The sequence below is a fragment of the Flavobacterium psychrophilum genome (assembly GCA_001708385.1).
Classification (GTDB): domain Bacteria; phylum Bacteroidota; class Bacteroidia; order Flavobacteriales; family Flavobacteriaceae; genus Flavobacterium; species Flavobacterium psychrophilum_A.
Window position 1 is genome coordinate 2191521 of sequence record CP012388.1, and the last position, 57671, is coordinate 2249191.

56 protein-coding genes and 3 pseudogenes (1 of these 59 only partly in view) are annotated in these 57671 nt (G+C 40.1%); 36 read left to right on the forward strand and 23 right to left on the reverse strand.

Annotation, left to right across the window (positions count from 1 at the left end; genetic code table 11):
- The first annotated feature begins 252 nt into the window (after positions 1-252).
- Positions 253-1602: an ammonia channel protein gene (locus ALW18_09465; protein ID AOE52717.1), complete on the forward strand. Its 1350-nt coding sequence runs from the start codon at positions 253-255 to the stop codon at positions 1600-1602.
- A 45-nt stretch (positions 1603-1647) separates the two neighbouring features.
- Complete coding sequence (locus tag ALW18_09470; protein ID AOE52718.1) at positions 1648-2172, forward strand: hypothetical protein; 525 nt, start codon at positions 1648-1650, stop codon at positions 2170-2172.
- A gap of 205 nt (positions 2173-2377) precedes the next feature.
- On the opposite strand, the gene ALW18_09475 is transcribed toward ALW18_09470, so the two are convergent.
- Complete coding sequence (locus tag ALW18_09475) at positions 2378-3325, reverse strand: NAD-dependent epimerase (protein AOE52719.1); 948 nt, start codon at positions 3323-3325, stop codon at positions 2378-2380.
- 279 nt (positions 3326-3604) lie between these two features.
- Between ALW18_09475 and ALW18_09480 the strand changes: the two are divergent.
- The 3 genes and pseudogenes from ALW18_09480 to ALW18_09490 all read left to right on the forward strand — a co-directional run bounded on the left by ALW18_09480 (position 3605) and on the right by ALW18_09490 (position 8136).
- Positions 3605-4171, forward strand: a pseudogene (locus ALW18_09480) (hypothetical protein).
- A gap of 86 nt (positions 4172-4257) precedes the next feature.
- Complete coding sequence (locus ALW18_09485) at positions 4258-7620, forward strand: transcription-repair coupling factor (GenBank protein ID AOE52720.1); 3363 nt, start codon at positions 4258-4260, stop codon at positions 7618-7620.
- Between the two features lie 132 nt (positions 7621-7752).
- On the forward strand, positions 7753-8136 hold the full coding sequence (locus tag ALW18_09490) for a hypothetical protein (GenBank protein AOE52721.1): 384 nt from the start codon (positions 7753-7755) through the stop codon (positions 8134-8136).
- Positions 8137-8186: 50 nt separating this feature from the next.
- On the opposite strand, the gene ALW18_09495 is transcribed toward ALW18_09490, so the two are convergent.
- The 6 genes from ALW18_09495 to ALW18_09520 all read right to left on the reverse strand — a co-directional run bounded on the left by ALW18_09495 (position 8187) and on the right by ALW18_09520 (position 12857).
- Positions 8187-9278 carry a beta-lactamase gene (locus ALW18_09495; GenBank protein ID AOE54369.1) on the reverse strand — a complete coding sequence of 364 codons (1092 nt, stop codon included), beginning with the start codon at positions 9276-9278 and terminating at the stop codon, positions 8187-8189.
- Positions 9279-9366: 88 nt separating this feature from the next.
- Positions 9367-9942, reverse strand: coding sequence for a TetR family transcriptional regulator (locus tag ALW18_09500; protein ID AOE52722.1), 576 nt, complete (start codon positions 9940-9942; stop codon positions 9367-9369).
- 118 nt (positions 9943-10060) lie between these two features.
- Positions 10061-10720: an aspartate kinase gene (locus ALW18_09505; GenBank protein AOE52723.1), complete on the reverse strand. Its 660-nt coding sequence runs from the start codon at positions 10718-10720 to the stop codon at positions 10061-10063.
- A 232-nt stretch (positions 10721-10952) separates the two neighbouring features.
- Entirely contained in the window at positions 10953-11312 is a 360-nt protein-coding gene (locus tag ALW18_09510; GenBank protein AOE52724.1) for a hypothetical protein, read from the reverse strand.
- A complete protein-coding gene (locus ALW18_09515; protein AOE52725.1) occupies positions 11312-12265 on the reverse strand; it encodes a peptidase S66 in 954 nt (317 codons plus the stop codon). The genes ALW18_09510 and ALW18_09515 overlap by 1 nt, the downstream gene beginning before the upstream one ends.
- Positions 12266-12275: 10 nt before the next feature.
- The gene (locus ALW18_09520) at positions 12276-12857 is read right to left on the reverse strand and encodes a hypothetical protein (GenBank protein AOE54370.1); all 582 of its coding nucleotides are present in this window, start codon (positions 12855-12857) and stop codon (positions 12276-12278) included.
- 232 nt (positions 12858-13089) lie between these two features.
- Between ALW18_09520 and ALW18_09525 the strand changes: the two genes are divergently transcribed.
- The gene (locus ALW18_09525; GenBank protein ID AOE52726.1) at positions 13090-15153 is read left to right on the forward strand and encodes a methionyl-tRNA synthetase; all 2064 of its coding nucleotides are present in this window, start codon (positions 13090-13092) and stop codon (positions 15151-15153) included.
- A gap of 59 nt (positions 15154-15212) precedes the next feature.
- Here the strand turns inward: ALW18_09525 and ALW18_09530 are convergent, their stop codons facing one another.
- Positions 15213-15998, reverse strand: coding sequence for a hypothetical protein (locus ALW18_09530; GenBank protein AOE52727.1), 786 nt, complete (start codon positions 15996-15998; stop codon positions 15213-15215).
- Positions 15999-16346: 348 nt separating this feature from the next.
- Between ALW18_09530 and ALW18_09535 the strand changes: the two are divergent.
- Positions 16347-16619 (forward strand): annotated as a pseudogene (locus ALW18_09535) (hypothetical protein).
- 27 nt (positions 16620-16646) lie between these two features.
- On the opposite strand, the gene ALW18_09540 reads toward ALW18_09535, so the two are convergent.
- Entirely contained in the window at positions 16647-17276 is a 630-nt protein-coding gene (locus tag ALW18_09540) for a nitroreductase (protein AOE52728.1), read from the reverse strand.
- Between the two features lie 157 nt (positions 17277-17433).
- Between ALW18_09540 and ALW18_09545 the strand changes: the two genes are divergently transcribed.
- Both ALW18_09545 and ALW18_09550 read left to right on the forward strand, forming a co-directional pair.
- A complete protein-coding gene (locus ALW18_09545; GenBank protein AOE52729.1) occupies positions 17434-17751 on the forward strand; it encodes a hypothetical protein in 318 nt (105 codons plus the stop codon).
- A gap of 71 nt (positions 17752-17822) precedes the next feature.
- Positions 17823-18722, forward strand: coding sequence for a deacetylase (locus ALW18_09550; protein ID AOE52730.1), 900 nt, complete (start codon positions 17823-17825; stop codon positions 18720-18722).
- Positions 18723-18847: 125 nt separating this feature from the next.
- On the opposite strand, the gene ALW18_09555 is transcribed toward ALW18_09550, so the two are convergent.
- Complete coding sequence (locus ALW18_09555; protein AOE52731.1) at positions 18848-19180, reverse strand: single-stranded DNA-binding protein; 333 nt, start codon at positions 19178-19180, stop codon at positions 18848-18850.
- A gap of 325 nt (positions 19181-19505) precedes the next feature.
- Between ALW18_09555 and ALW18_09560 the strand changes: the two are divergent.
- From ALW18_09560 to ALW18_09570, 3 genes and pseudogenes are all read left to right on the forward strand, one after another.
- A pseudogene (locus tag ALW18_09560) lies at positions 19506-21032 on the forward strand (carbon-nitrogen hydrolase).
- A gap of 189 nt (positions 21033-21221) precedes the next feature.
- The gene (locus ALW18_09565; protein AOE52732.1) at positions 21222-21575 is read left to right on the forward strand and encodes a hypothetical protein; all 354 of its coding nucleotides are present in this window, start codon (positions 21222-21224) and stop codon (positions 21573-21575) included.
- Positions 21575-22387 carry an epimerase gene (locus ALW18_09570; protein AOE52733.1) on the forward strand — a complete coding sequence of 271 codons (813 nt, stop codon included), beginning with the start codon at positions 21575-21577 and terminating at the stop codon, positions 22385-22387. The genes ALW18_09565 and ALW18_09570 overlap by 1 nt, the downstream gene beginning before the upstream one ends.
- Positions 22388-22879: 492 nt before the next feature.
- Here ALW18_09570 and ALW18_09575 read toward each other — a convergent pair whose 3' ends face one another.
- From ALW18_09575 to ALW18_09585, 3 genes are all read right to left on the reverse strand, one after another.
- The gene (locus tag ALW18_09575) at positions 22880-23482 is read right to left on the reverse strand and encodes a hypothetical protein (protein ID AOE52734.1); all 603 of its coding nucleotides are present in this window, start codon (positions 23480-23482) and stop codon (positions 22880-22882) included.
- A gap of 165 nt (positions 23483-23647) precedes the next feature.
- Positions 23648-24316 carry a hypothetical protein gene (locus ALW18_09580; protein AOE52735.1) on the reverse strand — a complete coding sequence of 223 codons (669 nt, stop codon included), beginning with the start codon at positions 24314-24316 and terminating at the stop codon, positions 23648-23650.
- A gap of 140 nt (positions 24317-24456) precedes the next feature.
- A complete protein-coding gene (locus tag ALW18_09585; protein AOE54371.1) occupies positions 24457-26481 on the reverse strand; it encodes an endothelin-converting protein in 2025 nt (674 codons plus the stop codon).
- A gap of 207 nt (positions 26482-26688) precedes the next feature.
- Between ALW18_09585 and ALW18_09590 the strand changes: the two genes are divergently transcribed.
- From ALW18_09590 to ALW18_09600, 3 genes are read left to right on the forward strand one after another with little or no spacing between them, the layout of a single operon-like run.
- On the forward strand, positions 26689-27381 hold the full coding sequence (locus ALW18_09590) for a cytochrome C oxidase assembly protein (GenBank protein AOE52736.1): 693 nt from the start codon (positions 26689-26691) through the stop codon (positions 27379-27381).
- A 54-nt stretch (positions 27382-27435) separates the two neighbouring features.
- The gene (locus tag ALW18_09595; protein ID AOE52737.1) at positions 27436-27666 is read left to right on the forward strand and encodes an iron transporter; all 231 of its coding nucleotides are present in this window, start codon (positions 27436-27438) and stop codon (positions 27664-27666) included.
- An 8-nt stretch (positions 27667-27674) separates the two neighbouring features.
- On the forward strand, positions 27675-29792 hold the full coding sequence (locus ALW18_09600) for an iron transporter FeoB (protein AOE52738.1): 2118 nt from the start codon (positions 27675-27677) through the stop codon (positions 29790-29792).
- Between the two features lie 152 nt (positions 29793-29944).
- On the opposite strand, the gene ALW18_09605 is transcribed toward ALW18_09600, so the two are convergent.
- Together ALW18_09605 and ALW18_09610 are read right to left on the reverse strand one after the other, a co-directional pair.
- Entirely contained in the window at positions 29945-31831 is a 1887-nt protein-coding gene (locus ALW18_09605; protein AOE52739.1) for an iron transporter, read from the reverse strand.
- A 2-nt stretch (positions 31832-31833) separates the two neighbouring features.
- Entirely contained in the window at positions 31834-32487 is a 654-nt protein-coding gene (locus ALW18_09610) for an iron-dependent repressor (GenBank protein AOE52740.1), read from the reverse strand.
- A 117-nt stretch (positions 32488-32604) separates the two neighbouring features.
- Here ALW18_09610 and ALW18_09615 point away from each other — a divergent pair, with 117 nt between their 5' ends.
- The 5 genes from ALW18_09615 to ALW18_09635 all read left to right on the forward strand — a co-directional run bounded on the left by ALW18_09615 (position 32605) and on the right by ALW18_09635 (position 36958).
- On the forward strand, positions 32605-33750 hold the full coding sequence (locus ALW18_09615; protein AOE52741.1) for a lycopene cyclase: 1146 nt from the start codon (positions 32605-32607) through the stop codon (positions 33748-33750).
- Between the two features lie 83 nt (positions 33751-33833).
- Positions 33834-34244, forward strand: a complete 411-nt coding sequence (locus ALW18_09620) for a hypothetical protein (protein AOE52742.1) — start codon at positions 33834-33836, stop codon at positions 34242-34244.
- Positions 34245-34377: 133 nt separating this feature from the next.
- On the forward strand, positions 34378-35112 hold the full coding sequence (locus ALW18_09625; GenBank protein ID AOE52743.1) for a glycerol acyltransferase: 735 nt from the start codon (positions 34378-34380) through the stop codon (positions 35110-35112).
- A 5-nt stretch (positions 35113-35117) separates the two neighbouring features.
- A complete protein-coding gene (locus ALW18_09630; GenBank protein AOE52744.1) occupies positions 35118-36113 on the forward strand; it encodes a fatty acid desaturase in 996 nt (331 codons plus the stop codon).
- A gap of 197 nt (positions 36114-36310) precedes the next feature.
- Positions 36311-36958, forward strand: coding sequence for a phosphohydrolase (locus ALW18_09635; GenBank protein AOE52745.1), 648 nt, complete (start codon positions 36311-36313; stop codon positions 36956-36958).
- Here ALW18_09635 and ALW18_09640 read toward each other — a convergent pair.
- Positions 36931-38451 (reverse strand): hypothetical protein, encoded by a 1521-nt coding sequence (locus ALW18_09640; protein AOE52746.1) that lies wholly within the window; start codon positions 38449-38451, stop codon positions 36931-36933. The genes ALW18_09635 and ALW18_09640 overlap by 28 nt on opposite strands.
- 126 nt (positions 38452-38577) lie before the next feature.
- Between ALW18_09640 and ALW18_09645 the strand changes: the two genes are divergently transcribed.
- The 5 genes from ALW18_09645 (at position 38578) to ALW18_09665 (ending at position 42047) form a co-directional block, all read left to right on the forward strand.
- On the forward strand, positions 38578-39048 hold the full coding sequence (locus ALW18_09645) for a hypothetical protein (protein ID AOE52747.1): 471 nt from the start codon (positions 38578-38580) through the stop codon (positions 39046-39048).
- An 80-nt stretch (positions 39049-39128) separates the two neighbouring features.
- Complete coding sequence (locus ALW18_09650; GenBank protein ID AOE52748.1) at positions 39129-39425, forward strand: hypothetical protein; 297 nt, start codon at positions 39129-39131, stop codon at positions 39423-39425.
- A gap of 20 nt (positions 39426-39445) precedes the next feature.
- Positions 39446-40165: a desaturase gene (locus ALW18_09655; GenBank protein AOE52749.1), complete on the forward strand. Its 720-nt coding sequence runs from the start codon at positions 39446-39448 to the stop codon at positions 40163-40165.
- A gap of 36 nt (positions 40166-40201) precedes the next feature.
- Entirely contained in the window at positions 40202-41476 is a 1275-nt protein-coding gene (locus ALW18_09660) for a hypothetical protein (protein ID AOE52750.1), read from the forward strand.
- Positions 41466-42047, forward strand: a complete 582-nt coding sequence (locus tag ALW18_09665; protein AOE52751.1) for a hypothetical protein — start codon at positions 41466-41468, stop codon at positions 42045-42047. Before ALW18_09660 ends, ALW18_09665 begins: the two co-directional genes overlap by 11 nt.
- 48 nt (positions 42048-42095) lie before the next feature.
- Here ALW18_09665 and ALW18_09670 read toward each other — a convergent pair whose 3' ends face one another.
- The 7 genes from ALW18_09670 to ALW18_09700 all read right to left on the reverse strand — a co-directional run bounded on the left by ALW18_09670 (position 42096) and on the right by ALW18_09700 (position 48709).
- Positions 42096-42878 carry an enoyl-CoA hydratase gene (locus tag ALW18_09670; GenBank protein ID AOE52752.1) on the reverse strand — a complete coding sequence of 261 codons (783 nt, stop codon included), beginning with the start codon at positions 42876-42878 and terminating at the stop codon, positions 42096-42098.
- A complete protein-coding gene (locus ALW18_09675) occupies positions 42875-44395 on the reverse strand; it encodes a histidine kinase (GenBank protein ID AOE52753.1) in 1521 nt (506 codons plus the stop codon). The genes ALW18_09670 and ALW18_09675 overlap by 4 nt, the downstream gene beginning before the upstream one ends.
- 1 nt (position 44396) lies before the next feature.
- A complete protein-coding gene (locus ALW18_09680) occupies positions 44397-44942 on the reverse strand; it encodes a protoporphyrinogen IX oxidase (GenBank protein AOE52754.1) in 546 nt (181 codons plus the stop codon).
- Positions 44942-46282: a multidrug transporter gene (locus ALW18_09685; GenBank protein AOE52755.1), complete on the reverse strand. Its 1341-nt coding sequence runs from the start codon at positions 46280-46282 to the stop codon at positions 44942-44944. The genes ALW18_09680 and ALW18_09685 overlap by 1 nt, the downstream gene beginning before the upstream one ends.
- Positions 46282-47313, reverse strand: a complete 1032-nt coding sequence (locus ALW18_09690; GenBank protein ID AOE52756.1) for a ferrochelatase — start codon at positions 47311-47313, stop codon at positions 46282-46284. Before ALW18_09690 ends, ALW18_09685 begins: the two co-directional genes overlap by 1 nt.
- 70 nt (positions 47314-47383) lie before the next feature.
- Entirely contained in the window at positions 47384-47695 is a 312-nt protein-coding gene (locus tag ALW18_09695) for a hypothetical protein (GenBank protein ID AOE52757.1), read from the reverse strand.
- Positions 47696-47836: 141 nt separating this feature from the next.
- The gene (locus ALW18_09700; GenBank protein AOE54372.1) at positions 47837-48709 is read right to left on the reverse strand and encodes an AraC family transcriptional regulator; all 873 of its coding nucleotides are present in this window, start codon (positions 48707-48709) and stop codon (positions 47837-47839) included.
- A 228-nt stretch (positions 48710-48937) separates the two neighbouring features.
- Here ALW18_09700 and ALW18_09705 point away from each other — a divergent pair, with 228 nt between their 5' ends.
- The 11 genes from ALW18_09705 to ALW18_09755 all read left to right on the forward strand — a co-directional run.
- Positions 48938-50194 (forward strand): glutamyl-tRNA reductase, encoded by a 1257-nt coding sequence (locus ALW18_09705; GenBank protein AOE52758.1) that lies wholly within the window; start codon positions 48938-48940, stop codon positions 50192-50194.
- The gene (locus ALW18_09710) at positions 50191-51111 is read left to right on the forward strand and encodes a porphobilinogen deaminase (protein AOE52759.1); all 921 of its coding nucleotides are present in this window, start codon (positions 50191-50193) and stop codon (positions 51109-51111) included. Before ALW18_09705 ends, ALW18_09710 begins: the two co-directional genes overlap by 4 nt.
- Complete coding sequence (locus ALW18_09715; protein ID AOE52760.1) at positions 51111-51782, forward strand: uroporphyrinogen III synthase; 672 nt, start codon at positions 51111-51113, stop codon at positions 51780-51782. Before ALW18_09710 ends, ALW18_09715 begins: the two co-directional genes overlap by 1 nt.
- A gap of 102 nt (positions 51783-51884) precedes the next feature.
- Positions 51885-52910, forward strand: a complete 1026-nt coding sequence (hemE, locus tag ALW18_09720; protein ID AOE52761.1) for a uroporphyrinogen decarboxylase — start codon at positions 51885-51887, stop codon at positions 52908-52910.
- Between the two features lie 65 nt (positions 52911-52975).
- A complete protein-coding gene (locus ALW18_09725) occupies positions 52976-53329 on the forward strand; it encodes a hypothetical protein (protein AOE52762.1) in 354 nt (117 codons plus the stop codon).
- A gap of 13 nt (positions 53330-53342) precedes the next feature.
- Positions 53343-53894 carry a GCN5 family acetyltransferase gene (locus ALW18_09730; protein ID AOE52763.1) on the forward strand — a complete coding sequence of 184 codons (552 nt, stop codon included), beginning with the start codon at positions 53343-53345 and terminating at the stop codon, positions 53892-53894.
- Positions 53884-54786 carry a coproporphyrinogen III oxidase gene (locus ALW18_09735; protein ID AOE52764.1) on the forward strand — a complete coding sequence of 301 codons (903 nt, stop codon included), beginning with the start codon at positions 53884-53886 and terminating at the stop codon, positions 54784-54786. Before ALW18_09730 ends, ALW18_09735 begins: the two co-directional genes overlap by 11 nt.
- Complete coding sequence (locus tag ALW18_09740) at positions 54777-55727, forward strand: hypothetical protein (protein AOE52765.1); 951 nt, start codon at positions 54777-54779, stop codon at positions 55725-55727. Before ALW18_09735 ends, ALW18_09740 begins: the two co-directional genes overlap by 10 nt.
- 20 nt (positions 55728-55747) lie before the next feature.
- Entirely contained in the window at positions 55748-56206 is a 459-nt protein-coding gene (locus ALW18_09745) for a transposase (GenBank protein AOE52766.1), read from the forward strand.
- Between the two features lie 242 nt (positions 56207-56448).
- On the forward strand, positions 56449-57444 hold the full coding sequence (locus ALW18_09750) for a delta-aminolevulinic acid dehydratase (GenBank protein ID AOE52767.1): 996 nt from the start codon (positions 56449-56451) through the stop codon (positions 57442-57444).
- 58 nt (positions 57445-57502) lie between these two features.
- A protein-coding gene (locus ALW18_09755; GenBank protein AOE52768.1) for a cytochrome C552 crosses the window boundary here: on the forward strand, positions 57503-57671 show its beginning. It continues 236 nt past the right edge of the window; only the first 169 of its 405 coding nucleotides appear in the window; the start codon lies at positions 57503-57505; the stop codon falls past the right edge of the window.

Below are 57671 nucleotides of genomic sequence, written 5' to 3' on the forward strand. Positions count from 1 at the left end.
CCTTACAGTGTTATAAACGCTGTAGTTTACATAAAGCAAAACTTAAACTTGTAACTTAATTAACCTCAACTTCTTAAAAACATTTTGTCACATGAGTAAAAAAATCTGATCAATGCCAAAAATGCATTATTATTGATTGTGAAATTTTTTGGTTAAAAATCATCATAACATTATCAATCCCCTAAAAATTACACGTACCGAAACAACCAATTAATATATTATTTAATTTTACCCCATAATTTATAGGGTAAAATGGAAAAGAAAATAGAAAAACGCTGGATTGTTGCTTTTTTAATCACCGCTGCTGTTGCTATAACCGGACTCTTTTGGGAACATGCAACAGTAACTGAGACGTCGTCACAATTTAATTCAACCGATGCTATTGTCCCTGCTGATGTCGCATGGCTGCTTACAGCTTCATGCCTGGTATTGTTAATGACGCCCGGACTGGCCTTTTTCTACGGGGGTATGGTAGGCAAAAAGAATGTAATATCTACCATGCTTAAAAGCTTTATCTGCCTGGGCGTCATAAGTTTACTATGGGTTGTAGTCGGTTTTAGCCTGTCATTTGGGAGTCCGCTTGGTATTGATATTGCAGGAACCCACTACGGGCTTATCGGAAACCCAACCGACTTTGCCTTTTTCGACTATGTAGACGAGCATCCGCATAAGCAACTTGCTACTACACTGCCTTTTATACTGTTTGCACTTTTCCAGATGAAATTCGCCATCATAACCCCTGCTATCATTACCGGGGCACTTGCAGAACGTATCCGTTTTATATCGTTCCTGCTTTTCATCTGCCTTTTCTCATTATTTATATATGCACCGCTATGCCACATGGTTTGGCATCCTAACGGATTATTGGGCAGCTACTTTGGCGTAAAAGACTTCGCCGGTGGAACAGTTGTACACATGAGTGCCGGGTTTGCCGCTATTGCCGGTGTATTATCGCTGGGTAAACGTAAAAATCTTGAATACATACCAACCAACATTCCGTTTGTATTATTAGGTACGGGTATGCTTTGGTTTGGATGGTTCGGCTTCAATGCCGGATCGGCACTATCGGCTAACCATACCGCTGCGATGGCTTTTGCTACTACAACTATAGCATCGGCTTCTGCTATGCTTACATGGGCCTTTTTTGATCGCCTTAACGGAAGAAAAGTTTCTGCGCTTGGTGCCTGTATCGGTGCCGTAGTCGGGCTTGTAGCTATTACACCTGCTGCCGGGTTTGTATCGGTGCCTAAAAGTATATTCTTTGGTTTTGCAGCTGCTATTGTATCGAACATGATGGTAAACTGGAAACCGCTTAAACGTATTGATGACACCCTTGACGTATTTGCCTGCCACGGTGTGGGAGGTATTATGGGAATGATACTAACTGCAATTTTTGCAGAAGGCGAAAACGCAAGCCTTATGCATGGCGGACTCAATATATTTGCCCACCACATGATGGCAATGGTTCTGGTTGCTGCTTTCTCTTTCTTTGGAGCAATGCTGCTGTATAAAGTCACAAACTGGTTTATACCGCTTCGTGTTTCGGAAGAAGCAGAACAACAGGGGCTGGATCTTTCGCAACACAATGAAATGCTGGGGTAATTTATACATCGGATAATTTTTATACTTTTAGCAAAAAGTTATCCGATGAAAAAATTATATCTTGTACTATCTGTACTATCGCTTTCTGCAACAACAGTATTTTTTTTCAAAGAAATTCCTATAAATACTGCAGATGAAACAAAAACCATCAATGTCTTTTTAGACACCTGGCATGCTGCTGCCGGTAAGGCCGACTATAATGCCTACTTTGATAAAATTGCTGAAGACGGTATTTACATAGGGACGGATGCTACAGAAAACTGGACGAAGAAACAATTTGAAGCTTTCTCTAAACCTTATTTCGACAAAGGTGCAGCATGGGACTTTAAAGCACTACAACGCAACATCTTTTTTAGTAAGGACGGAAAGACCGCATGGTTTAATGAGTTGTTAGATACGCATATGAAAGTATGCCAGGGATCTGGTGTGTTAGAAAAAGTTGGAAAAGAATGGAAGATTAAACAATACGTTTTGTCTATGACTTTTCCTAACGAAGCTATAGACGAAATCATCCCTGTAAAAGCAAAATATGAAGATGCTTTGATTGAGAAACTAAGGAAAAATAAATAATAATCTATTTAAAACATTATAGTCCTCACCCCAGCCCTCTCCAAAGGAGAGGGAGCCGAAACCGACAATTGGAACTCATTCAATTTGTAAACACTTGAGTGATGCTGCCCCGCTTTTCTTTGCAGAGGGCTGAGGCGAGGGAAAAGAGAAACGCAGATGAATCTATTGAATCATCTGCGTTTCTCTTATAACGTATATATTGTGTTTACTCTGCTTTTGCGCTTAAATGCTCAAGCATGTCGGTTGTCATAGCTGTTAGGTCAAAATCGTGTTTCCAACCCCAGTGTTCTCTTGCGCTGCTGTCGTCAATACTTTGCGGCCAGCTGTCAGCAATTTTCTGACGGAAGTCGGGAGCATAGTCAATTGTAAAATCAGGAATTTCTTTTTTAATAGCCTCTGCAATTTCCTTTGGAGTAAAGTCCATCGCGGAAAGGTTGTATGAAGAACGGATCTTGATGTTTTCTGCCGGAGCCTGCATGATCTCCACCGTTGCGCGAATAGCATCATCCATATACATCATTGGCAAACGGGTTTCTTCGCTTAAGAAACAGGTATATTTACCATCACTTAACGCTTTGTGGTAAATATCTACAGCATAATCTGTGGTACCACCGCCCGGAAGCGTAGACCAGCTGATAAGGCCGGGATAACGGATACTGCGGATATCTACACCATAGATGTTATGGTAGTATTCTGCCCAGCGCTCACCCGATTGTTTAGAAATACCGTAAACAGTAGACGGTTCCATAACCGTGTACTGTGGCGTATTTTGTTTTGGCGTTGTAGGGCCAAAAACGGCAATACTAGACGGCCAGAATATTTTTTTGATCTTACCTGCCTTGGCAAGGTTAAGCACGTGGAAAAGCGAGTTCATGTTCAAATCCCATGCAAATGCAGGATTTTTTTCGGCTGTTGCCGAAAGAAGTGCTGCCATCAGGTACACATCTTCTACACCATTTTGCTCAATTATAGTTTCAATCTGATTAAAATCAAGGGCATTAATTACCTCGAATGGGCCCGAAGCCACAAATTCAGGATCTCCTTTGCGTATATCCGACGCTATTACGGCGTCTGTTCCATATACATCCCTAAGTTTTTTGGTAAGCTCGGTACCTATCTGGCCACATGCGCCAATAATTAAAATCTTTGCCATAATTGTTGGTTTTAACGCCACAAATATACTGCTTTCGCATTATCATTTTCATTCTCTTATTACCCTGTTGTAACATTTTTTTGAAAGATTGTGATTTTAAAAGCCGCATCACTGCATTATCCTGAAAATTAAATTTAGTTTCAGCCTTACTGTAATATTGTAATTTATAGTAAGCATCATGTAAGAAGCACAAGCATTATTAAAACTTTCCAAAGAATTAACCCACGGCAACTGCATATTGGCCTAACATTTGTAAATTTGCTTTTTCAACCCTGAAACATGAAATACCTGAAACTCATTATGCTTTGCTGCACGGCAGTACTGCTTTTTTCGTGCAAAGATGACGAAGCACAACGCAGGGCCGAGACTGTAAAGACAGCTAAACAAAACGATTCTATACTAAAAGTAATAAGCGAAAACTGGAGGTTTAATGTAGCACCTGTTAGCCCAAAGGTTTCAGAATACTTAAATCCCTGGAACGAATGGCGCCAGTATATAGACGAGATAAGCCAGAAACCGACGGGCTCTCTTACTGCATACAAGGAAAAAACAAAAAACATTGTAAGCAAATCACAGCAGCTTAACAACAACATTCCTGCATTTTATAACAAGCCGCAACTACGCTCACGTATAGCTGTGCTTATTACAAAAACGCAATCGCTTTCAACGTATATTAACGTAGATGTTATTCCTGACAAAAAGGTAATAAGCCTGATAAAAGAGATTACTCACGAAACCACAGCATTACAAAATCAGATGGATGAGCTGGTTCGTAAAAGCGAAATACCAAAAGAAACAGGCGAAGAGGAAATGCTAAAAGCACTGGATACAGTGCGTATGGCAAACCCCGATATGTTGCCGCCACAATCGCAAACCACAACACCACGCCCTAACCCTGCCGCAATTATGGCAGGACGTAACAGAACATAACAGTGAAACCGGAAATTTTAGATAAATACAGCCAGTCGGCCAAAGTAAAACAGATAGCTGCAGCACTGCAGCAGCGTGAGAACAAAATTCATATTAAAGGACTTTTGGGCTCGGCACTGTCATTTATTATAGATCCGCTTTTCAGGCAGGCAGAACTGCCGTTTCTTCTTATCCTTAAAGATAAGGAAGAGGCTGCATATTACCTGAATGACCTGGAACAACTGGTTGGCGACCAGGATGTATTGTTTTATCCCGGATCATACCGCCGCCCGTATCAGATAGAAGAAACCGATAATGCTAACATACTTTTGCGTGCCGAAGTGCTTAACCGTATTAACTCCCGCAAAAAGCCTGCACTTATAGTATCATACCCCGAAGCACTGTTCGAAAAAGTAGTTACCCGTAAGGAACTTGAAAAGAACACCCTAAAAGTAGCTGTTGGCGATCAGGTTTCTATAGATTTCATAAATGAGGTATTATTTGAATACGAGTTTCGCCGTGTAGATTTTGTAACCGAACCCGGAGAATTCTCTGTTCGTGGGGGTATTGTCGATGTATTCTCTTTCTCTAACGATAATCCGTACCGTATAGAATTCTTCGGTAACGAAGTAGACAGTATTCGTACGTTTGATGTTGCTTCCCAGCTTTCGCTGGATAAAAAGAACAAAATTACAGTTATACCTAACGTTGAGAACAAGCAGTTACAGGAAAAGCGTGAAAGCTTCCTGGAATACATCAACGAAAAAACGGTTATTTTCATTCAGAATACCGATGCTCTTTTTACCCAGCTCGATGTTCAGTTTAAAAAAGCCAACGAAGCTTTCGACAAACTTTCTAAAGACATAAAGCACGCATCACCCGAAGAGCTATTCCTGAACCAGGAAACTTTTATAAAAAAGGCTTTAGACTTTACCATTGCCGAACTGGGTAGTAAAGCCATCTTTAAGACACAAAAAACTTTTGAATACCACATACAGCCGCAGCCGTCGTTTAACAAGCAGTTTGACTTATTGCTTAATAACCTGAGCGATAATCACGGTAATGGCTACAAGAACTATATATTTTGCAGTAACGAGGCGCAGGCAAAACGCTTTCACGATATTTTTGAAAGCCTTGACGAAGCCAACCATGAAGATATCCGTAAGCAGTATAAAACCATTGTTTTCCCTATCTATGAAGGTTTTATAGACGAGGAAAACCAGATTGCATGCTATACAGATCACCAGATATTTGAGCGTTACCATAAATTCAGTATTAAGAATGGCTACTCTAAAAAAGGTGCCATTACGCTAAAGGAACTTAACTCATTATCGGTTGGCGATTATGTAACCCACATAGATCACGGTATTGGTAAATTTGGCGGACTGCAAAAAATTCAGGTAGACGGTAAAACACAAGAAGCTATAAAACTTGTATATGCCGATAATGATATTGTATATGTGAGCATTCACTCGCTGCACAAAATATCTAAATACAACGGTAAAGACGGTACACCGCCAAAAATATACAAACTGGGCAGCAATGCCTGGAAAGTGCTTAAGCAAAAAACCAAAGCGCGTGTTAAGCACATTGCGTTCAACCTTATTCAGCTGTACGCAAAAAGAAGGCTTGAAAAAGGCTTTCAATATGCGCCAGACAGTTATCTTCAGGCCGAACTGGAATCGTCTTTTATTTATGAAGACACTCCCGACCAGATCACCGCAACACGCGACGTAAAAGCGGATATGGAGAGCGAACGACCAATGGATCGCCTGGTATGTGGCGATGTTGGTTTTGGTAAAACAGAGGTTGCCATACGTGCCGCCTTCAAAGCAGTAGACAATGGCAAACAGGTTGCTATTTTAGTGCCCACCACGATACTGGCTTACCAGCATTACCGCACCTTTAGCGAAAGGCTTAAAGACATGCCGGTAAACATAAGTTACCTTAACCGCTTCCGTACGGCAAAACAAAAATCAGAAACACTTAAAGGCCTTGCCGATGGTAAGCTTGATATTGTTATTGGTACTCACCAGCTGGTAAATAAAAACGTTCAGTTTAAAAACCTTGGGCTTTTAATTGTTGACGAAGAGCAAAAGTTTGGCGTTAACGTAAAAGACAAGCTGAAAACCATAGCCCAAAACGTAGATACCCTTACCCTTACTGCTACACCCATACCAAGAACACTTCAGTTCTCGCTTATGGCTGCGAGGGATCTATCTGTAATTACAACACCGCCCCCCAACCGTTACCCCATAGAAACGCATGTGGTAGGCTTTAATGAGGAAGTAATACGCGATGCTGTTTCGTACGAGATTCAGCGTGGCGGGCAGGTATTCTTTATCAACAACCGTATAGAGAATATTAAGGAAGTTGCCGGTATGATACAGCGCTTGGTTCCTGGTGCCAAAGTTGGCGTGGGGCACGGGCAGATGGACGGTAAAAAGCTCGAAGAACTTATGCTTGCTTTTATGAACGGAGAGTTTGACGTGTTGGTAGCCACTACCATCATTGAAAGCGGACTGGACGTACCTAATGCCAATACCATATTTATTAATAACGCTAATAATTTCGGACTATCTGACCTTCACCAAATGCGTGGACGTGTAGGCCGAAGCAATAAAAAAGCATTCTGCTATTTTATCACACCGCCCTATTCTGCAATGACAGATGATGCGCGTAAGCGTATACAGGCGTTAGAGCAGTTTAGCGAACTAGGCAGCGGATTTAACATAGCTATGAAAGACCTTGAAATTCGTGGCGCGGGAGATTTACTTGGTGGTGAACAAAGCGGATTTATAAACGAAATTGGTTTTGAAACCTACCAGAAGATCATGAATGAGGCCATTGATGAACTTAAAGAAAATGAGTTTAAAGACCTGTATGATGATGTGGAAGCCGAGACAGAAAAAGAATACGTAAAAGATATTCAGATTGATACCGATTTTGAACTATTGTTCCCTGACGAATATGTAAATAATATTACCGAGCGTCTTAACCTGTACAATGAGCTTGGATCGATTAAAGACGAGGAAGGCCTTGTAGCCTTTGAAGCCAAACTGGTTGACCGTTTTGGTGCGTTACCTAAACAGGCACAGGCGCTGCTTATAAGCATGCGCATAAAATGGATAGCCACCAAGATGGGACTCGAAAAACTGGTGCTTAAACAGGGTAAAATGGTTGGATATTTTGTAGGCGACCAACAATCAGACTATTATCAGTCGCCGGCTTTCCGTAAGGTGCTGCAATTTGTGCAAAGACACCAGACGCTGGCCAAAATGAAAGAGAAGCAAACCAAAAACGGACTCAGGCTGCTTCTTACTTTTGAAAATATCAAATCGCTCAAGAAAGCCCTGGATCTGCTGGAAATGGTGTTTGAAGTATAAGAAATTTACATCTTGTTAAAAGTTGTTAAAAGCCTTTATAAATTGGTTAAAAATAGGTTAAATCCTACTTTTTAGAAATAGTTAGCAAAGTGAAAATATATATTTGCGCACTAACAATTTAATACCAATATAATGAAAAACCCAATCACTTATTTGCTTGTTGCTTTTATGGCACTTACTTCACTTACTTCATGTTCAAGTGACGATGATAACAAAGGCTCAAGAGAAATCAGATATGAAATTACAGGAGAATTCTCAGGAGAGTCTCTTGATGCGACTTACACAGTTAACAATGGTGCTACAAATGATGAAGTAACTTCACTTCCGTGGAGCTATACATTTACAGCAAATGCTGACACAAGAGCGGTTAGCTTTTCCGCCGGTGGTTTTGGAGCAGTACCCGGAGAAAAAATAACAATTAAAATATTCCAGGGGGATACTCAAAAAGCATCTGTAGAAGGAACAGCAAATTCTGATGGAATTGTAGCTGTTGTTTCAAATGCTACAATTAACTAAAACAAACAATTATCAAAAAAGGGTTAAGCATTGCTTAACCCTTTTTTGTTTTATTCTAATCCCTTCCACCATTCGGTAAACACCTCATCCTTGGTAAGGCTCGCTTTTTGGCCAATCATAGGGGTTATTAATGTCATATTTTGTTTTTTGGCCTCTACCGAAACCCTTAGTATCGGTTCATCCCAGTCGTGAAGGCCAAGAGAGAATTTTGCCCAGTGCACCGGCATAAGCTTTTTAGCTTGTAGTTCCTGTGCAGCCTTTACCACCTGCTCGGGCATCATGTGTATGTATTTCCAGTATTCGTTGTACTGGCCGCATTCTAATATAGCAAGGTCAAACGGGCCATATTTATCGCCTATGGCTTTATAATGCGTGTCGTAGCCTGAATCTCCACCCAAATATAAATTCAGCGTAGGCGTCTTTAAAACAAATGACGACCATATTGCTGTATTACGTTTTAAGCCCCTTCCGGAGAAATGGCGTGCCGGTGTGATATGCACAACAAAACCATCTCCCAAATCAATAGTTTCATTCCAATCGCGCTCTTCGATTGTTGAAAGATCAAAGCCCCAGCGTTCAAAATGTTCCCCGGTACCAAGTCCTGTTATTATCTTTTTTACTTTGCCCTTTAGCTTAAGCACCGTATCATAATCCAGGTGATCCCAATGGTCATGCGATATGAAAAGGATATCAATTTCCGGGAAATCATCAACTGTATATACATCGCTACCTTTAAATGCCTTCGTTGTAAAGCTTATAGGAGATGCTGCTCCGCTAAAAACAGGATCCATAAGCACCGTTTTACCATCGGCCTGAATAAAGTAAGACGAATGCCCAAACCATATTATTACATTTTCGGAGGGTTCTAAATTCTTAAGATCTGTTTTTTGCGAAGGGAGTACTCTTTTAGGCTTATCCCTCTTGCTTTTATTAAAGAAAAATTCCTTCAGCACTTTAGCCATACTTACGCCCTCGGCAAGATCGGGTGTATGGTTGAGATTCTGAAAAGAACCGTCTTTATAGTTGGGTGAAAGTTCCACCTTTTTAAGCCTTTCGCCTTGGGGCTTTCTTCCAAACTTTGGTGTCTGCATAAAAACAAAAACACCTGCAACAATAAGTGCAACTACAATAGCTAGTATCATAAATATCTTTTTAAGTCTTTTTTTCATTTGTTTTTGGTTCACTATATAAATATAGACTGACTAATCACTCTACATGTTTTAAAAAAATTTAGGCAATCATAGCCCATAACATATCAAATCCGTCATCTATAACTTTTTGTTTTTGAACGTCTGTAAGTTTTGCTTTGGTTAAATATTGGCTTATACCAAAAAGATGGCTGGACATTACAGATAGCACAAATTCTATATCCCTGTTTTTGATGGTTCCGCTTTGCATAGCCTCCTCTATCTCATGGCAACTTCTGCTGATTTGTTTTTTAATTTCTTCAGGAGAAAGCAATCCTGCAAAAGGCGAGGTATGAAACTGCTGGATAAAGTAAAATTCATCCTGATTTTGTAACGCCCATGCTAACACTTCTGTAAACTGAATCCTGAATCGTTCTTTTATATCCGTAGTCGTTTCCGCTTTTGACCATATGTATTCAGACATTCTGCTTTTAATATCTATATACAGGCTAACTACAAGATCTTCCTTGGTTTTGTAGTAATGAAAGAGTGTGCCATTGGCTACACCGGCTTCTTTAGCAATTTTACTGGTAGGTGTTCCGTGAAAGCCATGCTGAACGAACAGCCTAAGGGCCGCCGCTAACAAATCTTTTCTTTTATCTACAGATTGACTAATCACTCTACAAAGATATGTAGTTTTATAATGCGATTAACATGGTATATAAAATAATTAAAAAACCCTTCTTAAAAGAAGGGTTAGTATATTGTTTCGTGTGTGTGTTAAAAGGCAATAATTATTAAAGGCTCTTCAGGTCTTTAATAACTTTAAAGGCAAGGTCTACTTCCTGCTCGCTTACAAGAATTGTAAATTCGTACGATGTAGAAATTACTTCACTGATGATAATTCCTTCCCAGGCAAGACGCTGAAATATGTAGTAATATACTCCTGGCGTAGAAATGTTGTCTTTAGGAAGCTTAACGGTAATAGATGCTAAATTCTCTGTACGTTCAATTTGCTTTTCGTCAGCAAAAAGGCGGTCTACAGTTGCGTTCATTGATGAACTTACTACAATATTAGTTTCGTTTACACCACGAGAAGATGTATAAAACACTTCCGGGTTTGCATTAATACTGGTAATAAGTTCGGCCTGTTTGTTCAGGATAGTGTCTGAAACTGCAAAAGTGTAGTCTGTAAGCGATGAACGAACTGTTATTTCGCCAATGCCCCTTAGTACTTTTACAATTTTGTGATTTACCCTAAAATCAAGATCTTCAGAAAGCCTCTTCAAAGACATTACCACAGCACCCTGCTTTACATCCTTTCCAAGTTCCTGCTCCAGTTCCGGCATCATGTTTCGCGCTAGCGAAGTAAGGTTAATAATACCCTGAGAAAGCGCGCTCAACAAAAATGGTTTTGTTTTAATGTAGTGCTCTACTACAGATGAAATTGTCTTCATACCTAAATAATTGAGTTGTAGCTGTTTTGCCAACAAATATAAAAAAATAAACAATTTGTTAAATATTTAACAATGTTAATTTACCAAAACGACTTTTCCTTAAATAATATGTAAAATGTGAGTATTGTCTATGTGACTACAAGCTGATTTGCCAGTATTTACACTAAAAAGTGTATAGCTCTGAATATGTTATACGGACAGTTATTTGTAGTTATGTCTTAAAATTTCCGTGTTAAAAATGAAAAAATGCATCTTCCAAATGATCGATTTCAAAGGCTTTTCCGTTTTTACATACAGAAATAATATCAAAGCGGACATCTACATCCAGATCGTTCTGAATTATATATTCGTTAATAGCTTTAACAAGCAACTGTATTTTTTTTGGCTTTACAAATTCCTGCGGTAAACCATACTCTGCCGATGATCGTGTTTTTACCTCAACAACGGCAAGCATATCTCCTTTTTTGGCAATAATATCAATCTCGGCTTTTAAAAATACCCAGTTGGTTTGTAAAATAGCGTATCCATTTTTTTGCAGATAGTCTACCGCCATTTCTTCGCCCAGCTTGCCTAAGTCGTTATGCTCTGCCATCAGTCAAACGTAATTTTAGATCCCGATGCGGTTACATCCAGTGTAACCTGTTTTCCAAAAACAAGGGCGCGGTTATCTTTGATATGTCCTGCCGGAAAGTTAAAACAAATAGGAATTTTATATTCTTTTGTGATATCCTGAATTATTTGCAGCGCATCATGTCCCCAAGGGATATCGTTATCGCGCATCTTAGTCATTCCGCCAATAATAATACCTTTTACATCTTTAAAATAGCCGTTGCGTTCCAAATTCATCATCATACGGTCTATATGGTACAGGTATTCATCAAGATCTTCAATAAATATAATCTTTCCTTTGTAATCTGCTTCCGAAGGAGAACCCATGATACTGTATAGCACAGAGAGGTTTCCGCCTATTAGTTCGCCATGTGCCTTCCCTGTTTTATTATAGGCATGCGCCGGAATTGTGTAGTCTATTTTACCACCAAACAATCCCTTCTTTAAACCTTCAATAGCTTCAGGGGTTGCCCCGCCTACGCTAATGCATGCTATAGAATGCAGCGTGGCAATATCAAAATTATTAATATGGCTGTGCAGTACGGTAACATCGCTAAAGCCTACTATCCATTTTGGGTTTTGTTTAAATTTGCTGAAGTTAAGCCTGTCTATCATGCGCACGGTGCCGTAACCGCCTTTTGCACTCCATATCGCTTTTATAGAAGGATTATCCAGCATTTGCTGAAAATCGGTCGCCCTTTGCCAGTCCTGCCCTGCCAGCTGATTGTTATCCAGTCCTACTGTTTTACCTATTACAACATTTAGTCCCCAACTTTTTAGCAGTTTAATAGCTGGCTGTAGTGGAGCCATATCTACCTTACGGGCTGTAGCAAGTATGCCTACAGTATCTCCCTTTTTAAGGTATGGAGGAATTTTTACAGTCTGGGCAACAGCAATATTAGCAAATAACAGGAGGATAACTAAGCGTAAAGGCATTATAAAATGTTTAATATTCTTTATGGTAGCCAATGCCAAAGCATAAGCCGATGCCAATATACGAGGTTTTTGAGACAGCACCTGATAATTTAAACCCAAAACTATTTCCAAAAGATGTTTTGCCACCCACAGGTAGTACGCCATAAATACGGTAAGGTGCTTTTTCGCGCTTAAACCATTTAAAATTCACTTCAAACGGAAGCCCTATATTTCCATCATGCTCATATCCCCTGCTATTGTCTGCCGACGCTACTTTGTGGTCTATATAGCCTGCACCAAGAGAAAAACTTAGCGCACTATTGTCGTAAATATATCGTTTGCCATATAATACAGCATATTCGTTGATCTCTTCATCAATCCTGAATAATTCATAAAATGGATACGGCGCCAGTATACCAATGTCATCTCCCGAGACATATTGATATCTAAGTGTAAACAGGTCATTCTTGTGCTGATAATGTAAGCCTACATTTAACATAGGCCCTTCTATTTTGCCAATAGCATAGCCTCCTGAACCATCTAAAAAGAGTATGGGGTTTGTTTTTTCCTGCGCATGCGCTATTGCACACCATAACAGGGCGATAAGGTACATTTTTTTCATAGCGGCTGGTTTTTTAAACAAACATAATTAAAAAAAAGACACGCCGTTAAAAGAAGTAAAATAGTACAAATCAACCCATTTGTGCGTGCGTTAAACACCTAGTAAAACAAACTGTGGTTTGGCTGCACATAGTGTAAAATAAATTACTGTTACAGTGCAGGGAACGGCAAATTATTATAGCTAATAATTTCGTACTTTTGCATTTCTAAATTTACGATACACGATGTTACAAGATCCAAAACGATATACTGTTACTGCGGCGCTGCCTTACACTAATGGCCCTATACATATAGGCCACCTTGCCGGTGTTTATGTACCTTCTGATATTTATTCCCGTTTCCTGAGACTTCAGGGTAAAGATGTGGCATTTATCTGCGGAAGCGACGAGCACGGTGTAGCCATATCTATGAAGGCTAAGAAAGAGGATATTACTCCACAGGAAGTGATAGACAAATACCACGCTATCATTAAGCAGTCGTTTGAAGATTTCGGAATTTCTTTTGACAACTACTCGCGTACTTCTGCAAAAATACACCACGATACAGCTTCCGAATTTTTTAAGAAACTGTATAATGAAGATAAATTTATTGAAGAGGTTACAGAGCAACTGTATGACGAGAAGGCAGAGCAATTTCTTGCCGATCGTTTTGTAATTGGCACCTGCCCTAAATGTGGCAATGAAGAAGCGTATGGTGACCAGTGCGAAAGATGCGGATCGTCTCTTAATGCGACCGACCTTATCAATCCAAAATCTACAATTACAGGTTCTAAACCGGTATTAAAATCAACAAAACACTGGTTCCTTCCGTTAGACCGCTATGATGCATTTTTACGCGAATGGATACTGGAAGGCCATAAAAATGACTGGAAGCCTAATGTTTTCGGACAGGTAAAATCATGGCTGGACGACGGACTTAAACCCCGTGCCGTAACCCGTGACCTTGACTGGGGTATTCCTGTTCCTGTAGCGGGAGCTGAAGGAAAAGTACTTTACGTATGGTTTGATGCGCCTATCGGCTATATCTCATCCACTAAAGAATGGGCACTTCGTGAAGGTAAAGACTGGGAACCGTACTGGAAAAGTGACGATACCAAACTGGTTCACTTTATAGGTAAAGATAATATTGTTTTCCATTGCGTTATATTCCCTGCAATGCTTAAAGCAGAGGGATCTTACATACTGCCGGACAATGTTCCTGCAAACGAGTTTCTAAACCTTGAAGGCAACAAGCTGTCTACATCTAAAAACTGGGCTGTCTGGTTGCATGAATACCTTGAAGATTTTCCTGGCAAACAGGATGTATTGCGTTATGCCTTAACATCTAACGCGCCGGAAACAAAAGACAACGACTTTACATGGAAAGATTTCCAGGCAAGAAACAATAATGAGCTGGTAGCTATCTTCGGTAACTTTATTAACCGTGTGGTAGTGCTTACAAACAAATATTACGAAGGTGCTGTACCTCAACCCAATGCTTTTAGCGATGTAGATGAGGCTACACTTACCGAAATGCGTGCATACCCTGCGGTTATAGCATCTTCTGTAGAGCGTTACCGTTTTAGGGAAGCACTAACAGAACTTATGAACCTTGCCCGCCTTGGTAACAAATACCTAGCAGACGAAGAGCCGTGGAAGGTTATCAAAGAAGATGCTGCTAGGGTACAAACACAAATGTATGTAGCCCTGCAAATCGCTACTGCGCTATCTGTACTTTCTGAGCCATTCCTTCCGTTTACTGCTGCTAAGCTTAAAACCATGCTCGGAATAAGCGAGGGTACTTTATCATGGAATGACATTACACTTAAAGAAAACCTTCTTCCGGCAGGAAGCCAGATAGGCCAGGCCGAACTGCTTTTTGCTAAGATTGAAGACGAAGAGATACAAAAACAGGTAGAGCGCCTTGAGGCTACCAAAACTGCAAACATTGCAGAGAACAAAAAGGCAGAGCCGCAAAAAGACCTTATAACGTATGAGGACTTCTCGAAAATGGATATCCGTACCGGAACTATTATAGAGGCCGAGAAAATGCCAAAAGCAAACAAGCTTTTAGTATTAAAGGTAGATACAGGTATTGATGTGCGTACTATAGTTTCGGGTATTGCAGAAAGCTTTACGCCCGAAGAAGTAGTTGGTAAACGCGTTACCGTACTGGTTAACCTTGCTCCCCGTAACCTTCGTGGTGTAGAGAGCCAGGGAATGATACTTATGACACAAAACGCCGAAGGAAAACTGGTATTTATTAATCCTAATACCGACGGTGTTGGTAATGGCGAAGTGATCAGCTAAAAAAGTTAAAAGACTTATTTATACAACAGCCGTACTTTTTAAGTACGGCTGTTTTTTTATTACTCCACTATTAGCTTATAGCCTTTACCATGAATATTTATTATCTGGATGGATGGTTCGTCTTTAAACTTTTTACGCAGTTTAGATATAAACATATCCAGACTCCTGCCCACAATCACGCCTTCATCTTCCCAAACTTCTTTTTGCAGGCGTTCGCGGGTTACTTCTTTATTAATGTTTTGGGCGAAGATGGTTAGCACCCTGGCCTCTTTTGCTGTAAGGGGTATATTTTCCCCTCTTACAGTAAGCTTCTGAAGCGAAGGATAATAGTTCACCTCACCAATTTTTAAATAATCATCTGCCTTATCACTATTTTTAGTATTCACAGAAGTATACTTCTTTTTATTGTAAAATTGCCAGCCTACTACTAAAAATAGCGGCAACATACCTGCCGACAGCCATGCAATATTTGATTGATGTGTAAAACTTATGGTTATGTAGTACCTTGCTTTAGGTAACGAGCGTGCCAAACAAGGAGGGCTTTCACCATTTTCCAAAGGCATACTATACGCATAGTGTATATTATCTTTGTAGTCGCGCACGTTTACAATATAACTTTCAGGAAGCAGCCCCAGTTTTTCTTCCGCCTTAAGTATGTTTACAAGTGTATCGGGGTTAAGTGTAAACGGCTTTTCAAAATGTATCTCAAATGTATTATCTGAAACTTTTTTTACAGGAAGCACTCTCGATGTGCTATCTCTGCCTACTAATAACAACTTATGCCCTATCCTTCTAAAGGAAACTGTTTGCTGTTGTTCGGGAACTGTAAAAGCATCGGAAGCCATATAAACAAATATTGAAACCGTTACTGAAAAAAGAAGTATTGAGAAATATCTAAGCATGTTCAAAAATAGCAATTTGAATCACTTCATAGTATTCAAAATACAGATTTTACAATTGTTTACATTCGTTTTACAAGCTTTTACGCGCGCTGCAAAATGTGATATTTAGTTTTGCCTCATAATCTTAAATAAAATATGAAAGCAAAAATTTTCACCGCGACGCCTGCATGGCAAAATGGTATCGTTCTTATAAGGGTAGCGACAGGAATACTAATAATTATGTTCGGAAAAGAAATATTCGACGAAAAGCTAATGTTTGATTATGCAAAATTCCTGAAAGAGGGTCAATTTCCTGCACCATTATTTAGTGCTTATCTCGCTAAAATTATTGAATTGGGAGGAGGAATACTTTTAACACTTGGACTATTTACAAGGCTTATTGTGGTTCCGCTTATGATAACTATGGGGGTAATTATCTGGTATATGTCTGATGGAAACTTTTTTAACGGCGGAACAGCATCTAATTTCTTTTTACTTTTCCTGTTTTTCTTCTTTACCGGGCCAGGCACATATAGTCTTGACCATTTATTCTTCGATAGTAAAAAGCAAAATCAGGCAGTATAAAAAAGGCTCCCATTGGGAGCCTTTCGTTTAATCTATTTCTTTTATAAGAATGCTTTGGGCTTTTCTGGCTTTGGGCATATCAATCAGCCAGTCTTTTTCGGCATCACGGTAGCCTAATGGCAATAATATTATGCTTCGCAACCCTTTTTCGCGAAGCCCTAATAAAGCGTCCAAGGCATCAGGATCAAAACCTTCTATCGGTGTAGTGTCTACTTTCTCGGTGGCAGCAGCGGCAATAGCAAAACCAAAGGCAATATATGCCTGGCGTGCGGCATGCTGATAATTCAATTCGGCATCGCGGCCAATATAGGTGTTAAGCAAAAACTTACGGTACTCATCCCAACGTTCGCTAAAACCACGTACAGCATACATGCTCTCAAAAGCTTCATTAATACGCTCTGTAGTATAATCATCCCATGCAGTGAAAACCAACAAGTGAGAACAGTCTTTTATAACCGACTGGTTATTGCTTATAGGGAAAATCTTTTCCTTAAGCTCATCTGTTTTAACTATCAGAACCTCAAAAGGCTGAAGTCCGCTTGATGTTGGAGCCAGGTTAATGGCTTCAAGTATTGTTTCTATTTTGGTATCATCAACGGTAGTGCCGTTCATGGCTTTGGTGGCATAACGCCAGTTTAAATGTTCTAAAAATTCCATAATTCTAATTATTAAATACTATAGCCTGAGGACTACTGCCTCAACTTTACCGTGTCAGGCAGCAGTTTGCTAGATACACGGCAAAAATACGGCTATATACTTTTTAGTAGCTTATAAATATTCGTTAACTTTATAAGGATAACCACAAACAATAAGTATGGACACCAATACAAAACGCTTCTTAACTTTCATTGCCTTACTGTCGCTGCTGTTTATATTAGGCGATATTTTTGTATGGATAAACCTAACTAACCAATACACGAATCCGGCAACGTTAAGTAAAAGGTATCTTGAACAGTATCCATCGGCAGTGCGAAATGCTCAGGGTTTGGGTATATTGCCATTAATCCTGCTTGTATTTGCTTCTTTGGTATTTATACGATCGGTAAAAACCAACTTTTTTAAAGTAGTGGCCGCAACTATTGCAACAGTGCTGGCACTGGTTATCATCTGGAAGATGTACTATTTAATGTAAATGCTAATTATTATATTAGCTGCTATGAAATTATCTTTGCTGCCTACTCCTAAATTTTATTTAGTCCGCTAATGCTCCCAATAGCATATCATCCCATATACAAACACCCATTACCGGAAGGCCATCGCTTCCCAATGATTAAGTACGAACTGCTGCCCCAGCAATTATTGTACGAGGGAACGGCAGTACCCACCGACTTTCACGAACCCGGCATGCCCGATATGCAAAACATACTGGCAGTACACGACAAAACCTATGTTGATGAACTTATCAGCCTTACGCTGGATCCAAGGGCAGTTCGAAAAATTGGCTTCCCACTTTCGGCAGAGCTGGTAGAGCGCGAACTGCGTATTGCACAAGGCACAATCTGGGGCGTGCATCAGGCTATGCAACATGGCATTGCTTTCAACATAGCCGGAGGTACGCATCACGCCTATAGTAACCGCGGTGAAGCTTTCTGCCTGCTGAACGACCAGGCGATTGCCGCACAGTATCTCATCAACAACAAATTGGCAAAAAAGGTATTGATAGTAGATTTAGACGTGCATCAGGGTAATGGTACTGCCGAAATATTTACAGGTAATAATAATGTATTTACCTTCTCTATGCACGGCAAAAGCAATTATCCATTTAAGAAGGAAGTATCCGATCTTGATATTGCCCTACCCGATACTACCGGAGATGCCGAGTACCTGTCTATTCTTAAAGAAACACTCCAAAAACTAATTGACCGGCAAAAGCCCGATTTCATCTTTTACCTGAGTGGCGTTGATATACTCGATTCTGATAAGCTTGGCAAACTGGGCTGTTCGCTTAATGGCTGTAAACAACGCGATGAATTTGTCTTGTCATTAGCTCGCAAGCTGGAGATCCCGGTTCAATGCAGTATGGGTGGCGGCTACAGCCCAGATATTAAGGTTATCATCGAAGCACATGCCAACACATACAGAATTGCAAGGGGGTTGTATTAAAGGTTTTCTTTTGTCTTGAAACAAAATTTAAAGGCTTTCAATTTTTTATGCTAAGAATCAATCAACGTAAAAAAGCCCTCTCCGCCGGGAAAGCGGAAAAGGGCTAAAACCTCCTTACACCGGTTTTATTTACCTAAAAGCAGCACGTCACTAACAACAACTTCTGTAATGTAGCGCTTGTCTCCATTTTTGTCGTCGTAGCTGCGATGCGTCAGCTTGCCTTCTATGGCCAGCTCTTTACCCTTGGTTACATACTTTTCAATAATTTCGGCAGTTTTACCCCATGCGGTCACAGTGTGCCATTGGGTATCGGTTACGCGCTCGCCTTTGTCGTTTGTGTAGCTTTCATTGGTTGCCAAAACTAAACGGGCAAGTTTTTTACCGGCTTCAAATATTTTTATTTCAGGGTCGGCTCCTGCGTTTCCTATCAGCTGTACTTTGTTTTTTAATGCGTTCATGGCGTGTAGATTTAATGTTGTTATCGTTATATACTTTTCAAGCTGCTGCCGAATTACTATTGAAATTCAACATTGCAAAGTTGCGCCGGTTGCTATGATTTATCCGGTTAATAACTATTTATGGTCGGTTGTATTTATTTGTAAGCGTTTACAAACGGAAATTGCATCTGATAATCAAAAAATAACATAATTCTCTTTTAGAGTAGAAAAACATAAATTTTTCAGCTTTTCATATTGCATTCCAATCTTAACAACACCTTAACCCGTTGCAAACGTTTACAAACGGAATTGTTTTTGTATATTTATAAAAAAGACAATCAGATTTATGCAGGCAGAGATAAACAAAGTAGAGTTACGAAATTTAAGAATAGAAGATTATAAAGAACTGCGCGTTTCTATGCAGCATGCCTATAAGGATGTTGACCTTGATATGGACGAACCTTACTGGGCAGAGAAAGACATTCAGAGGCTTTTAAATATATTCCCCGAAGGTCAGCTTGTAGTGCTGGTAGATGACAAGGTGGTGGGCTCTGCCCTGTCGCTTATTGTAGACCATAAAAAGGCAACTACCAATCACACCTACGAGAAAATTACAGGAAACTATAGTTTTGACACCCACGATTACGATGGCGAAGTACTTTATGGTATAGACGTGTTTATCGATCCGGAATACAGGGGTCTACGCTTAGGCCGTCGTTTGTACGAAGCCCGTAAAGAACTTTGCGAACAGCTTAACCTGCGCTCTATAATTTTTGCAGGAAGGATGCCCGGCTTTGACGAACATGCCGACGACCTTACCCCAAAAGAATATATAGAAAAAGTACGCCTTAAAGAAATACACGACCCGGTACTGGCTTTTCAGCTGAGTAACGACTTTCACGTTATACGCGTTATGCGCAATTATCTGGAAGGCGATAAAAACTCGCAGGATTATGCGGTACTAATGGAGTGGAACAATATTTACTACGACAAAAGCCCGGTACTTATTAACACCCGTAAAAGCATTATACGTCTGGGATTAGTGCAATGGCAGATGCGTCCGCTTGCTAATGTGGAAGCACTATTTGAACAAGCTGAGTTTTTTATTGATGCTGTTTCGGGTTATGGTAGCGACTTTGCGCTTTTCCCGGAACTATTTATCGCTCCGCTAATGGCCGATTTTAACCACCTTAACGAAGCCGATGCCATTAGGGAAATTGCACGCTATAGCGAACCTATACGTAAGCGTTTTCAGGAAATGGCCATATCCTACAATATAAATATTATTACAGGCAGTATGCCAATGGTAGACGATGGCAACCTGTACAACGTTGGCTTTTTGTGCAAACGCGATGGTACATCAGAAATGTATACTAAAATTCACATTACTCCCAACGAGGTTAACTACTGGGGCATGGTAGGTGGTAACGAAATTCGTACATTTGACACCGATTGTGGAAAGATCGGTATCATGATATGCTACGATGTGGAGTTCCCTGAATTGTCGCGCCTTATGGCAGATGAAGGCATGGAGATTTTATTTGTACCTTTCTTAACAGATACTCAAAATGGTTATACCCGTGTTAGGCATTGTGCACAGGCTCGGGCTATAGAGAACGAGTGTTATGTGGCGATTGCGGGTTGTATTGGCAATCTACCGGGGGTTAACAACATGGATATTCAGTATGCGCAAACGGCAGTGTTTACGCCATCTGATTTTTCATTTCCAAGTAATGGTATTAAGGCAGAAGCTACGCCAAATACAGAGATGACCATTATTGTAGACGTAGATCTGGATTTACTTAAGGAACTACATGAATTTGGAAGTGTGCGTATATTAAAAGACCGCCGCCTTGACCTGTATAAATTAAAAGCCACAGCTAAATCTGAAACACCTGCAGACCCCAAAATTGAAGAAAAGGAAATTACAGCTACAGCAAAAGCACCACGAACAACGCTAAAAGCAAGTGCTGCAAAGCCACCAAAAATATCGGGTGCAAGCCCTGCAGCAGCTAAACCTGCTGCTAAAACCAGTACAAGAACTAAAAAGAGTTAGTAAGTTATGACACGTAACTGCCCCGAGTGCGGCGAAAAAATTGTAGGTCGCGAAGACAAGAAGTTTTGCAGCGATGCCTGCCGTAATGCCTGGAACAATAAAATAAACAAAGACAGCAATAATTTTATGCGCAACATTAATAACCGTTTGCGCAAAAATAACCGTATTTTAAGTGAAATTAATGTAGAAGGCAAAACCAAAACCACGAAATCTAAGCTTATGAGCAAGGGTTTCGACTTTGAATATTTTACCAACCTGCTTATCACTAAAACCGGAAACACTTACTACTTTGTGTACGAGCAGGGCTACATGCCTTTGGAAAACGACTATTATATACTGGTTAGAAAAGATATATCCTAATGCCACAAATATCTATCTTGGGCTGCGGATGGCTAGGCTTTCCGTTAGCAAAATCGTTACTTAAAAACGGATTCACCGTTAAGGGATCAACAACTTCAACCGAGAAGGTAGATGGGTTTAATTCAGCGGGTATCCTTCCGTTTTTAATTAGCCTTACGGCTGATGGAGCCGACGGTGATATTGAATCCTTTCTCCGCGAAAGCGATATACTTATTATTGATATTCCACCCAAATTAAGGGGAGAAAACAAAGAGAGTTTTACCGATAAGATAAAAATACTTATTCCTTATATTGAAACCGCAGGGATTAAAAACGTACTGTTTGTAAGCTCTACATCGGTATATTCAGATGATAACTCGGTTGTAACCGAAGAAACCCCGGCGGCACCTGAAACCGAAAGCGGTAAACAATTACTGGAATCAGAACAATTACTGCTACAAAATCCCAATTTTAAAACAACAGTGCTTCGCTTCGGTGGCTTGATAGGTGAAGACCGCCAGCCCGTAAAATTCCTTGCCGGTAGAGACAACCTTGAAAATCCTTACGGACCGGTAAATCTTATTCACCGTAATGACTGTATCCGAATTATTGAGAAGATCATTGAAAAAAATGCATGGGGAGAAATTTTTAACGGTGTACATCCCGACCATCCTACCCGCGAAGAATATTATACAAAAAAAGCATTATCGTTAGGGCTTCCTTCGCCAAAATTCAACCATAAAAAACCATCCAACGGAAAAGCAATAAGTGCTGAAAAAGTAATAAAGGTGTTGGGTTACAATTTTAAAGAGGCTCTGGGGCAAGACTTTTAAGTTATTCAAAGGTCTCGCCCGTCGGCCCACACACGTGAAGATTTTACGTGATAACCGGGTTTACACTGCCATGCCTGCAAATCTAGCAGAAAAACAAGGCCGGCAGCAGTACCAGGTTACTGAATGAAAACCGGATTTTAGATTTGATTGATTGGTACAAATCCGGCTTTCTATATGCTTATCTTAAGGTACTTGGGGACTAAAAGATCTGCTGTATTAACTATAACAAAGTAAGGAAAATCAAAATCCTGCCTGTTGCGGGTTTTCCGCACTTAACAAAATTTTAACAAATACAATTGACATCTTTTGTCGATTACATTTTAAAATTGGAAAATACAATTTGAGATTAGAATTGTACATTTTGAAATTAAAATAACGTAATAATATACGAAATATCCTTTAAGCTTTAGGATTGAAATGTAATTGATTTTGTTGTCTCTTACTAGTTTAATTGACGCTGTAAGATTTATTATAAATATTTATGAAGATTAATCAATTTTCAGTTTTATAAAATTTCATACCGGATTTATTTGATATATAGCCATTTTTGATTTTTAACAATTCATTATCAAAATATGTTTTACTTAAATCAGATAAATAAATAGTTAACAAATAACTATTGCTATTCTTCAATAGCAAATCGTACACATATTTTTCTCCCAAGAAAAAAACTTTTATACTAGTAACTTTTTTATTTTGGGATATCCGAACAATTCCCTCCTCATTACTTTCAAAAGAATTATTATCATCATTAAATGAGACAACAGCACCTTCAATTCTAATTTTATTTGCATCTTGAATTATAAGCTCTCCATTACTAGTTCTTAATTCTTCGACAGTCATACTATTTGTCAAATAGCTTTTTTCACTTTGTAAAAGTAATTTGTCACCCTTGTTAACCCATATTCCTTTACTTTGTGTATCTATAAGACCAATTTTATAGTTATACGTAAACGAGAAATCTTCACTTAGTTCGATTTTACCATAAAATTTTTGAGACCTCGTTTCGTATAAACCTTCCGGTCGATTTTCTTTAATTTTGTAGCTACTACAACCCAGTAATGACAGCAATATCAGGAAAAAGCACCTTTTCATATTTTAGTTTTTTATATAGATTGGACGCATTGCGCTTCCACCTTGCCGAAAAATTCAAAAGAATTTCTATAGTAGTATGTTGTTTCCCGGGATCTCAGCCGTCAAGTTACCGAAATTGTCGAATTGAAAATCATTAAATAAGAAATATCTTGTATAATATCCTAATTACATATAACCCTGTTTTCTTGCTTCGGCAATAAGAGCTTCGTCGTCGCCGGTTACATCCAGTATCTTTTTTGCTTTATACTTTCTTTTTTCTATGGCACTATCCGATAGCGGTATATATTTGCTAAGGTTTTTGTTTTTAATACCTTTAGAAAGTAGCATTATAATTTTAATATCAACATCGTCAAGAAGATTGCCTTTTTCTATTCGTTTAAGATAAGTTGATATAGTTTTAGAGTAATAAGTATTATTGGTAAGCACTGTTTTAAAACCATCAGCAAGTTCATCGGTATTGCAATCACTCTTGTTTATAAAGCCTTCCGGTTTTATACTATTAAGTATACCCGACATGATTTCCATTTCTTTATGCATGGTCATCATAATAATTTTGCATGCAGGCATAGTCTGCCTTAACAGCAAAGCCATATCCTGCCCCGTATAAAGCTGCTTTTCCGGAAAATCCGGTATACTATAATCCACAATAGCAATATCAAATGGGTTTGCCTTGCGGCTTTCTATAATTTCATATCCGGACTTACAATCATTTGCTTTAGTAAAATTAAGCTCCTGATCGTAATCCAATAACCTAAATATAGAATGATACCCTTCTAATACAACCATATGGTCGTCTATACCCAATACGTTTAAACCTTTTGCCAATACCTCCATTTATTATTCGCCAAAAATAATACCGAAACTTTCAATTGTGGTTACGGGAAACCTCATTTACAGTAAATTAATATAAAAATAAAAAAACCTGCGACATAAATCGCAGGTTTTAAAGATATTATTTATTGATAGCCAAAAGCTTACCAGATCTTAACACGTTTATCGGGAGAAACATACATTCCATCACCCGGTTTAATATTAAATGCATCGTAAAATGCATCAACATTTTGTAGCGGCACATACGCCCTGTACATACCCGGAGAGTGCGGATCTGTTTTTACCTGGTTCTTAACAGCTTCATCCCTTGCTTTGGTTCTCCATATGGTTGCCCATGAAATAAAGAAACGCTGCTCAGGCGTATAACCATCAATTAATCCGGGGTTACCATTTTGTTTAAGGTAAAGCTGAAGTCCGTCGTATGCAGCGTTAACGCCACCAAGGTCGCCAATGTTTTCGCCAAGTGTAAATTTACCATCTACATAAATACCCGGTAGTGGCTGTAGCGCACTGTACTGATCGGCAAGGTTGCCGCCAAGGCCTGTAAATTTCTCAAGATCTTCATCACTCCACCAGTTTACAAGGTTACCTTCTGCATTGTAACGTGATCCTGAATCATCAAAACCATGCGATATTTCATGGCCTATAACTGCACCAATTCCACCGTAGTTAACAGCCTCATCGGCTTTATAGTCATAAAATGGCGGCTGAAGGATAGCAGCAGGAAAAACAATTTCGTTGTAAGACGGATTAAAATAAGCATTAACTGTTTGCGGAGACATACCCCACTCTGTTTTATCTACAGGTTTGTACAGCTTATCAAGATCATCTTTAAAGCTCCATTTTGTAACGTTTTGCATGTTGCTAAAGAAGGTACCACCCTCGGCAGGGCTTTGTAGTGTAAGTGCAGAATAGTCTTTCCATTTATCAGGATAGCCAATCTTTACATTAAGCTTGCGCAGTTTAGTTACCGCATTTTCCCTTGTAGATTTTGCCATCCACGGCAGGCGGTTAATTCGGTTTTCAAAAGCCTGCATTACATTTTTAATCATTGCTTCGGCTTTGGCCTTAGCCTCTGCAGGGAATTTTTTCTCTACATAAAGTTTTCCTAATGCCTCACCCACAGTACCGTTTATAGTCTGAAGTGCATTTTTATCGCGGGTTTCTTCTTTTAGCGCACCTCTAAGGGTTTTGCTGTAAAACTCCCAGTTAGCAGTTTCTATATCGGTAGAAAGCAGGTCTGACGAATGGTTTAAAACCGTCCATTTCATGTAGGCTTTCCACTCGTCTACTTTGTTTGCTTTAAGCATTTGCTCAAAAGCCTCCATATATTTTGGCTGCGAAACGTTTAATGAATCGGTAGCCTTAAATTTTATACCTATACCGTTAAAATAAGTTACCCAGTTGATAGATGGTGTAAGCTTCTGAAGATCGGCAACAGTCATAAAGTTATAAGTCTTTCTCCTGTCACGGCGCTCAACCCTGTCAAGTCTTGGTTGTGCCATAGCCGTTTCGAGTGCAAGTATGCTGTTAGCCTGCTTAAGCGCATCGGCATCTTTATAGCCTAAATATTTAAGCATGCGTGCTACGTGCTTAACATAAAGCTCGCGCTTTTCTTTACTGTCGGCATCGTCAGAAACATAATAATCCCTGTCCGGTAAACCAAGGCTTCCGGGACCAATGTTTACAATATTCCTGTTACTGTCTTTTGCATCGGCACCAATGCCCATACCAAAGAAGCCGATACCCCCTTGTGGCTCCATTTCTATAAGCAGCTTTTCAAGGTCTTTAGCATTTTTTACCTTGTCTATTTTAGCAAGGTAAGGTTTAAGCGGAGCAATACCCTGCTTGTTTCTTGACACGGTATCCATTATGGTTTTATACAGGTTGGCTGCTTTACCCTGGTCTGATGTAGATTTCAGGTTTTTATTAGCCGCTGCTTCCTTAAGAATAGCAAGAGCATCATTATTGGTGTTTTCGCGAAGTTCATCAAAACTTCCCCAACGGGTTTTATCCGATGGAATCTGGGTATTATCTACCCACGTACCGTTTACATATCTAAAGAAATCATCGCCCGGCTTTACTTTCTTATCCATATAAGAAACATTAATGCCCGGTTTCTCCTGAGCATTCGCCGTTTGTACATTGCAAACTGTTCCACCCAGCACAAGTGCTGCAGCGGCATATTTTGCATTGAAAGGTATTTTCATATAATTCGTGTTTTAATCGTGTAGCTTACAAAAATATAAAGTTAGGCTATATAAGAAGGGGTAAATCTGTTAAATATGCAGAAATACTCTTCGTAAAGCACATTAGGATGCTATTACTTTATTTTTATAAGCCGTTGTTTCTTAATTTTGCAAAAACTATTCCCAATGTTACAATTCTTCAAAAAATATAAGATCTTTTTTATCGTGCTTATTATTCTATCGGCAGGTATCCTCTTTCTTTTTAATGGTGCGCTTACTCCGAAAAAACAGCTTAAAGTGTATAGCCCGGCAGACGTTAACCCAGAACTGGTAGACAGCACGGTACAATATGTTGCCAAAAATCACAAAATAGCCGATTTTGCCTTTACCAACCAAAACGGAAAAACCATTACACAGGACGACTACAAAGAAAAGATTTATGTAGCCGATTTCTTTTTTACCACCTGCCCTACCATCTGCCCTATAATGACAACCAATATGGAGTGGCTGCAAAGCCAGATTAAAGACAACCCGAAAGTAATGCTATTATCACACTCTGTAACCCCGGATATCGATACCGTTCCTGTACTTAAAGAATATGCTAAAAAGAAAGGTGTTATAGACAGTAAATGGAACCTGGTTACCGGGAAGAAAGAAGACATTTATTACATCGCCCGTAAATCGTACCTGGCCGTTAAAACCACAAGCTCTAAGGAGTTATACGACATGGTGCATACCGAAAACTTTATACTTGTAGATGCAAAAGGCCGTATACGCGGTTTTTATAATGGTACCAACCTTGATAAAGAGGTGGAAGGTGAAAAAAATGTTAAGCAGCTTCTGGATGATATTAAATGGTTATCAGCCAATGAAAACTAGGAGGGTTTGAATATTAATTCATACTTTTGCAATCTAAATTCATTCTAAATAGCATTGAAAACCACTCTTGCAGGGCTTAAAAAAGGCCAAAAAGCCATAATTACCGATCTAAATATCGATGCGGTTCCGTTAAAGCTTCTTGAAATGGGATGCCTGCCCGGCAACACTGTGGAACTCTTACAGGTAGCCCCTATGGGCGACCCTATTTACATCAACGTTAATGAAAGCCATGTGGCCATACGGCTGGAAACTGCCGCAGAAATTGACGTTGAACTTATACCATAACTACCCGCATGGCAGCTCACAATCTTTTAAACATAAAAATTGCACTTATTGGTAACCCTAATACCGGAAAGACCTCGGTTTTTAACCAGCTTACGGGCCTTAACCAACAGGTGGGCAACTACCCCGGTATTACAGTAGAGCGTAAAATAGGCTCATGCAAACTGCCTAATGGCACAAAGGGCACTGTTATGGATCTTCCCGGAACCTACAGCCTTAACGCCAGCTCTATGGATGAGAATGTGGTTATAGAACTGCTTTTAAATAAAAATGACAAAGATTATCCCGATGTTGCCGTCGTAGTTACAGATGTAGAAAATCTTAAACGTAACCTGCTGCTTTTTACCCAGATAAAAGACCTTGAACTACCTACCATACTTGTTATCAATATGAGCGACAGGATGGATCGCAAAGGCATCTCGTTAGATATACCTTATCTTGAACGCCTGCTTAAAACACGTATAGCACTTGTAAGTTCGCGTAAAGGCACCGGTATTGAAGACATTAAAGAACTAATAGTTAATTATGGCACACTTCCTACAGAGCCATGCCTTAATGCTTCCAGCATAGATACCGACTATTTTAACGGACTGCGAAAAGCATTTCCAAACCATTTACTGTATAAGCTTTGGCTCGTAATCACGCAGGATGTTAATTTTGGACAGCTGGAACGTAAAGAAATTGAAAACAACAGTTCTTTCGCTAAGACCAAGGCCGACCTGAAACGTATGCAGCAGAAGGAAACTATTAAGCGATACCAGTTTATTAATGACGTGCTTAAAGAAGGGCAAACCGTTGATAACAGTAAAGCGAATGACCTGCGTGCAAAGCTAGACCGTGTACTTACCCATAAGGTATTTGGCTACATTATTTTCTTTGGAATACTGATGCTTATATTCCAGTCGATATTTTCATGGTCCAGCATACCTATGGATTTTATCGATGAGAGTTTTGCTTCACTCGCAAGCTATACCGAAACCCATTTACCACCGGGTAAACTAACCGACCTTATTTCCCAGGGTATCATTCCGGGTATTGGTGGTGTGGTTATATTTATTCCGCAAATTGCATTTTTATTCCTCTTTATATCCGTCCTTGAAGAAAGCGGCTACATGAGCCGTGTAGTATTTTTAATGGATAAGATAATGAAACGCTTTGGCCTTAGCGGTAAGAGTGTGGTTCCGTTAATATCGGGTACTGCATGTGCTATCCCGGCTATTATGGCGGCGCGAAACATAGAGAACTGGCGCGAAAGGCTAATTACTATTTTAGTAACGCCATTTACTACCTGTTCTGCAAGGCTTCCCGTTTACACAATATTAATATCACTTATCATTCCGGAGAAAATGGTGTTGGGCGTTTTCAACCTTCAGGGGCTAACGCTTATGCTGCTGTACCTTTTAGGTTTCGGAGGCGCATTGCTTTCGGCTTGGATATTAAACAAGATACTTAAAATAAAGCATAAGAGTTTTTTTGTGGCAGAAATGCCAAACTACAAACTTCCGCTGTTTAAGAATGTAGGGCTTAATGTGCTAGAAAAAACAAAAGCATTTGTATATGGTGCGGGTAAAATAATACTGGCATTGTCTATCATCATCTGGTTCTTAGGATCGCATGGCCCGGGTGAAGGCTTTAAAAATGCGGAAGAAATTATCTCTCATCAACCGGAAAACAAATCGCTGCCGGAAAATGAACTGAATGATAAAATTACATCATACCAATTAGAAAACTCTTACATAGGTATTATGGGTAAAAGTATTGAGCCTGTAATTCGCCCATTGGGTTACGACTGGAAAATCGGTATTGCCATAGTATCATCATTCGCTGCACGTGAAGTATTTGTAGGAACTCTTGCTACCATCTATAATATTGGCAGCAGTGGGGAAGACGAAGCCACTATTAAACAGCGTATGAATGCTGAAATTGATCCACTTACCGGAAAAAAAGTATTCAATTTTGCAACCGGGGTATCATTATTGCTGTTCTATGCTTTTGCAATGCAGTGCATAAGTACGCTGGCTATTACAAAAAAAGAGACCAATTCATGGAAATGGCCTCTTATACAGTTAATAGGAATGAGCGGTTTTGCTTATGTGGTATCGCTGATTACCTATCAGCTTTTAAAATAATATCATGGATATACAAAGCATACTAGTATACATAATCGTAGGCGGCGCAGTAGCTTTTTTAATAAAGAAATACTTCTTTAAAAAGAAAAAGTCTGGCGATTGCGGCCCTGATTGTGGGTGTAGTTAAATCTTACTTATCTGTAAACCTTTTTTCAATCCTTAATAATAAGCACCGGGATAGTAACCTTATGGCGAACAGCATCAACAGTTGTACCAAAAATGAGGTCTTTTATCCAGTTATGTCCATGAGCTCCCAGGATAAGGATATCAAAATTACCGGCTTCGTTTACAATTTTAGGTATTTGCTTTTTGGGGCTTCCAAAACTAAGCTGAGTGTTTATGGTATAGCCTTTTTCTTCTAATGCCAGTTTGTATTTAGAAAGGTAATCTTTATCGGATGCAGTTTCATGATCGCTTGCCAGATCGCCGTGCAGCATAGCCCCAACGGTTTCAACAACATGTATAAGGGTATACGTAGCATCTTTACCACCAAGCTGCATAGCACTTGCAACACTTTTTACATCGGCTTTAGAAAAATCTAACGCAATGGCGATATTGTTGTAAACTATCTTACCCGATTGCTCCTGAACAATAACTTCATCGATATGTGGCACATGAGGTACTTCTGCCCTGCCCTTTCTAACAAACGGATTGATGATGATATACAACAACACCCCTCCTGCTATAAAAGCAATTGGTATTACCGTAAGCCATATCCATAGAGGATTCTCAGATGCCGCAAGCCAGCTGCCTATCTCGTCGTAAACCAGTTTTGCATTAAGCGAAACAATAACAAGGGCAATAACCCACGCCGATATTTTAGTGAATTTACCTATAGTAAACTCATTCATCTTGCTCTTGTCGCTCACAAAATGGATAAGCGGAATAATAGCAAAGCCCAATTGAAGGCTCAATACTACCTGGCTGAAAACCAATAGCTCTCCGGTAGATTCTTCCCCAAAATATAAGATTGTAAAAAAGGCCGGAGCAATGGCTATTAACCGTGTAATAATACGGCGCACCCAGGGTTGTATACGCAGGTTAAGGTAACCCTCCATAACTATTTGTCCGGCAAGTGTACCTGTAATGGTAGAACTTTGCCCCGCGGCAATTAACGCCAGCGCAAACAGCGTCGCCGCCCAACCCGATCCTAACATAGGGGCAAGCAGTTGGTGGGCATCCTGAATATCGGCAACATCGTGCCTTCCGGCAGTATAGAAAGTAGCTGCGGCTAATATTAATATGGCAGCATTGACAAAAAATGCCATATTAAGCGCAATAATAGAATCTATAAAATTATAGCGTATAGCCTGCTTTATACCCTTAAATGTACGGTCGAATTTACGTGTCTGTACCAAAGATGAATGCAGGTAGAGATTATGTGGCATAACCGTAGCGCCTATAATACCAATAGCAATATACAATGCTGCATCGCTTGGAATGGACGGAATAAGCCCTTTCGCCACCTCTCCCATATCGGGTTGTGCAAAGAACATCTCTGCCATGAACGATAGGCCGATGATAGCTATAAGGCCTATGATAAACGCTTCCATTTTTTTGATACCCTTATTCATCAGGAACAACAGAAGGAAGGTGTCAAACATTGTGATACCCACACCCCATAATAAAGGCAGGTCGAACAACAATTTTAAACCGATAGCCATACCCAGTACCTCTGCAAGGTCGCAGGCAGCAATGGCAATTTCGGCAAGGCCATATAAAAAGTAATTGATTCCTTTTGAATAAGTCTCGCGCGATGCCTGGGCTAAATCCCTACGGCTAACTATTCCCAGACGGGCACTAAGACTTTGCAATAGCAACGCCATAATATTACTCATAAGCAATACCCACAGCAGCGAGTAACCAAACTGGCTACCTCCGGCAATATCGGTTGCCCAGTTTCCGGGGTCCATATAACCAACACTTATCATATAGGCAGGGCCAAAAAAGGCCAGCACTTTTTTCCAGACTGAGGTATTTTGCCCTACAGCTACCGACTCGTGAACTTCTTCCAGCGAATGGCTATTTCGGTTTTGCATAATTATACAGATTTAACGAACAGGTTGGCCGCTATCTTGTTAGACACCGTTACCTGCTTGTCGCCAAGCTTAATGGTTAAGGACATATCAAAATCTTCTTTGCTGATAACTTCTATGGCAGAACCAAGTGCTATCTGCTGTTTGTCTAAGTATTGTAAAAATGCCGAAGAGCTATCTTTAACCCCTACACATATTACTTTTTTGCCAACAATCATTTCAGAAAGCAACTTCTTATCTACATTGGCAATTTTTCCATTACGGTCGGGTATTGGGTCACCATGCGGGTCTTCGGTAGGGAAATCTAAGAACTCTTCCAGTTTATCCGTTAACTTTTCACTTTTAATATGTTCCAGTTGTTCGGCAACATCATGTACCTCGTCCCACGAAAAATCGAGCTTTTCTACCAGAAAAACTTCCCAAAGGCGGTGTTTGCGCACAATCATCAATGCCATAAAACGGCCTTCATCAGTCAATGAAACGCCTTGGTATTTTTTATAGATCACCAGGTTTTTGTCGGCAAGTTTTTGAACCATATCGGTAACCGATGACGGCTTACTCTCCATTACATTGGCGATGGCATTTGTGGTAATTCCTTTAGTCTGGTTAAGGGAAAGATGGTATATAACTTTAAGGTAATTCTCTTCAGAGTAGGTCATTCTCAGCATTATAATAATAACAAATATACGCTAATTTGATTAGAGTAAAAACTTTTTTAGGCAAGGCTAAATATTTAAAGTTTTATTAACAGGACAATTACCTATTTTTGATAGTGAATGAAACATTATAACTACATATTTGCAGGTGCCGGACTGGCTTCGTTAATGACAGTATACCGTATGGTGCAGTCGGGTAAATTTGAGGATAAGTCGATACTCCTAATAGATCCTGAAATCAAACAGGCTAACGACAGGACCTGGTGTTTTTGGCAGAAAGGCGAAGGATATTGGGACACAATATTATTCAAACAGTGGAATACTGCCGTATTTGCAAACGAGAAATTCAGTAACGATCTTGACTTTGATGGTTACACCTACAAAATGATTCGCGGTGCAGATTTTTACAGCTATGTACAGTCAGAACTTAAAAAGTATCCGAACGTAGCGTTCGTTCAGCAGAAAGTAATTGATTTTGCAGATTCCGGTTTTAATGTGCTTGTAAAAACAGGAACCGAAAATTATACCTGCAATAAGCTCTTTAATAGCATATACAACCCTGCAATTCCTGCATCGCAAACAAAATACCCGCTATTACAGCAGCATTTTATTGGTTGGCATGTAAAGACAACCAAACCTGTATTTAAAGCTGACAAGCCCACCTTCATGGATTTTAGCATTAAGCAAAAAGGAAACACCCGTTTTATGTATGTGTTGCCATTTAGTGCTACGGAAGCTATCGTAGAGTATACATTATTTTCGAAGGATCTTTTGGCAGATGCCGAATACGAACAGGCTATTGAGGAATACCTGAAAAATCTGGGCGTAGATAGTTACGAGATTGTAGACGAAGAAAGAGGAAGTATACCCATGACATCCTTCCCTTTCTGGAAAAACAACACGGAAAACATAATCAATATTGGTTCTGCCGGCGGATGGACGAAAGCCAGCACAGGTTATACTTTTAGGCATGCCGATAAAAAATCGAAAGCACTGGTGCATTTCCTGCAAACTCAGGATGATTTTACCACTTTTCATAAAAAGAATAAGTTTTGGTTTTACGACCTGCTGCTTTTGGATATACTGGCACGCACCAACCAAAAAGGATCGGCTATTTTCTCGTCGATGTTTAAAGGCGGCAAGGCGGCACCTATCTTTAAATTCCTGGATGAAGAAACTACATTTTCTGAAGATCTGGGCGTTATATCCAAATGCCCGAAAGGATTATTTATTGCAGCGCTGTTTCGCCGGATAGGCAATCTGTAACAAAAAAGTTTGCGGTTTTATGTTTGGCATAAAAAATGCGTATCTTTGTAGCAGTTAATTAACTTATTAAAGAATACTATACTATGTATCCAGAAGAATTAGTAAAGCCAATGCGCGCAGAGCTTTCTGACGCTGGTTTTGAAGACCTATATACAGCCGATGCGGTAAAAGATGCAATATCTAAAGAAGGAACTACACTTGTAGTAGTAAATTCTGTGTGCGGATGTGCAGCACGTAACGCAAGGCCGGGTGCTAAAATGAGCTTAGACAACGCAAAAAAACCTGATCATCTTATCACGGTATTTGCGGGTGTTGATAAAGACGCGGTAGACGAGGCAAGGGCAAATATGTTCCCTTTCCCTCCATCATCTCCAAGTATGGCATTATTTAAAAATGGTGAACTTGTGCACATGCTTGAGCGTCACCACATTGAAGGAAGACCTGCCGATATGATCGCAGAGAACCTAAAAGATGCTTACGACGAGTTTTGCTAAACCGCAAACAACAAAATGATAAAAGCCACGCCCACAAGCGTGGCTTTATTTTTAGGGTACTATGCAGGCATACTAAAACTTTTTAGTATTAACAAAAAAGGCACTACTTTTACGCGAATTTTTAGCAACATACATGGAAAAGATATTATCCTATCCCTTATCCATAATTTATTATATAGTATTCCTACTGTTCCTTTTAATCTTTCATCCGGTACAGTGGATATGCTTTAATTTGTTTGGTTACCAGGCTCATAAAAAAAGTGTAGACTTTCTAAATGCGTGTCTTATAAGAACATCGCTTATACTATTTACTACGTATAAGATTGAAGGCCGTGAAAAAATACCTGCAGGTGTACCGCTTATTATAGTGGCAAATCACCAAAGCATGAACGACATACCGCCGATTATCTGGTTTATGCGTAAATTTCACCCTAAATTTATCAGTAAGAAAGAATTAGGGAAAGGAATACCTAGTGTGTCATACAATTTAAGGCATGGTGGTTCCGTTTTAATAGACAGGAAAGATCCTAAACAGGCACTGCCGGCAATTAAAGGCATGGCCGAATACATACAAAAGCACAATCGCTCTACCGTAATCTTCCCCGAAGGTACCCGAAGCAAGACCGGAGTTCCTAAGAAGTTTAGTGAAAACGGACTTAAAATACTTTGCAAATTCGCCCCTTCTGCGTACATTGTACCTATTAGTATAAACAATTCGTGGAGGCTTGACCGTTTTGGCAAGTTCCCGTTAGGTTTGGGCAATCGTTTAACTTTTACAATACAGGAACCTTTTGCCATCAAAAATATTCCTTTTGAAGAAGTGATGGAGAGAACAGAGAATGCAGTAATACAAGGAATAAAAAATTAGAAACTATGTCTACAAAAAATGTTCGCCTGGAAGTAATGCAGCTCCTGGAAAAGAATATCGATTCTTTTGTTGAGAACTACCTTATACCGGTCGAAAACATCTGGCAGCCAAGCGACCTGCTGCCTGACTCCCAAAATGAAAATTTCTTTGAGGAGGTTAGAGAACTGCGCGAAATAGCTAAAGACCTGCCTTATGATTTCTGGGTGGTACTTATTGGCGATACAATTACTGAAGAGGCTTTGCCTACATACGAATCATGGCTAATGGACGTGGAAGGTGTTAACCAGATAGACAATGGCGGAAATGGCTGGTCTAAATGGGTTCGCAACTGGACAGGCGAAGAAAACCGCCACGGCGACCTGCTAAATAAATATCTTTACCTGTCTGGACGTATTAACATGCGCGAGGTAGAGATTACTACACAATACTTAATTAACGATGGTTTTGATATTGGCACCGACCGTGACCCGTACAAAAACTTTGTATATACAAGCTTCCAGGAGCTTGCTACTTATGTGTCGCACAACCGTGTTTCGCAAATTGCAAAACAGTACGGCGACAAGAAACTATCTAAGATGTGTAAGCTTATTGCGGGCGACGAGATGCGTCACCACCATGCTTACAGCGAATTCGTAAACCGTATTTTCCAGGTAGATCCAAGCGAAATGATGCTGGCTTTCCAGTACATGATGAAGCAAAAGATTGTTATGCCTGCACACTTCCTTAGGGAATCAGGACAGAAAATAGGCGAAGCTTTTGAGCAATTCTCTGATTCTGCACAGCGTATTGGTGTTTACACCGCTCACGATTATGTAGACATTCTTAGAAAGCTTATTGACAAATGGCAGATAGACAAGATCAACGGCCTTACGTCTGAAGCAGAAAAAGCACGTGATTTCCTTATGAAGCTTCCGGACAGGATGGCAAGGATCTCTGAGAGACTTGTTATCCCCGAAGAATCACACATATTTAAATGGGTTACACCTGCCCTTATAAAATAACTTGAAGCCGCTTACTAAGCGGCTTTTTTGTTTTTAAGTCTGCGCACAAATTACACGAATCTCCACAAATCTTTTCATAGATAGTACAGAGCATTGCTACATAAAAGCCTTTGAAAAGTTTAAATCCTTGATGTAAATTTCACATAAATCATTTGTGGAAATTGGTGTAATTCGTGGCTAAAAACTAAATTTACATTATGAACAACCTAATCGAAATTACCAAAGCTTTTGTAAAAGCACAGTTGGCACACGCCGAAGGCGGCCACGACTGGTTTCACATAGAACGTGTATATAACAACGCTATGCTTATTGCAAAGGGTGAAGACTGTAACCTTGAAATTGTTCAGTTAGGTGCGCTGCTACACGATATTGCAGACAGCAAATTTCATAACGGTGATGAAACTGTGGGTCCATCTATGGCGTGGCAGTTTTTATCGGCGCAGAATGTGCCCGAGGATATAATTATACACGTGGTAAATATCATTGAAAACATCTCTTTTAAAGGTGGCAACCACGACATGAAATTCCATTCTCTGGAACTGGATATCGTTCAGGATGCCGACAGGCTCGATGCGCTTGGCGCTATTGGCATTGCACGTACCTTTAATTATGGCGGCTTTAAAAACAGGGCGTTGTATGATCCGTCGATTGCGCCTAACCTCAACATGACCAAAGAGGAATATAAGGCTACAACTGCCCCTACCCTTAACCACTTTTACGAAAAACTATTACTACTTAAGGACCGTATGAATACCCCAACCGGAAAAACCATCGCCGAAGACCGCCATAAGTATATGGAAGGCTTCCTGTCGCAGTTTTATGCCGAATGGGATGGCGAGAAATAATACTGCATCACATCAAAAGTAGTATCATAAATCGTTTTCTTTCTAACCCTTGCCAATAGCCAGGCAAGGAAACTCATTACAAAAATATCTTTAGGGCCTTTTTGTGCCTGAGCCATAAACTGCTCTACCATTGCGGCGAACTTAGGTGTTGTGGCTATTTCGGGCTTTAGCACATAGCGCTCAATCAAGGCAAGGTACTGAAGCACTCTTTCTTCGTTTACAGATAGCAGGTATTTTTTGTATCTACGCTTAAAACTTTTAATCCGCGAAAGGGAAAGTTCTATATTTTCCTGTTGGGTATGCAGCAGAATTTCTACCAGGCACTTTTTAATAGCCCAGTCCATACCCATTTTCTTTTCGTACCAGCTATCAGAATGTCCAAGCTTTATCATTTCTTTTGCAGCCGATCTTCCGTCATCGTGCTGAAGATAAAACACTATAAGCGCAAGGCGAAGATCGTTTACATCTATAGCATCGGCTTTTTTATGCTGTGCCAAGGCTTTTTCAGCAGTGTCAATGCCCTTCCCTGGATTCCCTGAATAATTCTCTACCAACGACTTTAGCAGAAAATACCGCAAGCAAAAACGGTTGTAATATTTACCATTCTGCTTTTGCAACTGAATGCTCATTTTTTCCAAATATCCTGTTGCTTCGGTAAACTGCCCGCTCCTGAAATGAAAGTTCGCCATAAAATACAATATGTAAATATGGTAATACAGATGCCGTCCGGCCAATTCTTCCCTGCCTGTTATAAATGCATAACTCTTGGTAACAAATGGTGTAATAAGCGCATAATCGCTATTGATGGAGGCATATTCATTGGCAATAAACAATATCTGGTACAGCGATTTAAACGTTAACGCCTGCTTCAGCGAAATGCCATTGGCCTCTATAGTATTTTTTATAAGTGCCTGAAAATCTACTATTCTCCCCTCGTGATATATAGCTGCAAGTTCGCGCCTTAAAAGCGCATACCCCAGGTTAAGCTGTTCCTCATGATTTAATTTATGCCTGTTATCTTTAAACTTTTGTACCACTTCATCTAACGGAAGTGCGAGATTAAGATGCGCGAATTGTATCTGGGTATGATAAATTTCGTTAAGCAGGCTAAAGTGTTCCAATCCATCGGCAATGGTTTCGGCTTTCGCAAGGCATTTGTAGGCAGCTTTGGTAAGCTTATACTCAAAGAAAAGGCGGCTTACAACCAACAACCGCAATACGGCATGCTCTTCTGACGTATCATTCTCAAAAGTGCGGTTCGCCATAAATTCTACAAGGCTGTCGTAAAGCCTTTTTCGAAGCGCGTAATAGGCATCGGCACTTTTTTTATCGGAAAATGGTTTTATTTCAACATTTATATCGTCAGTTTTTATAGAATTAAGCAAGTCTATATTACCTACATCTTTACGTTTGTTCTTTTTAGACAAATAAGCCGTAAAAGCTCTTATATCATCATTATTCATAAGATTTACAACCTCCTGAAGTGCATTCATAATAGCCTTGTTTAAGATTATAAATATATAAAATATCATTTTTATATCATCAGTTTTTTTAATAATCTGATTTTTACCGCTTTTGTTTTTAGCGGAGATTTGCCTTATAATTTTAAAACAACAATCATGGAACCGCTAAAAATAAATGATGAAAACAACAGTGCAGTAAACAAAAGCATGACAATAATTAATGGCAATCCGCTTAAACCAAGTGGCGCTTTTATAGGCGCGTCGTGGATGGCCCTGCTAATAGGGATGACTTCGTTTTGTATCGGGCTTTTTAATGCCGAAATGGGACTTAACGAAAAAGGGTACTACTTTACAATTATGCTTTTTGGATTGTTTTCGGTAATATCTGTTCAGAAAAGCGTTCGCGACAGAATGGAAGGTATAGCCGTTACCGATATATACTATGGCATAAGCTGGTTTTCTACCATAGCAGCTGTAGTACTTTTGATAATAGGGCTTTGGAATGCCGACTTACTACTGAGTGAAAAAGGCTTTTTTGCAATGGCATTTACACTTAGCCTTTTCTCTGCCATAGCCGTACAGAAAAATACCCGTGACGTAAAACAATCTGAATCTCAAAATATTTAACCCTTAGCGGTGCCTCATGGCTGTTATGCAAAAGCATGGCGGCTGTGGGGCTTTTCTAATTATACCAATCAACCTTTATTATGAAAACAAAATACTCAATTGCGATATCGCTATTAACCGTTGTAATAGCCAATATCTCTTTATGGATATACACTACGACCCAGCACGCTTCGTTTTTAGAGTCTCAGGCAGCTTATTTCGCTTACTTCCCTAAATGGCTTGCCGGCTACACAACACACATAGGCATTGTATTTCTTGGTATTGCGATACCAATATTTGCAAAGGCAGTACAGAACAACTATCGTAAAAATATTTCGATAGTACTTATGGCACTTTCGATATTGCTATTCGTTTGGCAAATATTTACACTGATGTAAACCTAAAAAACCAACCAATTATGCTAATCATCATCTTTGTATCATTTGCCGTATGTTTTATAATAGAACGACTAAACCTGGGCTGGAAACTGCCCGAAGTGCCAACCTGGACTATCAGAGTTCTAGGAGTTAACTTCATACAGCTTGGTGTGGTGCTTCTTGCCGGAATAAGCTGGGAAAAATGGCTCTCTTCATTTTCTGTATTTCATCTTTCAGGTTATGTTTCTCCTGTCATAGGAGGACTTATAGCCTATTTTATAGCTACATTTATTTTTTACTGGTGGCACAGATGGAGACATCGTATTGATTTTCTATGGACGCACTTTCACCAGATCCATCACAGCCCGCAGCGCATAGAAGTTATAACTTCATTTTACAAACATCCTGTAGAAATGGTTGTTAACTCGATTATTGGCAGCCTGCTTGTTTATTCCTTGCTTGGCCTTAGCCTTGAAGCGGCAGGAATCTATACATTATGCACGGCACTGGGAGAATTTTTTTATCATACTAATATTAAAACCCCACAATGGATAGGCTATATCTTTCAACGTCCCGAAATGCACCGCATTCATCATGAATACAACAAGCACACTAACAACTATGGTGACATTGTTTGGTGGGATATGTTGTTTGGCACTTACGAGAACCCAAAAGAATTTAAAACCTCCTGTGGTTTTGATAATGAGAAAGAACAACGCCTGCTCGATATGCTCAAATTTAAAGATGTACACAAAGAGTAAACAGTATTTTCTTATATTTAGATAAATTTCCATATTATGGCATTAATTGAAAAAGACCTGCCCGAACTGGTAGCTAATAACATTATTAGTCCACAAACGGCAAAAGATATACAAAACTACTATGCGACGCGGAAAGTGCCTCAAGGCAACGGAATGCTTTCTATATTTGCAGCGCTTGGCGGTATACTTGTTGGCTTAGGCATTATCCTGATATTTGCCCATAACTGGGACGACTTCTCCAAATCTACCAAAACCACATTGGCCGTACTGCCGCTTGTTGTTTTTCAGGCATTAACAGCTTACACTATCATTAAAAACAAAGGCAGCGTTTGGAAAAACGCTTCGGGTACATTGCTCTTTTTCTCGGTAGGATCTTCAATAGCACTTATTGCACAGATATATAACCTTCCGGGCGACCTCGGCAGCTTCCTATTTATGTGGATACTATTGTGTTCGCCACTTATTTACATACTCAGATCTCATGCCCTTGCAGTATTGCATGTTTTATTTGCTACATATTACGCTGTCGAGGAAGGCTACTTTAGCCCGGTAAACCCTTGGGGATATGTGTTGTTTATTGCCATACTGATACCATTCTACATACAGCAATTAAAAGAAGAACGTAACAATGGTACAGCAGCACTCAACTGGCTGTTACCTCTTAGCGGATTGATTTCCCTGGGCGGATTTTTAAGCGGTGCAGATCAGTTCGGGCTTCTTATCTACCTTGCCTTTGCGGGACTATTGCATAGTGTCGGACATTTACAAATATTTAAAGACAGCCCTAAGAAAAATGGCTTTCTTACCCTGGGCGAAATGAGTATCGTTGTTATACTTACTATGGGATCGTTCCGTTGGGTGTGGCGCGATGTAATAGCCGGATCGCCTCCCGGAACATATTTTATACTACTGTGGGCGGTATTTTTAATCACAAATATTTATTTTTCGTTTTTCCACAAAGGAGCTTCAAAACGTTTTGAACCATTCAGGTCTGCAGCCCTTATTTTCCCGGTTATTTATTTTATTGGCACTTTTGATGACCTTATACCATCTATACTTACCAACATTCTTGTACTCGGACTGGGTATTGCTGTAATACGTGAGGGTGTTGCTAAATTCGATTTCGCCATTTTAAACTTTGGGCTTATCATAACATCTGTACTTATTGCCTGCCGTTTTTTCGATGTAAATATGTCGTTTGTTGTACGCGGACTGTTATTTATAAGCGTTGGTGTCGGTTTCTTCCTTGCCAACTATATCCTTATCCAAAAAAAGAAAAACAAACCTGAAACCCCAACTTATGAAAACTAAAAACATACTCATAGCTTTTGCGGTTACAGCACTAGTACAGCTTTTTATACCGTTGAAAATGATTTATGACAGCTACATTACCGAAACTGAAGGCGTTGAATATCATTTTAAGGCAAGGCCGATAGATCCTAACGATCCGTTTAGGGGGAAATTTATAACATTGGATTTTGAGTTGGAAGCCGTTGCCACTAACGATACTACATGGCAGGAAGGTGATACAGCCTACATTATATTAGCAAAAGACGAAAACGGATTTGCTGAAGGAAAGGCCGTAAGCCGTGAAAAACCCGACGGCGCTGTAGATTACTTAACCGCCAAAGCAAAGCGTTTATTAGACAACAGCCTTCTTTTTGTAAGTCTTCCGTTTGATCGTTACTATATGGAAGAAAGCAAAGCCCCGGCGGCAGAATCTGCTTACTTTAAATATGCCGCGAACCAGGACTACAAACCGGTGTATGCAGTGGTAGCAGTACGTAAAGGAAATTCGGTTTTAAAGGATCTTATTATCAACGGGATGCCTATTAGAGAATACGTAATAAAGAATAGGGATAAGAATAAAAATCACCAATAAAAAATGCCTCACAATGTGAGGCATTTTTGTTTATAAAGATGTTGTAATTTATTTCCCAGAAAACTCAGCTCTTCTCTTTTCAAGAAATGCTGTGGTACCTTCTTTAAAATCGGCAGTCCCAAAAGATTCGCCAAAAGCGGTAACCTCTACATTATAACCGTTAACACCGTCTTCGTAATTAGCATTTATAGCTTCTATAGCACGGCCTATAGCAACCGGAGAGTTCTTCATAATTTTAGCTGCAATACCTTTACAGAAGTCAAGCAGTTCTGCCTGAGGTACTACGTGGTTTACCAATCCGTATGCTTTAGCCTCTTCAGCAGAAACCATACCCGCTGTCATTATCATTTCCATAGCACGTCCTTTACCTACAAGCTGCGGCAAACGCTGTGTACCTCCGTACCCGGGAATAACCCCAAGAGAAACTTCAGGCAGACCCATTTTAGCATTATCTGACGCTACCCTGAAATGTGCTGCCATAGCCAGCTCAAGACCTCCACCCAGAGCAAATCCGTTTACTGCCGCAATAACAGGTGTAGACAGGTTCTGTACCAAATCAAATAATAGCTCCTGTCCTAATGCGGCAAGTTTTTGACCTTCTTCTATTGTAAAGCTCGAAAATTCGGCAATATCTGCACCGGCAACAAAAGCTTTTTCTCCGCTTCCGGTAACAATAATAACTCTAACTGTCGCATCAGCATTTAATGCCTTAAATGCTTCGTGAAGTTCTGTAATTGTAGCCCTGTTAAGCGCATTAAGTTTTGTAGGCCTGTTAATTGTAATTACGGCAAGCCCGCCGGTTTGCTCTGTAAGTATGTTTTCGTACATCATGGTTGTATATCTGTTTGTTGTTTGTCTTCTTCTTCGTTGCCCTGGGCATTGGTAATAGGCAGGGTAACCAAAAATTCGGTACCCGCGTCAACACGGCTTTCAAAAGTAATTGTACCGTGATAGTTTTCAACGATGTTTTTTATAATACCCAGTCCTAGTCCCATACCACTGTTTTTAGTGGTAAACTTCGGCTCAAAAATACGGCTCTTGTTTTCTACACTTATACCCTTTCCGTTATCTTTAACAGAAATTTTTGCCATACCGCCTTCGCGGAAAACCCTCACATCAACCATCGGGTTAACCTCATCTTCAGCTATAGCCTGTGTTGCATTCTTAACAAGATTTGTTATAATACGTATCAGCTGTGTCCTGTCCATGCGTGTAATAATGTGCGTTTCATCGGCATGGTAGGTAATATAATTCTCGTTGAAAATTTCCAGCGCAAGCTGAACGATCTTCACCACATTAAGGGTTTCGTTTTGCTGTGCCGGCATAGAGGCAAAACTCGAAAATGCCGAAGCCACCGAGCTCATGGTGTCTATCTGCTGTATAAGCGTACTCGAATATTCATCAAGCTTTTGCCTTATATCGGGATGCTGAGGGTCAAACCTGCGCTGAAAGCTTTGCACTGTTAAGCGCATAGGCGTAAGCGGGTTTTTAATCTCGTGGGCTACCTGTTTTGCCATTTCGCGCCATGCCTGTTCACGTTCGCTTTGTGCTAATTTGGTAGCACTGGTTTCAAGGTCATCTACAAGGTTGTTATAAGCATCAACCAACAGGCTAATTTCCTGTGGTGTGTCACCCATGTCAATTTTCTCGTTCACTTCAGCTAGGCGTGTTTCTTTAATCTTGTCGCTGACTTCCTTTATAGATTTTGTAATATAACTGGATAAGAAATAAGCAATGATTATTGACGTAAGCAACATAAACGAATATACCTGAAAGAAACGCGTAAAGAAGTTGTTAAGCTCTTTATCCAGAAAGCCATCGTCTTCAATATACGGCAGGTTTAATATCCCTAATGGCTTAAACTTTGTATCTTTTATATAACTAAAAGACGACCTGAAACGTTTGTTTTCATTACTTACACGCAAGTCTACATAGCGTTTCTCGGCAGTGGATCGTATAACTTTCAGTATTGGTTCTGGTATGGATGTGTTTATAGTATCTACCGAAAAAGCCGCTTTACTGGATTTAAGCAAATGTCCATTAAGGTCGTAGATGTTAATTTCCATTCCGTGGATGTTGGAAAGTTCGTGAATGCGTTCACGGAAGATAAGCGGAAGATTCTCTGTAGTAAGCGGATAGGTGGTATTTGCAAGAATATAATTGATGTGTGCCTTGATGGCAGCCTCCTTACGCTCCAGCCTGTCCTGGTGGTAATCTTTAGCTTCTTTTTTAAACTGGTAAATACTTACTGCCGCTATAAGCAGCGATGCAATAAGGGTAATAAAGATCATGGACAGGAAAATTCTTGTCCGCAGCGACCAGCGTTTTATTTTAAACTTTTCCTTCATATCAGGATTGGTTTTTTTCCCTTATTCGTTTATAAAATTTGTAGCCCAGCATAAGCAATATACCAAATACAAAAATACCCACTACCCCAAATACCCAGTTAATGGCACTTTTTAAGATTACCAAAAATACTACAGCAAAAAGTATAATGGTAGCGCCTTCATTCCACAATCTCATAAAGCCCGTGGTATGTTTAACCTCATCCTTTTGCAATTGCTTAAAGATACTGTGGCATTTAAAATGGTACAGGAATAACAGGAATACAAACGTAAGCTTTACGTGCATCCACGGTTGCTGAAGCCATTCCGGCATAAGGAGTAAAAGCGTTACGGCAAAAAGGGTTGCCAGTACAGCCGAGGGCCAGGTAATAATATACCAAAGCCTGTACGACATTAGCTTGTATTGTTTGATAAGGATCTCTTTTTCTGGTGAAGGCTTATCATTAGCCTCTATATGGTACACAAACAGCCTTACAATATAAAACAGCCCGGCGAACCAGGTGATTACAAAAATAAGGTGCAGTGATTTTATATAGTTATAGTATTCCATTAGTTATCATTAACATGTTCGGCCATTTCTTTCTTTAAAAAAATACCAGTCACTATGGTAGAGAGCACATCAGCAATGGGAAAGGCCACCCATACACCAAAAATACCAAAATAATGCGGTAAAATAAGTACCAGCGGAATAAGGAAAAATCCCTGTTTAGACAGCGTAAGCAGCAACGCCTTAGTTGCCTTACCCGCCGCCTGAAAATAGGCAGCTCCTATAAGCTGAACTGCGATAATAGGCGATGCCGCAAACACCCAGCGTAATGCCTTGGGTGTATCTTTAATTACATCGGCATCTGTTGTAAATATTGCGGTTATAGGCCTGGCAAATATCAGAATCACCACAAATATTAGTATTGCCAATGCCCCGGCATATTTAATGGATATAGATACCGACTCCCGCACCCTGCTATGGTTATTAGCACCGTAATTGTATCCGGCAATTGGCAAAAAGCCCTGCGTTATACCCAATACCGGGAACAGCGCGAACATAAGCATACGGCTTATAATTCCGTATACCGTTACGGCGTGTTCGCCACCCTGAGCAAACAAGGTGTGGTTTAATATTACTGCAAGTACACTTATAACGCCCTGGCGGGCAAAGGTTACAAAACTCATAGAAGCAATCTCCCCGGCAATTTTGTTGTGCCATGAAAAATGACTCCATTTAAGACGCAGCTCACTTTTATAGATAAAGAACCAGAGTATGTAGGCAAAACATAAAAAGAAGGACGCAGCAGTAGCCAGCGCAGCTCCAAAAATACCCCAGCCTAAGATCTTTATAAACACAACATCCAGTACCACATTTGATATGGCCGATATGATCATGGATATCATAGAGTGTTTCGACTTGTCTTCGGCACGAATAACACTATTGCCCATCATGCACAATGCCTGAAAAGGCACTGCTAACAGTATAGGAAAAAAGAATTCCTTTGCCGGCTTTGTAATTTCTCCGGCAGAGCCAAAAGCATATAGAATCTCATCGCTAAAAAAGATTCCAAATACCACAAACAGTGATGAAAGTCCGAAGGTTAGCATGATCTGGTGCGTAAAGGTAGACAGCGCTTTTTCACGGTCTTTAGCACCGAGCGCACGCGAAAGCACCGAGCCTCCACCCGTACCAATTGCCATACCCAACGACGATATAAAAAACGTAATAGGCATTACTACCGATAAGGCAGCAATAGCCAGAGAACCTATCCAGCGCCCCACAAAAATGGTATCTATCAGGATATTTACCGTCATAAATAATATACCTATAGATGCCGGCACCGACTGTTTTATCAACAGCGATTTAATATCCTTTTTTGCGAGATCGCGGGATGATACCTCCATTAAACTACGGGTATTTCAGCATGTGCCCATTCGCTAATCCAGCCTGCAACAACATCTATCCATTCGTCGCCATCATTAAGGCATGGTACTGCAAGGAATTTTTCGCCTCCGTGCTCTTCAAAATCTTCTTTAGCACGCATAGCAATTTCTTCAAGCGTTTCAAGGCAATCGGCTACAAAAGCAGGTGTTACTACCGCAAGGTTTTTAATACCTTTTGGCGGCATATTGTTTATTTCAACATCGGTATACGGTTCCAGCCATTTGTCGCCGGCAAGGCGCGACTGAAAAGTAAGTGAGTATTTATCTTTAGGGATGCCCAGTTCTTCAACTACCAATCTTGTAGTTTCATAACACTGGTGGCGATAGCAGAATTTATGCGCCGCAGATGGTGTAGCGCAGCATGTACTATCTATTTTACAATGCGATTTAGTTACGTCTGTTTTACGGATATGACGCTCGGGGATACCGTGGTACGAGAACAAAAGATGATCGTAATCAAAGCCCTGTAGCGAGCTTTTTATAGAATTAGCCAACGCTTTTATGTAATCCGGCTTATCGTAAAATGCAGGCACATCGGTAAAGTTCATGTGCGGGAATTTCTTTTTCCTTATCTCTTCGGCCAATACTAAAATAGTAAGTGTTGAAGCCATTGCATACTGAGGGTATAATGGAAAAAGCAAAACTTCGGTAACTCCTTTATCAGATAGTTCCTGAAGTCCCTTTTCTATAGAGGGTTGTCCGTAACGCATAGAAAGTGCTACAGGCAATTCTGTTTTCTTCTGGATTTTTTTGTGCATCCTTTCAGAAAGTACAATAAGAGGCGATCCTTCATCCCACCAAATTTTCTGGTAAGCATGCGCCGACTCTTCAGGCCTTTTGCGCAAAATAATACCCCGCACTAATAAAGCCCTTAAAAGATAAGGTACATCTATTACATATTTATCCATTAAGAATTCGTCCAGATACGGCTTTACATCTTTTGCGGTAGGACTTTTGGGCGAACCCAGGTTTACTAACAGTACTCCTTTCATTATCTTTTTCTTTGTTTGCTATTACGCCTCTACGGGTTCTCAAAAACCGTGCGAAAGGCAGTTGTTTTTATTATTTAACCTTAAATATCTTTCCAAGCGTCCAGTTCAGTTTATCCTGCTCTGCTCCATACTCATCTAGCGTACCATAATTGTTGTACGTTGAGACATTAAATCCTTCTTCTATATCATTATACCATACAGCCTTATTTCCAAACAGGCCGACTACCCAAAATCCACCACTTTCATTTCCATATTCAGCTTCCAGCCATTTTTCAGGTTCTATTTTTATTAATTCCCAAAAAGCTAAAAGCTCATCTTTAAGAAAAGACTTAGCGATGCCTATTTCGGAGTTTAATTCTTCTAAAGAAATTGGTTCCCACATATTATTTATTTCTTTATCTCGTCCAAAAAACTCACCGAACCAGATTAATTTTCATCTTTATTTACCAATTATACAAGGTTTTAAAAACCTTGCAGGAGCTACTCAGGTAAACCCAAACCCTCATTGGAGAAAGCGAGCTACCTACACCTTCTCATTCATACTCATAAGATACTTCTTTGGGGTTGTACCAAATTTTTTCTTGAAGGCCGAAATAAAATGGCTTGCTGTACTGTAGCCAATTTTCAGGCCTACTTCATTTACGTTATAAGATCCGCTGTCCAGTAGTTTTCGGGCTGTGTCCATCTTATAATCAAACAGAAAGCTATACACGCTGTCACCATAAATCTGGCGGAAGCCCATTTTTAAACGCTTAAGGTTAATACCCACCTGATCGGCCAGTTCCTGAAGCCCCGGCGGTTCGGCCATGTTGGCTATTACAATGTCTTTGGCCTTGCGTATCTTTATTACATTATCCTCATCTACCAGAAAAGGGCATGACTCTATATTGGTATCTTCAGAACGATTAAAATACAAGCTCAGCAACTCATACACCTTACCTTTAAAGTATAATTTCTTTATGGACTGGTGCAGGTTAAAATGGAACAGCTGACTAAGCACTACAGCCATTGCCGGGTTTATCTTCTCGTCTTTATAATATTTCTTGTCGATATTATCCTGGCTTAAAAAAGGGATATGATCGGCTTGTTCTGAAAAGAAACCGTGAAATTTCTTAATAGATATAAGTACCGAAATTACCCAACTGTGCGGGGCGATTTCAAGATGCACCGGAAGCTCTTTTTGTGGATTATACAAAAACAGTGATACCTCTTCACGAAGGTCCAAAGCATAGCGCCCCTGGTTAAAAATAAACTTGGCGCGGCCCTTTATACCAAAGTGAAACTGTATGAGGTCTACGCCCACTTCCCGTTCATAATGAGAGGTTTCGTCGCTGTCGTTTTGAAAGCGCAGCACTACGAAATCATCTTCAATATATATTTCTTCATGAGAACCCATAGCGGTATTTTTTTTATGCCAACTGCGAAAAGCAAAGCTGTCTTTATTTAGAATAGTTCTAAACAATATTTTCGCAATGTGCTGATTCTATTGCAAATTTATGCTATTTGGGCAAATAAATACATTTTCGTGCCAAAATATCCCGCAGCGATACAAATAGGACTTTGAGCGTTATTTTTTAGAAAACGTTCACAATACTTTTGTAGAACTTTTAGGATAAGTGACACTATGGAGAACAATAACATATCCAGACATCTGTACTTTTATGCGGTTGGACTGAGTTACAGAAAAGCAGATGCTGAGATAAGAGGGAAATTTAGCCTGGGCAATGATGCAAAAACAAATTTGCTTCAGCAGGCAAAACAGGAAGGTATAGAAAGCCTTGTGGTTATATCTACCTGTAACAGGACCGAGATATACGGTTTTGCCCAGCACCCCTTTCAACTTATAAAATTACTTTGCGATAACAGCCTTGGCACCGTTGAAGAATTTCAGCGTGTGGCTTTTGTTTATAAAAATGCCGAAGCGATAGACCATGTATTTCGTGTGGGATCGGGTCTTGACAGCCAGATATTGGGTGACTTTGAAATTATCAGCCAGATAAAAAACAGCTTTAACGAGTCTAAAGCTTTCGGGTTAACAAATGCGTTTATAGAAAGACTTGTAAACAATGTTATACAGGCAAGCAAAAGAATTAAGAATGAAACCGAGCTTAGTTCCGGTGCAACATCTGTTTCTTTTGCATCGGTACAATACATTATGAATAATGTGGCCGATATTCAGAACAAGAACATATTGCTTTTCGGCACAGGAAAAATTGGCCGCAATACCTGCGAGAACCTTGTTAAGCACACCAAGAACGATCATATTACCCTTATAAACCGTACCCGCGAGAGAGCCGAAGAAGTTGCCGGGAAATTTAACCTCATCGTTAAAGATTACGACCTGCTTCCGCTGGAACTGCCCAACACCGATGTACTCGTTGTTGCTACCGGAGCATCTGTTCCTACTATTGATAAGGATATACTGGTAACCAATAAGCCGTTACTTATTCTCGATCTTTCTATTCCTAAGAATGTACACGATAACGTAAAAGACCTTGAAGGTGTAACTGTGGTTCACCTTGACGACCTTTCTAAAATTACCGATGTTACCCTTGAAAACAGGAAAAAACATATTCCTTCTGCTGAGAGAATAATTGAGGAAGTAACCGAAGAGTTTAACGAATGGACAAGTGCACGCAAATTTGCACCTACCATTAACGCCCTTAAGGAGAAACTTAACTCTATAAAAGATACCGAGCTAAACTTTCAACGCAAAAAAATAAGTAATTTTGATGAAGAGCAGGCCGAAATTATCAGCCAGCGCATTATCCATAAAATTACAACACACTTTGCAAATCATCTGAAAGACCGCGACACCATGGTAGATGAAAGCATCGAATGGATAGAAAAGGTTTTCAGGATTGAAGCTTCAACCAAATGAGTAAAACCATACGAATAGGCACCCGCGACAGTCAGCTTGCCCTTTGGCAGGCCCACACCGTGGAAAAGAAACTGAACGACCTGGGATATGCCACCGAAATTGTTGCCGTAAAATCTACCGGCGACCTTATACTGGATGTGCCGCTTTACGAACTGGGCATTACCGGTATTTTTACCAAAACGCTTGATGTTGCCATGATTAGAGGCGAGGTAGATATTGCAGTGCACTCTATGAAAGATGTGCCTACTGCCCTGCCTAAAGGTATTGTACAGGCCGCTGTTTTAGAGCGTGCCAATGTTAACGACATTCTTGTACATAAGGGCAGCCTCGATTTTCTTCTCGATGCAGGAACTATTGCCACAGGAAGCCTTCGCCGACAGGCTCAATGGCTGCACCGATACCCGCATCATAATGTGACCGACCTTCGCGGCAATGTAAATACAAGGCTTCAAAAACTTAAAGATAACGACTGGAACGGCGCTGTGTTTGCCGCTGCAGGACTGGAACGCATTGACCTGCTTCCGGACAATTATATAGATCTTGACTGGATGATACCGGCTCCTGCGCAGGGCGCTATGGTAGTTGTTGCAATGGAAAACGACGATTACTGCCTTGAAGCTGTTGGAAAACTGAATCATCCTGAAAGCGAATTGTGCACCCGCATTGAACGCCAGTTTTTACGAACGCTGGAAGGTGGCTGTACTGCCCCTATTGGCGCACTTGCTACGGCTATTGACGGAGAGATTCGTTTTGAAGGCGTACTGCTTTCTATTGACGGCAAGGAGCGTATTCATTTAGAAAAAGTGATGTCTGCTTACGAAGATCCTGTTGCTTTTGGTAATGCATGTGCTAACGAGATATTAAGTAACGGTGGTAATGAACTGATGGAGAAGATCAGGAACGAACTTAAAAAATAATGGAGATCATCCGTATACTGTCTACAAAAAAGCTGCTGCCCAATCATAAGCAGTTTCTGCTAAATGCGGGTATTTCAGTAGTGGAAGCCGATTTTATTTCTATACAGAATACTGAATTTGAATTAGATAACATTCATAAGAATTTGTTATTTACCAGTCAAAATGCTTTTAACAGCTACCTGCTCAATAAAAAAAGCGCTAATTTTAAGGATAATCCTGTTTTCTGCGTAGGCAGTAAAACAAAAGAAGCTATAGAAAAAGCAGGTTATAAAGTTGTGGCATCTGCAGATTATGCCGAAGCACTAGCCGAAATTATAATTAGCAACCATGCGTCCGAAAGCTTTACATTTTTTTCGGGCAGCATGCGCAGAGATACGCTCCCTGAAGCTTTGGCCAATGCCAAAATTGAATTTAACGAGATTGAAATATATAAAACGGTATTATCGCCGCGTGCTATAAAAAGCACCATTAGTGGGATATTATTTTTCAGCCCCAGCGGTGTAGAAAGCTATTTTAAAGCAAACGGCCTAAACAATGAGGTTTGCTTTTGCATAGGTACAACAACAGCCGAGGCACTTAAAGGCACAACCTATAATATGGTTATTGCAAATAAGCCCACCGTTGAGAACGTGATTATACAGTGTATAAATTATTATAAAGAACATATTTAATAAGGTTCTGTCATTCTGAGCGCAGCGCAGCGAAGTCGAAGAATCTCTAAGCTGAGATTTCTCCTTTGTCGAAATGACAGGCACTATAATATAAACAAACATATGAGCATAAAAAACGACCTTTTCTTAAAAGCATTACGCAATGAGCCAGTAGAACGCCCACCAGTATGGATGATGCGCCAGGCAGGCAGGTATTTGCCCGAATTTCGTGCACTGCGCGATAAGTATGATTTCTTTACCCGTTGCCAGACGCCGGAGCTTGCTGCTGAAATTACAGTACAGCCTATTCGTATTGTAAAACCCGATGCTGCTATATTATTCTCTGACATACTTGTGGTACCACAGGCTATGGGCATTGAAGTGCTTATGAAAGAAAGTGTGGGTCCGTTTTTGCCAAACCCGATACGCACTCCACAAGACGTAGAAAAAGTACGTGTGCCGGATATTCACGAAACACTAGGCTATGTAATGGATGCTATTAAGCTAACCAAAGAAATGCTTGATGACGAAGTACCGCTTATCGGCTTTGCAGGCAGCCCGTGGACGATATTTTGTTATGCTGTTGAAGGGAAGGGATCTAAAAGTTTTGATATTGCCAAAGGCTTTTGCTTTTCGCAACCGGAAGCAGCGCATGTACTGCTTCAAAAGATAACCGATACCACTATTGCTTACCTTAAAGAAAAAGTAAAAGCAGGTGTAAATGCCGTACAGGTATTTGACAGCTGGGGCGGTATGCTATCTCCTGTAGATTACCAGGAGTTTTCATGGAAATATATTAACCAGATCGTTGAAGCCCTGGCTCCGGAAACCCACGTTATTGTATTTGGCAAAGGCTGCTGGTTTGCCCTTGGCGACATGGCACAAAGCAAGGCCTCTGCACTTGGGGTAGACTGGACATGCTCTGCACGTAATGCACGCTACCTTTCAGGGGGCAGGATAACCCTTCAGGGGAATTTTGACCCGTCGCGTTTACTATCACCAATACCTGTCATTAAAAAGATGGTGCACCAGATGATAGACGAATTCGGCAAAGACAATTATATTGTAAACCTTGGCCACGGTATTTTACCTCACATTCCGGTAGACCACGCCAAAGCCTTTATTGATGCAGTAAAAGAATATAAATAGTTGACTGTTATAGGTTGCCGGATAAAGGCCGACAACTGACAACCAGTAACCAACAACCAAAATAAATGCCGCTAAGTTTAGGATTAAGAGACGAAGAGAATGAAAGGATAAACAACATCCTAGGCAAGCTGATGGAACTAACATTTGTTCCTGATGGGTGGCTTACGGATGACGCACAATCGCTGCTTACGCAAATAGGATTATCCTACGAAAGCCTTGATGCTATGACAGGCGAAGAGCTGAACAGGCATGTAACCAAAATGCATTTTGACTGGGCAAATATGGAGCGCCTTGCCGATATGTTTAGCACCAATCCTGCATTTAGGGCAAAAGCGGTTTCGCTTTATAATTTTATCCAGGCAGAGAGTAAAATGTTCTCGTTTGATATTTTCAATAAAATAAACGCGCTTAATAAATAAGTGTCAACAAAAAATGGAAGTACTAAACTGGTCTACGGAAAGAATTGTTACAGTAAAACCTGAAGAGTTTTATAACCTAATTGACCGCAACAGGGATCGTATTACACAAACCTTTCCTATAACGGCATTGGGCTGTACCACTTTAGAAGATACGATTACATTTTTACAGGAAGCTGTAGATAACGAAATATGGAATGAAAATTATTATTTCTATCTTAGAGATAATGAATCAGATATACTGATAGGCTACGTCGTAATTAAAAATATTGAGCCGGATGCAGCTATGTGCGAACTGGCTTATTTTATAGATGCTGCTTTTGAAGGAAAGGGCATTATTACGACAGCAATTGGCAATACGCTTGATTTTTGTTTTAGAGAACTAGAGCTGAATAAAGTCACTATTTCTACATTGCCATCAAATATTGCAAGCCAGAAGATTGCCCTTAAACATGGCTTTGTACAGGAAGGCATTTTAAGGCAGGAGTTTAAAAGCGGCGAAGGCAAACTGGAAGATGTGGTTTATTTTGGGCTGCTAAAAGAAGAATACAATAAGAATGAAAAATAAATTTTACCAATACATACAAAACCTTCAGGATACTATTACTTCTAAGTTAGAAGCGGTAGATGGCACTGCAAAATTCCGTGAGGATATCTGGGAACGTGCAGAGGGTGGCGGAGGACGTACACGAGTTATAGAAAACGGAGCCGTGTTTGAAAAAGGCGGGGTAAATATATCTGCTGTTTATGGGCCGTTACCAAAAGCAATGCAGGCTTATTTTAACGTAGGCGACGTAGATTTCTTTGCCTGCGGGTTGAGCCTGGTAATTCACCCTAAAAATCCGTTTGTACCAACGGTTCATGCCAACTGGCGTTACTTTGAAATGTATGACAAAGAAGGCAATGTTGTAGACAGTTGGTTTGGCGGGGGTCAGGATCTTACCCCTTACTACCTGTTTGACGAAGATGCCAGCCATTTTCACCAAACATGCAAAACAGCCTGCGACAAGCATGATCCTGAGTTTTATATAAAATTTAAAAAGCAGTGCGATGACTATTTCTGGAATGCACATCGCGATGAATCGCGTGGTGTAGGCGGATTATTCTTTGACCATTGCAAGGCTACGGAAGATTTCGGTATGGACAACTGGTTTGACTTTGTTTCCGAAGTTGGTAACAGTTTCCTTGAAGCTTACGTGCCAGTTGTTGAACGCAGAAAAGATATTGAGTATACTGCTGAAAACCGAACATGGCAGGAAATTCGCCGTGGACGCTATGTGGAATTTAATCTTGTACATGATAAGGGTACGCTTTTTGGACTAAAAACCAATGGGCGAATGGAAAGCATATTAATGAGCCTTCCACCGCATGTGCAGTGGGTTTACGACCACCATCCTGAAGCAGGAAGTGAAGAAGAACGATTGATAAAAATATTAGCAAATCCGGTAGATTGGGTATAAAAGGCTACATAGCAGTAGTGTTGTTTGCGGGTGGCGGTTGTTTTGCACAATCGGATAGCCTTAGTAATCCTTATACAGAAAAGTTTCCCGATAAGATTTCAACTCAGCTCTTCACGCTAAACACCTACAACAATTTTACTATCAATTATAAAAACGATGGCCTTACAGTAGATCTTGCACCTAATAGAAAGACAACACTGGGTGTTGCTGTTCAGTACGACATACTGTTTTTTAGTGTGGGTTTTGCCCCTAGATTCTTTGTAGACAACAGGGATAATAAAGATTCTAAGATGACATCGTTTAGCCTTAGTATGTTTCCGGGGCAATGGGTTCAGTATTTCGATTACATCTACCAAAAAGGCATGACGCTGCAAACCGATGGCGGAAACATATACCTGTCGACAATGAAATCAATGAAATTGGGTGGCAGCACATCTTATGTTTTCAACAAGAATTATTCGGTTAACGCGTTAAGCTTTCAAAGTGAAAGGCAGCTAAAAAGTGCAGGCAGTTTTATACCGGCTTTATCTTATTACTATACCCAACTTTCGGGTGATGCGTCTGAAGGCATAGATGGCAAGATCTATTTTATAGACGTTGCACTTTCACCGGGATATAATTATAACTGGGTAATAGCAAAAAAATTCATGGTGGCAGGAGGTTTGTCTCTTGGCGCGGGTTTTACCAAAACAGTAGACGAAGAAGTAAACACTACCACTTTCTTAACCACAGCATCGGTAAACCTTTCACTCGGTTATAATTCAGACACCTTTTATGGCGGAATTCAGTCGAAAGGAATAGCATCAAGCCATAATACACACAGTAGTGTTACTATGAATGATGCAGTAAGTTATGTTACAGCATTCTTTGGGTATCGTTTTGATGCTCCCGGCTTTTTGACACGAGAGAAAAATAAAATAAAAGAGAAATTGAAGTTTTAGAATTCAGGAAGGGTGAGCTAATGGCAGATACATATACGCAAATATATATTCAAATTGTCTTTGCGGTAAAAGGCAGGGATAATCTTATTTCATATAAATGGAAAGATGAATTGTATAAATACATTACTGGTGTTGTCATAAATGAGGGTCAAAAATTACTGGCTATTAACGGAATGCCGGATCATGTACATATCCTTATTGGACTAAAACCAACGGCAGCATTATCCAATATAGTAAGAGATATAAAAGCAAATTCTTCCAGGTTTATAAACGACAAAAAGTGGATTGCTGGGAAATTTGAATGGCAACAAGGATTTGGTGCTTTTTCTTATAGCCACTCCCAGTTAACAAATGTTATAAATTATATTCAAAACCAGGAAGAACATCATAGAACAAGAACCTTTAGACAAGAGTATATAGAATTTCTTAATCTTTACAATATTGAATTTAAGAATGAATTTATATTTAATGATGTTTGATATGCCGCTCCTCCGGAGCTCACTTCAGTCATTAATAATAGTGCTATAAATATACCGCACCGCTGGTGCTGTTGCAAGCACATTATTATCTTAGTATGATAATGTGGGTAAGGCATAGTAAAGATTAAAAGCCCCTGAGGGGCGACATATTTATAGCAGCAATATGCATGCAACAACGCTGAGCTCCGGAGGAGCGGCATAAAAAATAATAATCTCCTCTTACGAGGAACAATATAAATAACATGTTCCCATTACACAGAAACCGCAGACTACGTACCAACGATTCTATTCGATCACTAGTTCGCGAAACCATACTTACACCAAACGATTTTATGTTCCCTATGTTTATTGCCGAAGGCACAAATGTAGAAGTTCCAATCCCATCTATGCCGGGCATATTTCGCCGCTCTATAGACCTCACGGTTAAAGAAGTGAAAGAACTATGGAGCCTAGGTATTAAAGCCGTAAACATTTATGTAAAAGTAGATGACAAGCTTAAAGACAACACCGGTAAAGAAGCTTGGAATCCAGACGGGCTGATGCAAAGGGCTATTAAAGCAATTAAAGATGCTGTTCCTGCAATGATTGTTATGCCCGATGTTGCCCTTGACCCCTATTCTATATATGGGCATGACGGCATTATAAAAAATGGCGATGTAGCCAATGATGAAACCGTAGCGGCACTTGTACGGATGGCTGTGTCGCATGCCGAGGCAGGAGCCGATTTTGCAGCGCCAAGCGACATGATGGACGGACGAGTGTTACGCCTTCGTGAAGGGCTTGATAGTGCCGGTTTTGAAAATGTGGGTATTATGAGCTATAGCGCCAAATATGCTTCTTCGTTTTACGGACCGTTCAGGGATGCGCTGGATAGTGCTCCAAAAGAGTCGGGTGTGGAAGTTCCAAAAGATAAAAAGACCTACCAGATGGATTATGCCAACCGCCTTGAAGCAATAAGGGAGGCGCTGCATGATGTAGAAGAAGGTGCCGATATTGTTATGGTTAAACCGGGCATTGCCTATCTTGATATTGTTCGCGAAGTAAAAGATGCTGTTAATGTACCCGTTTCGGTATACCAGGTATCGGGTGAATATGCAATGGTAAAGGCTGCAGCAGAAAGAGGCTGGCTGGATCATGATAAAATTATGATAGAACAGCTGTATTGTATTAAGCGTGCAGGAGCAGATATAATTTCTACCTACTTTGCTAAAGAAGCTGCTATAATTTTAAATAAATAATTTACCGCCGTCCCTTCATCATGGAGGGGCGGTTGTTTATCTTTGCAAAAAAACCGGAATGAAACGAATACTTATACCCTTTATAGCCCTGTCACTTTTTTCATGTAAAGAAGAAGAAAAAAAAGACGCACTTTATCCTTCTTCTGAAACTGCTTCCGAAGGTGCAACGGCAGACCTTACCCCGTCACAAAAAATTGGCCAGGAAATTTTTAATGGTAAAGGCAATT

Coding starts and splice junctions, on each gene's coding strand:
- ALW18_09465 (AOE52717.1), top strand. CDS start 253: ATGGAAAAGAAAATAGAAAAACGCTGGATTGTTGCTTTTTTAATCACC.
- ALW18_09470 (AOE52718.1), top strand. CDS start 1,648: ATGAAAAAATTATATCTTGTACTATCTGTACTATCGCTTTCTGCAACA.
- ALW18_09475 (AOE52719.1), bottom strand. CDS start 3,325: ATGGCAAAGATTTTAATTATTGGCGCATGTGGCCAGATAGGTACCGAG.
- ALW18_09490 (AOE52721.1), top strand. CDS start 7,753: ATGAAAAACCCAATCACTTATTTGCTTGTTGCTTTTATGGCACTTACT.
- ALW18_09495 (AOE54369.1), bottom strand. CDS start 9,278: ATGATACTAGCTATTGTAGTTGCACTTATTGTTGCAGGTGTTTTTGTT.
- ALW18_09505 (AOE52723.1), bottom strand. CDS start 10,720: ATGAAGACAATTTCATCTGTAGTAGAGCACTACATTAAAACAAAACCA.
- ALW18_09510 (AOE52724.1), bottom strand. CDS start 11,312: ATGGCAGAGCATAACGACTTAGGCAAGCTGGGCGAAGAAATGGCGGTA.
- ALW18_09515 (AOE52725.1), bottom strand. CDS start 12,265: ATGCCTTTACGCTTAGTTATCCTCCTGTTATTTGCTAATATTGCTGTT.
- ALW18_09520 (AOE54370.1), bottom strand. CDS start 12,857: ATGTACCTTATCGCCCTGTTATGGTGTGCAATAGCGCATGCGCAGGAA.
- ALW18_09525 (AOE52726.1), top strand. CDS start 13,090: ATGTTACAAGATCCAAAACGATATACTGTTACTGCGGCGCTGCCTTAC.
- ALW18_09530 (AOE52727.1), bottom strand. CDS start 15,998: ATGGCTTCCGATGCTTTTACAGTTCCCGAACAACAGCAAACAGTTTCC.
- ALW18_09540 (AOE52728.1), bottom strand. CDS start 17,276: ATGGAATTTTTAGAACATTTAAACTGGCGTTATGCCACCAAAGCCATG.
- ALW18_09545 (AOE52729.1), top strand. CDS start 17,434: ATGGACACCAATACAAAACGCTTCTTAACTTTCATTGCCTTACTGTCG.
- ALW18_09550 (AOE52730.1), top strand. CDS start 17,823: ATGCTCCCAATAGCATATCATCCCATATACAAACACCCATTACCGGAA.
- ALW18_09555 (AOE52731.1), bottom strand. CDS start 19,180: ATGAACGCATTAAAAAACAAAGTACAGCTGATAGGAAACGCAGGAGCC.
- ALW18_09565 (AOE52732.1), top strand. CDS start 21,222: ATGACACGTAACTGCCCCGAGTGCGGCGAAAAAATTGTAGGTCGCGAA.
- ALW18_09570 (AOE52733.1), top strand. CDS start 21,575: ATGCCACAAATATCTATCTTGGGCTGCGGATGGCTAGGCTTTCCGTTA.
- ALW18_09575 (AOE52734.1), bottom strand. CDS start 23,482: ATGAAAAGGTGCTTTTTCCTGATATTGCTGTCATTACTGGGTTGTAGT.
- ALW18_09580 (AOE52735.1), bottom strand. CDS start 24,316: ATGGAGGTATTGGCAAAAGGTTTAAACGTATTGGGTATAGACGACCAT.
- ALW18_09590 (AOE52736.1), top strand. CDS start 26,689: ATGTTACAATTCTTCAAAAAATATAAGATCTTTTTTATCGTGCTTATT.
- ALW18_09600 (AOE52738.1), top strand. CDS start 27,675: ATGGCAGCTCACAATCTTTTAAACATAAAAATTGCACTTATTGGTAAC.
- ALW18_09605 (AOE52739.1), bottom strand. CDS start 31,831: ATGCAAAACCGAAATAGCCATTCGCTGGAAGAAGTTCACGAGTCGGTA.
- ALW18_09610 (AOE52740.1), bottom strand. CDS start 32,487: ATGACCTACTCTGAAGAGAATTACCTTAAAGTTATATACCATCTTTCC.
- ALW18_09615 (AOE52741.1), top strand. CDS start 32,605: ATGAAACATTATAACTACATATTTGCAGGTGCCGGACTGGCTTCGTTA.
- ALW18_09620 (AOE52742.1), top strand. CDS start 33,834: ATGTATCCAGAAGAATTAGTAAAGCCAATGCGCGCAGAGCTTTCTGAC.
- ALW18_09625 (AOE52743.1), top strand. CDS start 34,378: ATGGAAAAGATATTATCCTATCCCTTATCCATAATTTATTATATAGTA.
- ALW18_09630 (AOE52744.1), top strand. CDS start 35,118: ATGTCTACAAAAAATGTTCGCCTGGAAGTAATGCAGCTCCTGGAAAAG.
- ALW18_09635 (AOE52745.1), top strand. CDS start 36,311: ATGAACAACCTAATCGAAATTACCAAAGCTTTTGTAAAAGCACAGTTG.
- ALW18_09640 (AOE52746.1), bottom strand. CDS start 38,451: ATGAATGCACTTCAGGAGGTTGTAAATCTTATGAATAATGATGATATA.
- ALW18_09645 (AOE52747.1), top strand. CDS start 38,578: ATGGAACCGCTAAAAATAAATGATGAAAACAACAGTGCAGTAAACAAA.
- ALW18_09650 (AOE52748.1), top strand. CDS start 39,129: ATGAAAACAAAATACTCAATTGCGATATCGCTATTAACCGTTGTAATA.
- ALW18_09655 (AOE52749.1), top strand. CDS start 39,446: ATGCTAATCATCATCTTTGTATCATTTGCCGTATGTTTTATAATAGAA.
- ALW18_09660 (AOE52750.1), top strand. CDS start 40,202: ATGGCATTAATTGAAAAAGACCTGCCCGAACTGGTAGCTAATAACATT.
- ALW18_09665 (AOE52751.1), top strand. CDS start 41,466: ATGAAAACTAAAAACATACTCATAGCTTTTGCGGTTACAGCACTAGTA.
- ALW18_09670 (AOE52752.1), bottom strand. CDS start 42,878: ATGATGTACGAAAACATACTTACAGAGCAAACCGGCGGGCTTGCCGTA.
- ALW18_09675 (AOE52753.1), bottom strand. CDS start 44,395: ATGAAGGAAAAGTTTAAAATAAAACGCTGGTCGCTGCGGACAAGAATT.
- ALW18_09680 (AOE52754.1), bottom strand. CDS start 44,942: ATGGAATACTATAACTATATAAAATCACTGCACCTTATTTTTGTAATC.
- ALW18_09685 (AOE52755.1), bottom strand. CDS start 46,282: ATGGAGGTATCATCCCGCGATCTCGCAAAAAAGGATATTAAATCGCTG.
- ALW18_09690 (AOE52756.1), bottom strand. CDS start 47,313: ATGAAAGGAGTACTGTTAGTAAACCTGGGTTCGCCCAAAAGTCCTACC.
- ALW18_09695 (AOE52757.1), bottom strand. CDS start 47,695: ATGTGGGAACCAATTTCTTTAGAAGAATTAAACTCCGAAATAGGCATC.
- ALW18_09700 (AOE54372.1), bottom strand. CDS start 48,709: ATGGGTTCTCATGAAGAAATATATATTGAAGATGATTTCGTAGTGCTG.
- ALW18_09705 (AOE52758.1), top strand. CDS start 48,938: ATGGAGAACAATAACATATCCAGACATCTGTACTTTTATGCGGTTGGA.
- ALW18_09710 (AOE52759.1), top strand. CDS start 50,191: ATGAGTAAAACCATACGAATAGGCACCCGCGACAGTCAGCTTGCCCTT.
- ALW18_09715 (AOE52760.1), top strand. CDS start 51,111: ATGGAGATCATCCGTATACTGTCTACAAAAAAGCTGCTGCCCAATCAT.
- hemE (AOE52761.1), top strand. CDS start 51,885: ATGAGCATAAAAAACGACCTTTTCTTAAAAGCATTACGCAATGAGCCA.
- ALW18_09725 (AOE52762.1), top strand. CDS start 52,976: ATGCCGCTAAGTTTAGGATTAAGAGACGAAGAGAATGAAAGGATAAAC.
- ALW18_09730 (AOE52763.1), top strand. CDS start 53,343: ATGGAAGTACTAAACTGGTCTACGGAAAGAATTGTTACAGTAAAACCT.
- ALW18_09735 (AOE52764.1), top strand. CDS start 53,884: ATGAAAAATAAATTTTACCAATACATACAAAACCTTCAGGATACTATT.
- ALW18_09745 (AOE52766.1), top strand. CDS start 55,748: ATGGCAGATACATATACGCAAATATATATTCAAATTGTCTTTGCGGTA.
- ALW18_09750 (AOE52767.1), top strand. CDS start 56,449: ATGTTCCCATTACACAGAAACCGCAGACTACGTACCAACGATTCTATT.